Origin of the sequence: Nostoc sp. (genome assembly GCF_036916975.1) — a bacterium.
Classification (GTDB): domain Bacteria; phylum Cyanobacteriota; class Cyanobacteriia; order Cyanobacteriales; family Nostocaceae; genus Nostoc.
In genome coordinates this window covers 1-57,671 of record NZ_JBALFF010000118.1, presented here as the reverse complement: position 1 = coordinate 57,671, position 57,671 = coordinate 1, and the positions used below count along the sequence as shown (strand labels likewise).

Here is a 57,671-nt window from a genome sequence, read left to right as displayed (position 1 = left end):
TACTATTTCAGGATTATTTTGTCCGATCGCTGTTAATGACGTTTTGTGGAGTTCCCCAAATCTTGATTTGTTGATCAAATCCACCACTGGCAAGAATTTTACCATCAGGACTAAAAGCGATCGCACTCACCCAGTCTGTATGTCCACTCAGTGTATTTATTAACTCACCTGTAGTTAAATTCCACAATTTAATCCCATCTCTACCTGCACTAGCAAGGGTTTGTCCATCGGGATTAATGGCGATCGCATTCACCCAGTTATTATGTCCTGTAAGGGTGCGGACTAATTCTCCAGTATTAATATTCCATAGTTTGATTGTGCGATCGCGGCTAGCAGTAGCTAATGTTTGTCCATCTGGTGTAAATATTACACTGCTAACAACATTATCATGAGCGACAAATTGACTAATTAATTTACCAGTAGTCAAATTCCACAGCTTGATTACACCCTTATTGTCACCACTAGCCAAGGTTTGCCCATCAGGACTAAGGGCTAGGGTATAAATCAAATTATCAAAACGTACTAAAGTACCAAGTGGGCGCTGCTGTACCAAATCCCATATCCGAATCCCATCCAAACCTCCACTGATCAGAACTTTACTATCAGGAGACACTACTAAAGATAATACGTTACTGGTATGTCCAACAAAAGAGCGGCTAAATTTAAAATTTTTCAGGTTCCAGAGGTTAATCGTATTATCATCACTACAGCTAGCGAGGGTTTGCCCATCTGGTGAAACCACTAAAGATTCTACGGCTGTTTGGTGTGCTTTGTTAATATCCCCCAACTTTTTGCCATTTGCTGGGTTCCATAGGCGAATTACACCCTCGTTTTCTGCGCCTCCACTCACAAGAACTCTGCTATCTGGACTGAAAGCGAGGGATTTAACGGTTCCGTTATTTCCTCTGAGTGTGTAAAGTAGTTGGGCATTAGCAAAGCTGTTAGTAGTTTGGGAGTTTGGTATTACCTCAATGGCAGCATGAGCTTCATGAATATGAAACCCTTCCCCGATAGTCACTGGAAGGGCAACAGCTGCCATAAATGCCAGGATAATATACCGACGTAGAAAATTACCCCCACCTCTTCCCTCACTACTCACACTTTTTCCTCACTTTTATAGATACGGTTGCTCTAATCAATTTTGCAGAGTTATTAGTTAATAACTCTGCACTTTTTAAAGAGGTGGTTTTTTCTTAGAAACGCTTAACATAGGTAAAGGCGCAGTAGAAGAACGAGAGGGCAAATAATGTTGCACTACAGGTTCCTCTGGTAGAGGACGACGCTGTTGGAAACGCCACAACTTAAAAGCTAGCGCTATCCCTGTTGTTCCCAAACCAAAAGCTAACAACGACCAGCTATCATTCAATCCGCCAATCAGGGCATCTATAGCGCCCATCGTAATCAATACACTGATTAGTGGCTCTTTTCGGTAAGTTGACTTCAAAAAACGAGGTAATACAGCATTCATCACAGCTTGGTTGGTTCCAGTTCACCTTTTGTGTATATTTACCAAGAATACCTCACCCATAATTTGCCTTTCTCATCGAAGGCAGATACTAATTATAATTTTCTTTAGTAGGGGAGGAAATAGACTCATTAATCGCCTTGTATATATTAGGTATATATTAGTAGACTGTGGCGGAACTTTTGCTACCTTTAAGTATGGGATTTTACCCCTTGCCAAGTATTGTTAATTGACATAGTGGCTGGATTTTTGCCCTACTGTACTAGTTGCAAGTCTATAATATTTATATCACTAATAAATAGTTCGATTCCTCTCTTGCTTACATTCTAGGGCAAGAATTTACGAATAAGTCTAATTAAAGTATCTAGAGTGAAGTATTTGGCTATTAATTGTTAAAGTCAAAACCAACTGGTTATTCCAGCTGGTTGAAACTCTTTTAAGTACTAGCTTACAACTTCTACCTTGTGCTTGTTGGTGGCACTACTTCAGACCCAGCCATGATAGCACGCCCTGATTTGTTGTATATTCAATCACCAGCAGTAAACCGAAGCCAATCATTGCCGCTCGACCATTCAAGCGTTCAGCATATTCGTTAAAGCCAAACTTAGGCTCCTCTAGTTTAGGTGTAATTGTTGGTTGTGATTGTGTCATTTTTAAGAAACCTTTTTTCGGCGAACGGGACTTGATTTTAGACTTCGCAGCATCTGACTTTTTACGGTGGAAAAGCTCACTTCTATTCCTCTCTTCCTTTTAGGAGAGAGACTTTGAATTTTCCCCTTCCCCATCGAGAGGGAAGTTAGGGGGTTAGATTTTTCTTGGGCTTTTCCAGATAACGTGAAAAGTTAGGGTAGCTTAAAAGCTGATTGCAGTGCTTGAATGTCAAGATGATTTGATAAATTCAGCAAAAGCTTCCTGTAGGGAGCTATACAATCGCTCTTTTAATAAATTGTTACTATTCTTTATATATTGTATAAATACTGGGGCAATAGTCAAGGATAAGAGTTTGGGGCTACTCAGATTAAATTGAGAAACTTAGGACACAGATTAAATATCTCTAATACAGCTATCTGTAATAGATCAGTAGCAAGCTTGAAATTGGCAGGCTACAGTTAAACAAAAAAATTATCAGAGGCGATATATGGAAATTGGCGTTCCCAAGGAAAATAAAGATCAAGAATTTCGGGTAGGTTTAAGTCCTTCTAGTGTGCGGGTGCTGCGGGAAAATAATCATAGCATCTTTGTCGAGACGCAAGCGGGTAATGGTGCTGGATTTTCAGATGACGACTACAGAAGTGCTGGAGCCGAAATTGTCCCCACATCAGAAACGGCTTGGAATCGGGAATTGGTTGTTAAAGTCAAAGAGCCTCTGACATCTGAGTATAAATTTTTGCAGAAAGGGCAAATATTATTTACTTATTTACATTTAGCAGCCGATCGCAAATTGACAGAAAATTTAATTGATTGTGGCATAACTGCGATCGCCTACGAAACTGTAGAACAACCCGGTGCTAACAGATTACCCTTGCTCACCCCCATGAGCGTGATTGCCGGTCGGCTAGCAGTACAATTTGGGGCGAGATTCCTAGAGCGTCAGCAAGGTGGTAGAGGTGTGCTTTTGGGCGGTGTCCCTGGAGTCCAACCAGGCAAAGTAGTAATTTTAGGTGGCGGCGTTGTCGGCACAGAAGCAGCTAAAATTGCTGTAGGCGTGGGTGCTAGCGTCCAGATTTTAGATGTGAGTGTCGATCGCTTATCTTATTTAGAAACCTTGTTTGGCTCTAGAGTCGAATTGGTTTACAGCAATTCTGCTCATATTGAAGCTGCGGTTAAAGAAGCCGATTTGCTTATCGGTGCAGTTTTAGTGTTAGGACGGAGAGCGCCAATACTAGTATCCCGCGAATTGGTGAAACAAATGCGTCCTGGTTCTGTAATAGTTGATGTAGCCGTTGACCAAGGCGGTTGCATAGAAACCTTACACCCTACATCCCACACAAATCCTGTGTATGTTGAAGAGGGTGTGGTGCATTATGGCGTTCCCAATATGCCAGGAGCAGTACCTTGGACAGCAACTCAAGCACTCAATAATAGTACATTACCTTATGTTGTGCAGTTGGCGAATTTGGGAATTTTGGCACTGGAAGTTAATCCAGCATTAGCTAAGGGTGTAAACGTGCAGAACCATCGCTTAGTACATCCTGCTGTGCAAGAGGTTTTCCCTGATTTGGTAAGTTAAGGTGTGCAAGGTATAGCGATCGCTTATTTTAATAGAGATAGCGATCGTAATTAGACTAATTTCTTTGCCAAATGCGCGGCGGGGTAGGTGTACAAAATGAGAAGCGGCAAAAAAACCTGTAAGCTCCATCTATACAAGAGTTTCAGGGCAATTATCCCTTTAAACCCTCCGCGCACCTTATCAGGACTGCTTTTCAGCGATTTACATCTTGTGCTTTTACGATTCCCTGTGTTATGATTCACTCATTCGCGCAACTGAACCTTGAAAACCAAATACAGCAGTGCTTTCAGACCCCAGCTAATTGCAATTAACTTAAATCCCTATTAGGGATTGAAACCCATATCTATATAGTATATATAATCTTCTCCCCAAATTGCAATTAACTTAAATCCCTATTAGGGATTGAAACTTGATGGTACTCCTATCACTATTGAAAATGTACTAGAATTGCAATTAACTTAAATCCCTATTAGGGATTGAAACCTTGTCAAAATCATCATTACAAGTGTCATATTTGAAATTGCAATTAACTTAAATCCCTATTAGGGATTGAAACCAGAACGCCCCGAAGCATTAGAAAATCTTATGATTAATTGCAATTAACTTAAATCCCTATTAGGGATTGAAACACAGCTGATCGCGTGCTGGGATATTCCAAAGGCGGTAAAAAATTGCAATTAACTTAAATCCCTATTAGGGATTGAAACAGTACATTTCCTGCAATTGGAGCGCTCATAATAAATTGCAATTAACTTAAATCCCTATTAGGGATTGAAACGTCGATCGTACCAACAATACCAGGAGCCTGTGTAAAAAATTGCAATTAACTTAAATCCCTATTAGGGATTGAAACGCCAGGGCTAACTCTACTCGCTGTAGCTCGTGAAAATTGCAATTAACTTAAATCCCTATTAGGGATTGAAACAGAATACAATCCATAAAGCTCAACTTCACCTAAAAATTGCAATTAACTTAAATCCCTATTAGGGATTGAAACTTTAAAAAGTTTGGATTTGGCGATCGTCTTTCGTATTGCAATTAACTTAAATCCCTATTAGGGATTGAAACGTAACCTTCGTAACGCTGTATACCTTCTCGAAGAGAAATACGGAATTGCAATTAACTTAAATCCCTATTAGGGATTGAAACAGGCTTATCCCCATATATAAGCCACTTTGCATCAATTGCAATTAACTTAAATCCCTATTAGGGATTGAAACGAGGCAGCATTAGATACCACGATGTCAAGTGTAGACAATTGCAATTAACTTAAATCCCTATTAGGGATTGAAACAAGAACTATTGATGAACCCTATACGCTAGCTTGCAGAATTGCAATTAACTTAAATCCCTATTAGGGATTGAAACCTAAAGATACTCTTGGATATCCCAAAAAACTGTTAATTGCAATTAACTTAAATCCCTATTAGGGATTGAAACGCACCTTAATGGGTGATTAAATCTGTGTCGCTGCATTGCAATTAACTTAAATCCCTATTAGGGATTGAAACCAATTCAGCCGCCACAGATGTAGGTGGCTCTTTCAAGATTGCAATTAACTTAAATCCCTATTAGGGATTGAAACGTCTCAAGCCGCATGTACTATATGAATAGTACAAAATTTATTGCAATTAACTTAAATCCCTATTAGGGATTGAAACTCGAAAAGGGAAAGCCATCATTGCGATCGCTAACTTTATTTACGTAAAAATAATAATTTTAATTATCATTTATCTATGTCAAAATTGCTCTAATTGACATAATTTTTGTGGTAAAATACATTTTTAAAGCATTACCAAACGACCTTCTGGTTCTTCCTCTAGTTCATAACCATTAGCCAATTTTTCAATAGCTTGGTCAATCATTGCTAAACCTTGATCTACCTTTTCAACTAAACTTAACTGTCCTCGGAGTTCGGCAGCACCAACGAAACCTTTAGCATACCAAGTCATGTGCTTACGGGCTTGACGGACACCGCGATCGCCTTTATATTCCCATAAGGCTTGTAAATGATCTCTTGCACATTCCAAGCGCCCAATCGGGGTTGGTGTCGGTAACATCTCTCCAGTTTTTAGGAAGTGATCAATTTCTCCCACCAAAAACGGATAACCCAAAGTTCCACGGGAACACATCACGCCATCAGCGCCAGTTTGTTCTAAACATTTCACCGCCGCTTCAACAGAAAAAATATCTCCATTCCCAATGACTGGGATAGAAAGCACTTCTTTTACACGAGTAATCCATTCCCAGCGAGCATTGCCATTGTATCCTTGAGCGCGGGTGCGTCCGTGTACTGTAATCATTTTTGCCCCGGCATCTTCCATCCGCTTGGCAAAGTCGAGAATAGTAATTTCGTTGTCATTCCAGCCAATACGGGTTTTTACTGTCACAGGGACATCAACAGCTTTTACCACTTCTCGCACAATTGCTTCTGCTACTTCTGGTTGTCGCAACAACGAAGAACCGCCACCATTTTTAGTAATTTTATTAACGGGACAACCCATATTAATATCAACAGTATCAGCACCTTCGGCAACTGCTTTTATTGCTGCTTCTGCCAAGAAATCTGGACGACAATCAAATAGTTGAACACTAATTGGGCGCTCATTTGGGTCTACCTCCATAATTTTGGGTAACTGCTTGACATAATGTAACCCTGTAGCATTCACCATTTCGGTATACATCATCGAATCTGGCGCATAACGACGCACAAGACGGCGAAACACCATATCTGTCACCCCAGATAGAGGCGACTGGAGAACGCGACTTTTTACCTCAAAGGAGCCAATTTTAAGGGGTTGGGAAAGTCTAGCTTGGAGAATCGGAGAGAGCGAAATCATACAAAAAATAAAAAATTAATAGGAATGGAAAATAACAGAAATATTTAGAGGTATCTGCGATCGCTGCTAATTGTAGGTTAGGAACAAGAATTAAATAACATACAATTTATGTCCCTAGCTTACCTCACCCTCAATCCCTCTCCGATATATTGGAGAGGGTAGCTAGATAATTGATCAAGTTTTGCATTTTATTTAATCCACGTTCCTTACGCATCCTGACTTGGAGGCTGTTTTTGCATTTCTTGCTGAATCTCTTCTAGGCTCAAACCTAGCTCTTTTGCTGTTTCCTCAAAGCTCAACCCCAGTCTCAACAACAAAGGTATCATTCTAAACTTTTCTTCACGCGCTCCTTCTTGCTTACCTTCTTGCTTACCTTCTTGCTTACCTTCTTGCTTGCCTTCTTGATAAACTCGTGTTTGTTTCAAATCACTTAACCCAAACATACCTTCAATCTCCTCTCGACTCATTGCCGGAAACTTGTAAACTAAAATTGTCTCTATTAATTCTAGTAACTGCCGCCGTTGTGGTTCAATGTTGATTTCTTGCTGAGTTCTGTCTATTAACTGCTTAGCAGATGTAATTGCTGTCTGATCTTCATCGACCACTAATTTCATCGTAGCAATTCCAACTGGCAATGATGCAGTTTCACCTAATTCATTAAGATAAATGCGACTGATGCGCTGACTGGTGAAAAATTCACTGTAATTCCTGATATCTGCTACATCTAAACTGCGATTGGGATAGATAACTACTCCTCGCCAAGAATTTTTAGGTTTATTTTGGCGTAAGTATAAATAAATTTCTGAAAATAAGCGAGAATAAATTTCTGTGTCGGTTTGAAACTGGACTTCAACAAAGTAAATCGGATTTTCTTCCCCTTGTGTTGGCAGAAAAACTCCATCTATGCGGAATGCAGTTTGCTTGATTTCAATTGAGGAGAATTTATAAGCCTCTGCCGTTTGAGGTGGATTGCCAATTAATTCAAAAAAAATGCCAGGAAGTTCTTGAAAAAGGCGATAAAAAATGCTGTCAGTTTTCACGCTTGATGTATTGCAGTGATTTAAACCGTTAGATTTTACCGTAAAATAGCGAGTAACAGATTTTGCTTAATTAGACTTAAGAAAATGGAGGGCGATTTCAGTTATATATATGTTATCTCAATTTATAGATAGTTTACTACGCCACTCTTTCAATACAAAACTAGACCACAGTAAAAAACCTATCAGGAACAGTCCCATAACTCCATCCAGCCAAATTAGGCTATGCATTTTCAAAGACATGGGAGCAACCATCGAGAAGAGATAATGGACTGGACTGGAGATACTAGTGATTGAGTATAAAATTAATAAAAAGTACGCCGACCAAAACATGCTTTTGGTGTAAAACCAATATCCCAATAATCCAACTGGAGTCATCACAATCACAGTACTAATTACTCCAACAGAAGTGAACCACGCCGGTCCAGGATATCTACTCAAAAATAATGCATTATCTATGTAGTGTAGCCAAGTAGAAATGAGGTTGAGTGTTATGACAACTAGCAGAATGGTCTGGCGAAACCTAGAAGTATTCATCATGATGTAAATATGCAATTAAAATGCGTAATAGCTTATTAAGCCGACTGCGAGAAACAATCGGCTTAACAAATTGATGATAATTTAGTTGCAATTTAGCCGTGAGTTGCACCTTGAGGAGGACGCGAAACAACTTTTTTGGCTAAACCCAAAGTCTGTAAAACTAGGATGCTCCACCAAGTAACATCAATCTCCCACCAAGAAAACCCAGATTTTGCCATGTGGGGATAAGTATGATGGTTGTTGTGCCATCCTTCTCCATAGGTGACGATGGATACCCACCAAAGATTACGAGCGCCATCATTAGCATCAAAGGTGCGATAACCCCACAGGTGTGATGCTGAGTTCACAAACCAGGTTGAGTGCCAAAGCAAGACACATCTGAGAAATACTCCGTAGAATACGAAAGGCCATCCTCCTAAGGCATATAGCAGCAGCCCGAAGGGTATTTGCAATAGCAAGAAGTAGCGATCTAACCAGCAATAATAGGGTTGTCTTGCTAGATCGGGGGCATATTTTTTATAGGTGTCATAGTCAAAAAATTCTGGGCGCGGGTAGAAAATCCATAATATATGGCTCCACCAAAAGCCTCTTTGGGCAGAGTAGGGGTCTAAATTGATATCTTCTGTGTGGGCGTGATGCTGGCGGTGTCCACCTACCCAAAAAATTGGCCCACCTTGTAAAGCCAAGGCTCCAATCAGGGCGATCGCATACTCTAACCACTTAGGAACTTGGAAACTCCTATGGCTCAGTAGTCGGTGATATCCCAAGCAAATACCAATGCTGCCGAATAACCAGTGCAGAAACACTAACAAACCTAATGCTGACCAGGAGAAAAACCAAGGAGACAGAAGTGCTAAGGCATGAAATGTAGCAAAAAATACTACATTCGTCCAACTGAGTTGAGGTGAGTTGCCTCTCTCAGGGGCGATCGCCCCAAAATTTGCGGTCATAAAAATTCCTGTTGATGGATGATGAAGTAATTTGCCTTTTCTTGGGCATAATCCCATTAGGATTTACCCACCCCGTACACCATTTCGTTACAGTCAGCCACGCGCGGTCTTGGGGGTTTCCCCATTAGCGACTGGCGTTAGCGACAAAGGAGCGTCACCGCTAGGGTAGAGTAAAGCAAGTCTCACTTACATTTGTTATGCTAGCAGAACTCTGATATCCGTGCAAGTGCCACTTGCATTTTTGTATGTCATCTCAACTCATTTCAACTCGTCAACGCCTGATTCAAGCTGCACTTGAGTTGTTTTCTGCTCACGGAGTCAGCGCTACCACAACCCGCCAAATTGCTGAAAAAGCCGAAGTCAACGAAGTGACTCTATTTCGGAATTTTGGCAATAAGCATGGACTGCTTTTGGCTGTGCTGGAAGAGTCGGCAGCTTTTAAGGATTTAGGTGAGTCGCTGGTGCGGCGGGCTACGCCTCCCGGCAATGTCTACCAAGCTCTTAAAGATTATGCAAGTGATAGCTTACATGCATTAGAACGAGTGCCAGAGTTCGTCCGGTCTGTGGTGGGTGAAGCCGACCAATTCCCGGCAGAAAATCGCCGCGCACTAGGCAGGGGAGTAACAGAGGCAAACCGCTATGTAGCGCAGTATTTAGCTACTGTAATCCAGCAAGGCCACTTAAATACCTATTTACCGGCAGAAAAATTAGCCAGTTTGCTGAATGGGATGATCTTGGGATATGCCGTAATTGAGTTCACCAGCGAATTTCACGAACTTTGGGAGGATCGGGATGATTTTCTGGAAAATTTGGTGGAGTTGTTTTTACATGGAGCGATGTCATCTTCAGCAGAATCAGCCATAAACTCTTTACAAAGAGGGTTTATTACCACAGAAGTAGCTGATTTGCCTGCTAGTTTAGTTCACGAAATTCTGCAACAAGCAAGAATTTCGGGAGTACGAGATTATGCCTTGGCTTATGTGTTATTTGGGGCTGGATTATCCGCTACAGAAATAATCAGCTTGGAGCGAGCGCACCAAATCTACGATACTCAAGGACACTTCCTACAAATCACAATTCCCGGATTTGTCCGTCAAGTACCTGTGAATCAGTGGATTCTGGGCAAACGTTACGGTTCTTTCACTAATAATCCTTTAATCAAATGGCTCAAAAGCCGTAAAGATGTTCAAACAGCCATGTTTTTGAATGAAACAGGCACACCCATCTCAGAATCAGAGCTTCAGATACGTTGGCAAATATGGAGTGATGGGCTGTTAACTCCCCAAGGACAAACGCCAGCTATAGCACAAGCACAACAAACTTGGCGTGTAGAAATGTTAATGCGGGGGATCAGCTTGGAAAACCTGATTATTTTAACAGGTTGCGATCGCACCCAATTACAACCATATCTCCGCCGAGCCAAAGAAAAAGCCGCCCTAGAGCAAGCCACCCGTTTGGATCATAAGCCAGGATAGGGAGTGGGGAGATAACGGGAATAACGGGACTTAAACAAAACTGAAGAATAAAAGCTAACCCTCAATCCAACAAATATTGAGATTATGAATCCCTGGTTGTCTCCAGAGTGAGCCAAACCCAACTTACAATATTGGCGATCGCCCGTTCACTATTTCAGCCATTGCGATCATACTAAGTTAAGCTAAAACTAATGTGAAATATAGCACCATGAGGGTTTAATCATGTTAAGTGGCATTAAACAGCAAGTGGTCGTTGGCAAGGATGGCAAAATCGAGATTCAAACGTCTGATTTAGCCGAAGGAACTGTTGTTGAAGTGATTGTTTTGGTTGAACAAGATGTTGTTGAGACAAATGCTAACCAATCTATTCAACAAGATGTGACAGAGTATTTGCTGTCTACTGAAGCCAATCGTTACCACTTGATGACCGCTATTCAAAACATTGAAACAAAGACCAACTTGGTCAGTTTTACGCCTGAGGAATGGAATGAAGAATATAACGATCGCTCTTTAATTCATAAGGTATTGTTCTAGCTGTGTGAGGCGGCGATCGCCCCACTGACGCAAAATTGCCCACTGAAACAGTTCAGTTTTAATTCATACAACTTATAATTTATACCCAGAATCAGCAACACTCCAGCATGATGCAGTTAAACATTAGGGTAAAACAACAGAGGTTTCTTTGCCATTGTTGTTTACACCATTCAAGATTGTAGTTGTACTGCGTTTTAGTCGTGCCATAAAATGCGCTCCTGAAGGAAGTTATAGAGGATTACTAGATGTACTCTAGCCAATGCAACCCTAAACTTCTCTGAGAAATAATTCGGAAAAATTAAAGCAAATTAAGATCCACCTAATTATTTTTAGTGGATTGTACCGAAAGATTTATTAAAATTGTCAAAAAAGTTACATTAAATAAGCAACAGATACCTCCAAGTCATGTAGAGGTACTTTTAAATTGTGTCGGAGTACTTCCAAGTCATGTTGAAGTACTTCTAAGTCATATTGAAGTACTTCTAAGTCATGTTGAAGTACTTTTAAGTCATGTTGAAGTACTTCTAAGTCATGTTGAAGTACTTCTAAGTCATGTTGAAGTACTTCTAAGTCATGTTGGAGTATTATAGATGATGGGTTTCCTTAGCTCAATCCAACTTACGGCAAAGGCGATCGCGCACAAAAGTATTATAAATATAATTCAACTATAGGAGTCCTATTTGATTGCGTGAAAAAACTCAGCTTTACCTTAATCTTCTAGAATCCTTTTTTACTAGACATTGAACGCCTGAGAGGACTGGCACATAAGTCTTGGAATTAACATTCAAATTTCCAGGTGCAAGAGAAAATAGCCATCAGCATCTCAATATCTTAACTCCCTCGCTATTTGAATGATTTGAGGCTCTATTGTATTCCAAGCTAAATTGACTCGGTGCCTCTGAAGTATAAACTGAACTATGCAAAAAATTATACCAATAATTCCCACAATAATTCCGATAGTAGTCCAGATTGGAGAATGTGAATAATCTCCAGATACAACCCTAGCAATTACCGAAATAATCAGTATTACTATAAAGGATATAAGCCACAAAGGTGATAATAATCTAAATACCCCAAGAGATTCAAAAAATGATCTAGGCGTATCCAGCCAGTACCATTTTTCAGCATCATGATTGACAAAAATTAGCCAGTTGCTTTTTTCACTTTCAGTATATCCAAAAATTCCTGACACACGTTGCCCATCTCGAACTCGAATTTTCTCTCTTTTTATAGTCATCTCAGCTTCATCTCCATTGTTTTTTTGAATGGATAGCTCTATAATTGTCTCGATCGTGGAAGTTGTATATTCTCCTCCACTAACATGAGTTTTCGTATACTTCTGAACCCCTATTGCGAGTCCAGAATACACGCCCCAATTAATCGTTTGTTTATTTACAGTGACTGGCTCAAACATCTGCCTTTCCTTAGAAATAACTAAGTACTACATTGAACTCTATATAAAAAATATACCATCGCTATAGAGGCAGGGAGCAGGGGGAGGGAAAATGGAGCCGGAGCCGAGGTAAGGCGAAGGGATGCCCAAATTAATTCAACGGCTCCATAATGGCTCTTAAACCATTGGTATAGAGTGTTTTGAGCATTTTTTTAGCGTTATATTCACTGCTAAATACTCCTGCTTGCATAACTTTTTGACCTTGCCAAACTGTGGGAAACGCACCAGGAGCAAGGAATCGCACTAAATCTTCATCTTTATTAGTTGCTAATGGCACTACTACGCGATAACGGACAGCAAATTGTCTTGCATTATCGCCATCTGGAATACTTGCAGAACTTGTTTGGATGTTGTGAGTATTATTAATAGGGATATTGCGATCTGGAAGTGGTAAAAGTGCCGAAGCTGATGAGGCAGAAGTTTGTTGTATTGGTAACGGCTGCTGTGTTTGATCCGTCATACTTGAGACTTGTGGCTGTGCAACTGAATTGGATGGGTACTCAGGAGCAGTAAACTCAATCGTCTGAGGCTGAATTTGCACATAATTCAATTGTGCTGGGCTAGGAGTTGCAACTCTTGAAGTGTTAGTTGATATTTGTCTAGCCGACAAGCTGCTAGGAGTAGGAAAACTGGCAACTTTAGAGGTGGCTTGCTGTTGGTTGGCTGGCAACAATGGCAGCAATTGACTGTTTAATTGTTTAGGAACAGGCTTATTTGCTGAAATGCTGTTGCTGGTTTGCCTATTAGTACTTTCAGAGATTTCGGGAGCCGAGAAGGTAATTTCCCCGGTTGGTGGTATTTCTGGTAACACATTGTTAGCAACAGGTTGAGAATTTGGACTTGCAAGTGCTGTTGTAGCGTTGATATCTACCTTACCAGTGATGCGATCGCTCACAAGGTTGTTACCATGAGCAGAAATCACCTGTTTAGCAGCGCTGGCGTTAATATCGTAGCGGGCATTATTTTGAAATTGATTACCCCCAGGTTCGGATGCACTACCTAAATCTGGCATTGCTTGAGCGATCGCAACTAAACCATCTTCTTTATTATCTTGAATAATATTATTCCGCAAAATCGGGCGGGCATTTGCTTGCACCACAATTCCCGATCTATTGTGTTGAATTTGATTACCTATGACTACAGGAGCGGCATTTTGGGCAATATTGATGCCAAAACCCGTTTCGTGAAAGACATTTTCTTTCACTTGCGGACTGGAGTTACCAGCAATTGTCATGCCATTGGCTCCATTGCGATCAAAATAATTCTTACTAATGGTAGGTGCAGCATTACCACAGACAGAAATCCCATCTTGAGTACTACCAGTAAATGTATTTTCTGCGATTACCGGATTACTTGATTCAACCCATAAACCGTAACCACGGCGGTTTGGGTTCGTCACCGTCACCCCAGTAAGCAAGGTTTGGTTTGCTCCAACAATTGTGACATTTTGACCGGCAAAGGTCCGACTCAGGTAATCACCACCTCCTTGAATTACAATATCCTTACCTTGATTGCTAGGGTTGCCTTGAATTGAAACACCCGGTTTCAATATTAAGGGAAATTCTTCTCCTGTCTCGGCGCTATAAGTGCCAGTGGAGAGCATAATTATAGTGTTGGCCTTAGCTAATCGTAAAGCTTGGGTAATAGTTTTTACAGGAGCGGATTCGCTGCCATTGCCTGTGTCATCTCCACCATTTGGGTTGACAAACAGCGCCTTGTTAACCTGAGAATTTGTTTTCTCAATCAGACGCGCCGAATTTGGTGTCGATGGCATCTGAGCTATGGCGCTACCCAGGAACGGCATACTTGCCGCTCCCATGCCTACGGTAAAAGATAATACTGAAAAAATAAAAAATAAAAGCCTTGCTGATTTCAGAACCTTCAGCTTTGCAAGCATAACATCTACCCTATGGTACTTAGGAAACACATGATGGTGAATCATATTTAACACAACTCCTTGGAAGTAACCATAAATTCTGATACTCTCTAAGAGTATTATGTCGATAATATTACTCACATATTCAGCGAGTGGCAATTTTTAAGACCAGGTAATAAATGATATTGTGTCTGTTCAGCAATACCTTGTCCTAAAGGACACGCTACGCCAATGCCAAATTACCCTGACTCTAAAATTTGTTGACCATCAGTGAGGCGATATATACTATGAACTTTAATAATTGGCTCAGATGAGATTTTGGGCGAGAAAGCGCTCTATTTCAAAGTTAAAATTTACTTTATAAATGCTCTGTAAATAGTATCCATGCAGTCTTAAATTTAATTTGCCCCGTCAGGGATTTTCTAGTGTATCCGCTCTAGCTAGTTTTTTGTAAGCTTGTCGTTTACCCTAAAATACTTGACTAACCTTAGTGTGAAACTGTAGCCTCAAACTACCCTTATCACTGCCTATAGGAAAATGGGATGATTTGGCGTAACTCTCACTACTAGGTTACTTTCCGTATATTCTGCAAAAATTGAGTAAAAAAAAGCAAATTAATTAACTTATGGTTACTAGGATATATGATAATTCACATTCCGATGAAAGCACTAACGGGGTTGTTGTAATGGTCGAGCCATACAGCCAAAAAGAGCAGATACAACAAGTTGTCTACCGCATTTTAGATGCCAATTTAGATCGCGCTCGTGAGGGCTTGCGAATTATCGAGGAATGGTGTCGGTTTGGGTTGAATAATGCCCAGTTGGCTCTTGAATGCAAGCGCCTGCGACAAGACGTTGCTAAATGGCATACCCCGGAATTGCGGGCGGCGCGAGATACACCAGGCGATCCTGGGACTGAGTTAACCCATCCTCAAGAAGAACAACGAGCTAGTATCAAATCGGTGTTGCAAGCTAATTTTTGCCGGATAGAAGAAGCATTGCGGGTGTTGGAAGAATACGGCAAGCTTTATCACCCAACTATGGCTAAAGCTTGCAAGCAGATGCGCTATCAGGTTTATACCCTAGAAAGTAGTTTAATGGGTCATCAGCGCCATCAATTGTTATGGCGATCGCGTTTGTATCTTGTTACTTCCCCACATGAAACTTTGTTGAACAACGTCGAAGCTGCACTCAAGGGTGGATTAACGCTTTTACAATACCGCGACAAAACTGCCGATGATTCTTTGCGTCTGGAACAAGCCAGAAAACTCCGGCAGTTATGCCATATCTACGGTGCTTTGTTCATTGTTAACGATCGCGTGGATGTAGCTTTAGCTGTCGATGCTGATGGGGTGCATTTGGGACAACAAGATATGCCTATTACTGTTGCTCGGCAATTACTCGGTTCGCAGCGTCTGATAGGTCTTTCTACCACAAATAAAGAAGAAATGCAAGCAGCAATTGCTGAAGGTGTAGATTACATTGGCGTGGGGCCAGTTTATGAAACTCCCACGAAACTAGGTAAGGTTGCAACAGGCTTAGAATATGTCAGCTATGCTGCCAAAAATTGCTCAATTCCCTGGTTTGCCATTGGAGGAATAGATGCCAATAATATCAATGATGTGATCGATGCTGGAGCCGAACGTGTAGCAGTGGTGCGATCGCTCATGCAAGCCGAACAGCCTACTTTAGTAACACAATATTTGCTCTCCCAACTCAATCGCATTAAACCAGAAGTTTAAAAGAGTCATTTGTCATTTGTCCAAAGTAAGTAACCAATACCTAATACCCGATTCCCCACCCCACATATTATGTCTAATGAGATAACGGTTCAGGTAAATGGGGAAACCCATAGCTGTTCGTTTCAAACTTCTTTACCCGATTTGATCCAACAGTTGGGTTTTAACCCCCGCTTAGTGGCTGTAGAGTACAATGGCGAAATTTTACATCGCCAGTTTTGGCCCCAAACAAAAGTGCAACCAGGCGATCGCTTAGAAGTGGTAACTATTGTTGGTGGTGGTTAGTTGATTTAACTCAGCAGTTCAGTTAAGCCTAAAACTATACTTCCGACTTCCGACTTCTTTAATTCATTTTGCAAAACCGCGTTTCATCCCCCTGATTTGTAAAGCGACCGATGAAGAGTTCTACGCTTGGCTAATTCTTTACCTTTGCGGCCAAGCTGCTCACGTAATTGCTGGTCTTTGCACAACCGATTAAAAGCTTGAAATACTTCATAACCAGAATTGGGATTAACCAGTATCCCATTTTCTTCATCCTGAACTGTATCTAGAACACCGCCTAAGCGAGGGGCAATTACAGGCTTACCGAAGTAACTTGCTTCTAAATAAACCATACCAAAACCTTCCATGCTATTAGCTTTATTATCCAATAAAGTCAGCATGGCAAATATATCACAAGCAGCATAATAACCAGCTAATTCTCGCTCAGGCACATATCCGGCAAAGTGGACGCGCTTATCTACCCGCAAACGATGCGCCAAAGATTTCAATTCCGATTCACTTGGCCCTTGACCACAGATTATATAGTGGACATCCACCCCAAAAGTTAACAATAGTGGGATGTTATCAATTACTCGGTCGAAACCTTTATGTTTTACTAGCCTTCCTACCGAGAGAATAACTATTGCTGATTCGGGAATGTTGTAAGCCTGACGCACGCGAACCCGTAAATCATCAAGGCTACTGGGACTCTCTACATTATTACCAAATTTTTCTGGTCTGATGACTGGGTTAATAACGTGGATAGGAGTATCTAGTCGCAAAGCAGTTCTGAGATAGTCTCTTGTATAAGAACTGTTACAAACAATACCTTCGGCTCTATGAAGTGTTAATTTAAATAGCGATCGCAGCACGGGATTGTGTAAAGTACAATAAAGATCGTTACCGTGCAGATAGATAAAAAATCGAATCGGTAAGAAATAACTCAATAGCAACAGCGAAGGGAAATCATAGCCGTGGCCCCACTCTATATAACGGTAGTGATAGCGAAAATAAAGTCTGATTGCTACCACAAATGAGCAGACGATATTCACCCAAGGCTTGAGGATACTTCCCACAAAGCCACTACGCCAGTATCTAGGATAAAACCAGCGATATACGGGAAACTGTTGACCTCGATCAAATACTTTGTCTCCTGAGCAACTAGCCGCCAGCACAATTACTCGTTCTGGATCTTGGAGACAGCGATTATAGATATATTCCCCAATTACAGCTTCTTTCGGCAAGAAAATCCGGGATATGACTAAGATATCTGGGTATGCAGCTTTGTCTTTGATTTCGGCTGTTAGTTGAGAAATATGTTCCATAATAAAGCTGATAACTAAAATCAAATAATTTTGAATTTATTTACAATTAGGATTATTTTCAAAGCCTTAATTCTTATTTTATTTCTTTTAAAACGAATGTGGTAGACCAATTTGCAGCTTACTTTACAAGATTAGCCAGAAAGATTATTTTTTTATTGTGTTGATTTTATCGAACAGAATACATGCGTCAGTCGGCACAATTGAGTTGGGTATTCTGTGCGACTGGCGGATAAAGAATTGGGTTTAAGACCCCCAGAAATCAATCGTTTTGGTAAGCAGGGGGAGCAGGGGGAGCAGGGGGAGCAGGGGGAGAAGAAATCGGATAGTCGTATTGGATACAGGAATTGAGTAATTTAATTTTTGTCAGTCGCTGATAAGTAAGTGGGCGCAAATAATCATCACTGGCTCGTAAGCTAAAAAACATCTAATTTCTATAACCTTTATTAAATATAACTCTTGTGGGGTGGGCAGGAAAGCCCGCCCAGGTTATGCAAGTTTATTTGTGGAACAGCTTAGTTGCGCTGTCTTGCGCTTTAGCGCGACTACGAGCCAAATACAAAGATTTTAGTTTTCGTTATATAGTTTGTTTTATCTTGCCTACCTACTTAGCGCAGCGTCTCGTAGAGAGGAACGAGCGTCTTGATTGCTGACCAAAGCAACGGAAACGTCTTTGGCTTTGCTTCTGAATTGAGAATAGCGGAATTAAAAATTAAAGCATCTGTATAATTCCAAACTGTAGCCTGAAAGTGGTAGTCAAAAACGTAGCAACAATAACCCAATCGCAAACTTCTGTAATTGTGAACATATCTTAAGGTACGGTTCCCCAGCCGAGAAATCCCCCCTGCGATCGCTGCCTAGCCAACAGAAGACGCGGTAAATTGAATATGTAGCCAATACTTGTGTATGCTACGTGAATGCTACAAAGCAAGCTTTTACGGGCTGGCGTTAGCGACAGATTGAGACACTCCTACCAGCATAGGGAGAAATCATAAATAATTCACTTTTCCAAGCGATAGTATTATGGGTAAAAAACTACAACAAGCCATCAAACCACTGTTAAAAAGCTTCTTAGCGCTAGGACTGGTGTTAACTTTGGTTTTTAGCCACGCCGATGGAGCATTAGCGGCCCGTAGTGGTGGGCGAATCGGTGGTGGTTCCTTTAGAGTACCTTCGAGCCGCACCTATACACCGCGCACATACTCACCTACTGGCGGGGGTGGATACTATCCTGGGGGTGGTTTTGGTGGTGGTTTTGGCTTTCCCTTCCTACTTCCTTTGTGGGGTATTGGGGGAGGATTTGGTGGTCTATTTAGTATCTTAATTTTCTTTGCGATCGCTAATTTCATATTGCAAACTTTCCGCCGCGTCTCTGGCGGTGAAACTCAAGAAGCAGATTACAGCAGTAACTCTCCGGTTTCTGTAACTCGTTTGCAAGTAGGTTTGTTAGCTCAAGCCCGGGAATTGCAAAATGAACTCAACCACATCGCTGAAACTGCTGATACTAACACACCAGAAGGGAGAGCAGAAGTTTTACAAGAAGCCAGCCTAGCTTTACTGCGCCATCCCGAATACTTTGTATATGCAGGTGGTGGTACTCAACAAGCCAGTTTAAATTCAGCTGAAAGTCAGTTTAATCGCCTGTCACTGGCAGAACGCAGCAAGTTTAGCGAAGAAACTATTTCTAACGTCAACAACCAGCTAAAAGCAGCCCTTGCCAAAGATGCTTTACCTCCGGGTGGTGAACTCGACAACCCCACCCGCCTATTTACCGAAGGCCCTGGAGAATACATTATCGTCACCTTGCTAGCGGCGACATTAGGTAAGTTTGAAATCCCCACAGCGATTAACAGTGCTGATGATTTGCGTCAAGCTTTGCGCCAAATTGGTAGTATCCCCAGTGAGAAACTTCTGGCAATTGAAGTTCTTTGGACTCCGCAAGCTGAAAATGATACCCTGACATCTGATGATGTACTGGCAAATTATCCTGATTTGAGACTTGTTTAATCTTAGGACTAATCAAGCGACTCTGATATGAGTTACCCTTTGAGAGCATAACTAAAAAACCGTTTGTCAATGACAAGCGGTTTTTTGTATAACTTAGAGATACCGTGGCTTACGCACTGAAAACTGAAACCTAGCTCCCCCCCAAAAAGTAAATAACCCTAAAAGCCTTCTATTTAAGGGTATTGGGGTATCTATTATGGGTAAGTCCTATATATTTGAGAATTTTAGAAAAATTATTCTTAAGTCTTGACTTTGGTAGTATTATCAAAGTGCATTATACGTAAAGCGTTATCTTATGCCTAGTGTTGAAGCCGACGAAAACCGAGAGCATCGCATTAAAACAGAGATCATTGTAGATGCTGAAGATAAAGAAGACCGGGCTATGGGTTGGTACTATTACCTCGAAGAGGCTCTGAATTTTCCCTTTATGGCTAAATGGACTAAGAAGGGACGCAAATCAGGTTCTAGCGAGGAGAAACAAGTGGAAGTGCTGGGAATGGCCCCAGATGATGAGTGCTTAAAAGATATGCTTGTAGAAGTGGCTTACATTAATGGTAAGGATGATGATGTATATTCTGCAAAGTTATCTGAAATAATAGCCATTGATACTGACAGCGAAACTCAAGAAGCGATCGCAGACTGGCTCTATTGGGTTGCTAGAGGATATAAATTTTAAATTCTAGGATAAATAGCGAATGACGCGGCAGGGATTGCCAGCAGCGACAACATTCTCAGGTATATTTTTAACTACTACACTGCCAGCACCAATGGTTGTATTATCACCAATAGTTACACCTGGACAAATAATTGCACTGCCACCAATCCAGACATTGTTACCAATGTTAATTGGGGCAGCTAATTCTCTCCCAGAAAGACGAATTTCTGGCTCTGTTGGGTGATAAGCAGTATAAATTTGCACATAAGGAGCGCACAAGACATTTTCACCAATATGAACTGTATTGCAGTCTAAAATTACACAGCCATAGTTCATATAGAATCTGTCGCCAGCAAAAATATTACTGCCATAATCACAGTGAAAGGGTGGCACAATTGATGTTTTGTCACCGATTTTTCCAAATAATTCTTGCAAAATTTTCTGCCGTTGCTCTTGCTGTTCTTCGCTTGTAGAATTATAACTTCGCAACAGACGACTAGCTCGCTTATTTTCGGCAGCCAATTCTGGATCATCTGCTAGATATAATTCGCCTGCGAGCATTTTCTGTTTTTCGCTTTTTTCCATGACTTATGTAGCTTCTTAGTTGTGTGTGATATACCTTCGTAGCGGCTAGAGTCATTAACTAAATATGGCATAAGTAGCTTTTCCCTGCCTTTTAGCTCGGTACATAGCAATATCAGCATCTCGCAGCAGAGTTGCAGGTTCCTCATAATTAGTAAAATTCCAAGTAATACCAATGCTAGCTGTAGTAGATAATTGATATCCATTCAGGTTAAGTGGCAATCTTAAGGAGTCTTGAATCCGTTTGGCAATATTGGTAGCGTCGGTAATATCTTTAATATCCTCCAAAAGAACTGTAAACTCATCACCACCAAAGCGTGCTACAGTATCGCCACCGCGTAAGCACAACTCTAAACGTCTAGCGATCGCTACTAAAAAATCATCCCCTATTCCATGCCCAAAGCGATCGTTAATCTCCTTGAAGCCATCTAAATCCAAAAATAAAACTGCAAAATAATAATTGTTTCTGCGTTTGCTACGTTCAATTGTTTGTCTAAGCCGATCTAAAAATAAAACCCGATTCGGTAATTCTGTAAGCCCATCATAAAAGGCATTGCGGATCAGTTGCGCCTCTGTCTGCTTGCGTTTGGTGATGTCTTGAAAAACTAAAACTGCGCCAGTAATATTGCCATTTTGATCCCGAATAGGTGCAACATTATCCCCAATCGCTATTTCTTTGCCATCTTTGCTAATCAATGTACAGTTTTCTGGTAAATTGAAAATTTCGCCTGATTCGATTACATATTTAGCTAAATTTTCAATTCTTTCTCCTACATCTTTGTCAACTAAACTAACGACTTCTTCTAAATCTTTCTCCAATGCTTCAGTTTGCTTCCAGCCAGTGATTAGTTCTGCTTTGGGATTCATCATTTGAATAGAACCATTTGCATAAGTCACAATCACTGCACAGCCCATGCTGTTAATAATTGCCGTCAGCCTCTGTTTTTCTTCGTATAATATCTTTTTGCTCTGATGTTTGTACAGAGCCATTTCAATCGTTAAATGTAAATCACTTTCAATAAATGGTTTAACTATGTAACTAAAAGGCTCACTTAGCTGATTATTTGGTAATGTTTTATATTCCGAACAGTTTGTTAAATATACTACAGGGATATTTAACTGATTCTGGATAATATCCGCTACATGTACACCGTCAATTTCCCCAGCTAGGCAGATATCAATTAATACTAAATGTGGATGAGTTTCTGCTACCTTTTTGATTGCCTCTTCACCAGATTTAGTTGTTTCTGAAACTGAATAACCTAATTTTTGTAAACTATTTCTAATATTTGAGGCTAGGATTTTCTCATCCTCAACAACTAGGATTTTGCGGGCGAACATGTTAAAATAACCTGTTTGCTAAGGTTAAGATTTTTTTTATGAGTATAAACTCATGTAAAATTTCATTATTCTATCATAAACAATCTTTAGCTATTCTGTCTTATTGCTTGATATAAATACTGAGTCAGGAGCAAATAACATCATGTTATTAAGCTCCCATAATTTCTGTACTTGTCAAAGCTAATTCTGATTATTTAATGCAGCTAATGTCAATTTAGTAACATCAAACATAATTTTCTATGTAATTACTAGCAATCAATAAGCTATTTTCATAACTTATACCAATTCTGTATTAAGATGCGCTAAACCATATTTAACTACAAGAAAGAAAAACGAACCGCAAAGGACGCAAAGAACACAAAGAAAGAAAGAAAGAAAGAAAGAAAGAAAGAAAGAAAGAAAGAAAGAAAGAAAAAGTTAAAAGGGTTTGGCGCAGCCTCACAAAGAAATGGTATTAGGTAATAATTTTTCTTAATAAAATAATTATTAAGTATAGTATTTATGTAAAAATTAATCAAGAAAAAATTATCAAATAACACTATATTAGTTTTATGTAAGTGAAAATAATATCGTGTGTTATTATTAATTTAATAGTATCGAATTACTAGAATATTACTAAAAAATAATCATTATCTGGAATTAAAAATTTTAAACTATAAATAGCTTAAGTGTTGGCTTATTCACCCGCCTGGAATTAAAGTTCCAGGCTAATAGCTAAAGTCTACTGAAGTAGACTAAAGATTTTTGGGTGTATTTAGTCATGAAGAATAGATATTGAGATTAGAGATTGGACTTACTTTTAGTCAGTTCAATGCTAATTTTGCCACTAAAGTCTGGAATAGGTGCAGCAGGTTTGCTCAGAATGACATGAACTTGTGTTACACGATCGCATTCTTGGAGAATAGAATCTGCGATCGTTGTTACCAATTTCTCCACCAAAGCAAACTTAGACGTTTTGACCAGATGTTGTATCAAGCTAATGACGCTGCGATAATCTAAAGTGTCTTCGATCGCGTCAGTCTTGGCCGCGGTGGAGAGATCCAACCATAACCTCACATCTACCTCAAACCATTGTCCTAACACCTGTTCTTCTGGTAGATACCCAGTGTAGCCATAGCAGCGAATTCCCGTTAAATGAATGCAGTCCATAAATGTTTGAGAGCAAATTGTGCATGTAGAAACTAGAGTAAGTTTGCTTGGATATTTTCCTGACCACAAACTCGCGTGGCGGTGTAGGATTTCATTTTTGGATTTGTCAAATCCCAGATGGATTTTAAATTGACCCCTAGATAAAATCTAAAATTTAATTTATAGCTATGTTTGATTTTAGGAATGTTAATCAAGTTTGGGCTTATATTTTAACAGAGACGCTAAAGCAGTTGGGATTGACTTGTGCTATCATTTGTCCGGGATCGCGCTCTACAGCCTTAGCGATCGCCTTTGCTCAACAAGCACCTGAGATTGAAGCGATTTCCATTCTCGATGAACGTTCCGCCGCCTTTTTTGCCTTGGGACAAGCTAAAGCAACCGGACGACCTGTAGTATTAGTTTGCACCTCTGGTACAGCAGGAGCAAATTTTTATTCAGCAGTAATCGAAGCCTCATATAGTCGCGTCCCACTGTTGCTATTAACCACCGATAGACCCCCAGAATTGCGAGATTGTCACTCTGGTCAAACTGTAGATCAGTTGAGATTATATGGAAACTACCCAAATTGGCAAACAGAGTTAGCCTTACCCTCTGTTGATATGGGAATGTTAGCTTATCTGCGACAAACGGTAATTCATAGCTGGGAAAGATCGCAAACTCCGACAAAAGGGCCAGTACATTTGAATATTCCCTTTCGCGATCCCTTAGCGCCTCTTCCTGATGGAACAGACTTGAGTTATTTGCAATCACAGTTTCACCCAGAAAACTTTTTCGCAGGAATAGCAAACACTACCCCATTCCCTATTCCCCATTCCCAACTCCCCATCCTCCAACAATGGAAAGAATGCGATCGCGGCATTATTATCGCAGGTGTTGCCCAACCGTCGCAACCACAGGAATATTGTAGAGCGATCGCGCACCTTTCCCAAACTCTCAAATGGCCTGTGCTAGCTGAGGGACTCTCCCCAGTCAGAAATTATGCCGAACTCAACCCTTATTTGATTTCCACTTATGACCTGATTTTGCGAAATCAGCAACTAGCAAAGCAGTTAGCGCCCGAAATGGTGATTCAGGTGGGTGAAATGCCTACAAGTAAAGAACTGCGTAGCTGGATAGATGCAACGCAACCGCGACGCTGGATAATTGACAATAGCGACCAAAACCTCGACCCTTTGCACGGGAGAACGACGCATTTACGGATATCTGTAGAAGACATAAAAGTAGAGGAGAGAAATTTATCTGGTTCTTCAGACTATGGAAAGCAATGGTGTGATGCAGAAGAAGCGGTTAGGTTAGTTGTTGACCAGACGATGGGGAAAATAGATGAAGTCATTGAGAGTAAAGCAGCTTGGTTAATTTCTCAGATTTTACCACCAGGAACACCACTGTTTATTGCCAATAGTATGCCTGTGCGGGATGTGGAATATTTCTGGAAACCGAATAATTTAGGAGTGCGATCGTATTTTAACCGGGGTGCAAATGGCATTGATGGCACATTATCCACAGCATTAGGAATGGCACATCGCCAGCAGCAAAGTAGTGTGATGTTAACCGGAGATTTGGCTTTATTGCATGACACGAATGGGTTTTTAATCCGCAATAAGTTTGTCGGACATTTGACGATTGTATTAATCAACAATAATGGTGGTGGAATTTTTGAAATGTTACCCATTGCCAAGTTTGATCCACCATTTGAAGAGTTTTTTGGTACTCCCCAGGATATTGATTTTGCTCAGTTGTGCGCTACTTATAATGTGCAGCATGAATTGATTACTTCTTGGGAGAATTTGCAGCAAAGATTAAACCCACTACCAAATACAGGAATTCGGGTTTTAGAGTTGCGGACAAATCGTAAAAAAGATGCCAAGTGGCGACAGGATAATTTAAGTAAGTTTGCCTTATGAACGTGGATTAAATAACTTGCAATTCTGAGTTTCGTTGGGGTTTAGCAGTGTAGTTCCACTGTGGCAAAAAATCATCAAAGAAAATCTCCATAGTTTCTTTAAAACCCTCAGCAACTTTTTTGCCTGTTTGGTAGGCTTGCTCAATGACATCCAGAGAAGAAAGCAATATTACTTGTAGCTGGAAACAAAGCAGGGATAAGTGAAAAAAGATTTTACAAGCAACTGATTGCAAAAGCAGATGCACGATTTGACTCTCATCTTGATGAACTGAAAGAAATAGGAATTCGTCAAGATAGTGTTTCTAGGCTGGAAAAACGTACTGACCTCCTTCTTTCTACATTGCGTAGTTATGTAAAGGCTATGGGAGGAGAGCTAAAACTTGTAGCAGAATTTCCTGATAGACCTCCTGTGATTATTTCTGCACTACGAGAATTAGATGATCAAGCTTCTGAGATAGAAGTAAAATGAGCGATCGCACTTTTTCTTCCACCGCTTCTGATAGAATTGCGTGTCTGCAAATGCTTGTTGACTTCGAGAAACTTATATTTGTAGCCTAGCCATAATTATTTTACGGAGTGCGTAGGCGTAGCCCACCGCAGGTATCGCTCTTTTTCTGTGCGTCTGTGGGTAAAACTTAACCCTTTACTTCACCTTGTAACCACCCTGACAAATCAGCAACAGTGGAGAAATCAAACATTGCATCACCTAAAGCTTCCAACTGTTCCACCGATAACCCTTGAATCTGGGAAAGAAGCGCATCAGGAATATTACCCACACGCCGATTTAATAGTCGTAAAACGATCGTTCTTTCCCCTTCAACCTTTCCTTCCTCTCGTCCTTCAACCTTTGCTTCCCGAATAGCCCGTGGTTCTTCTAGATTTAATCCCAACATCGCTGCAATCTCCTCTCGACTAAGGTTAGAAAACTTGTAGACAATAATCGTCGTCACTAAATCAATTATCGCTTGCTCTGATTGTTGCTGTGCAAGTTCCAGCAAAAACCGCGCCCCTTCCACTGCTTCAGTTTCAGAAGTAACATTTGTCAGCAACATCAAACCTAACCCCAAAGGCTGTTGTCGCAAATCCCCCAACTCATCCAGATAAACCCGCCTAACTTGACCACTTGAGAGCAAAGTGCGGTGAATTGAAGAAGAAGAAGGTTCCAGACTGCGAGAACCAAAAATTATTACTCCAAACCAGTCATCATAACGAATCGAGTGGCGATAGAGAAACAAAAACAACTCACTAAAGAAGCGGTGATACAGGTCTTCATCTTTCTGAAACTGGACTTCTGCAAAAAAGACGGTTTTGGAAACTAGATTCGCCGGAGGTAAAAATACTCCGTCAATCCGAAACGCCGTTTCTTTGACTTCAACTGATTCAAACTGGTAGTTTTGGGCTTCTGGGGGTGGTTCATCTACTAATTCAAACAGTAAACCGGGGAATTGCTTAAATAATTTGTAGAAGATAGAGTCGCGCCGCATTTTTATTCCTCAACACCCAGACAATTACCAGATTGTAAAGGCTTGAGATACCAATTTTAGCGTCGGCGTAACCCACCCCAGGTATCGCATGTCCCTACGTCCGCGATAAAATTCTCAAACAACAGCGCACTCCATACCAATGCAAATTAACTGGCAAACTGCTAAAACCTACGAAGATATTCTGTATCAAAAAACTGATGGCATTGCAAAAATCACCATCAACCGTCCCCATAAACGCAATGCTTTTCGTCCTGAAACAGTCTTTGAACTGTACGATGCTTTCTCTAATGCTCGTGAAGATACTACTATTGGTGTCGTCCTATTTACTGGCTATGGGCCACACACTGATGGCAAATATGCCTTCTGTTCTGGTGGCGATCAAAGTGTGCGGGGACATGCGGGTTATGTAGACCATACTGGCATCCCCCGCTTGAATGTGCTGGACTTACAACGCCTGATTCGTTCCATGCCGAAAGTTGTGATTGCTTTAGTAGCTGGATATGCGATCGGTGGTGGACATGTCCTACACTTAATTTGCGACCTTACCATCGCTGCCGATAATGCCATTTTCGGACAGACTGGCCCGAAAGTCGGCAGTTTCGACGGTGGTTTTGGAGCCAGCTATCTCGCCCGCGTTGTGGGACAAAAAAAAGCTAGAGAAATTTGGTTTCTCTGTCGCCAATATGATGCACAACAAGCTCTAGAAATGGGCTTAATTAATTGTGTCGTCCCAGTCGAACAACTAGAAGCAGAAGGTATTAAATGGGCGCAAGAGATTTTAGAAAAAAGTCCGATCGCAATTCGGTGTCTCAAAGCCGCCTTCAACGCTGATTGTGACGGACAAGCTGGTTTACAAGAACTTGCTGGTAATGCCACCCTACTCTATTACATGACAGAAGAGGGGTCTGAGGGCAAACAAGCATTTCTGGAAAAGCGGCCACCAGATTTCCGCTCTTTTCCTTGGTTACCTTAAAACTGGCAAAAATCGCACCCCTTATTGATGAGGTGCGATTTTTTGTATATATCAACGTTTAAAGCACTAAAAATCTTAAAAAAAATCTTATCTTAAGCAAAGTACAAAATCAGTTCAGTAATAATGGATGACTAAATAACAACGGATGACTAAATAACAACTGCTTTAGCCTTTAGCTGTTCAGGGATAGAGGCAGCTATTTCCTCTACAGGGGCAACAGCATTGTCTAAATCTGAGGCTAAGGAATGAGTTGATGTTAAAACTGGAGCTGCGTCTGGCAAAATCCAAGCATCTTCCAAGGTTTCCCAAGATGGTGCAAAAGGTGGAAGTGCCAAAGAGCAAGCCTTCCAAGTTGCTTGAACTGGCGCTCCCAATTGCTGACACGTTCCGCCACGGCGACCCTCTGGCTGGTAATAACGGCAATATTTACAGGCAGATGCTAAAAATTTAATGGGTTTCATTTGGATTCATCTTTAGTGCCGTTTCCGGCTGAGTTTCATACTTATATTTTGCTTCTATATATAAATACATATAAAGACAAATAAAAGCCAAAAAGCCATTATTGTCTATAGGTTTCAGCGATCCCAACGAAAAAATAAACTTTATGATATTTTTATATTCTTGTTATATTTTTCAATAAAGCTTAGAGTCATTGCATATATTTTTTGGCTAAAACTTATTAGGGATCAAGACTAAAACTGAAGCTTTTGATTTATCTAACCTTTTAACTTCCTCCTTAAGGATAGTTAAAGGCATATAATTTTAGATAAATAGCCTGTTTTGCATACCACATTAGGCATATTTTAGCCGTAAAATACATTTTTTCTAAAGAATCAAAACTATATTTATGTGAAGTCACTTGAGGAAAAATTCTGCTTAAAGAATAATCGCTAAACTATTTTGCTTTCAATTTAAAACTTTTTAGCAGCACAGACAGAACAGACTTCCCAGCGCTGGAGTTCGCCGGGTGGGGTGGGAGATTGACACTGGGGACAAAGAGGTAAGCCATACGATCGCGATCGCATGATCTTCGTCCAATGCCCAAAAGCAGCATTTACATCTTTAGTGGGTGTAACATCAGGGCGGCTAATCTCATCACCAAGGTAACTGGGATGCTCATGGGGCGAAACCGTTTGTTGCTGTTTTCTCTCCACAGATCGATTTTGCCAGTTAGCAGTAGAGAAGCGAATATCAACCAAAGGCGTTGGCAGGTTTTTATTCAACTTTAAAAGCAGAGACGAGCGACCAAAAGTCAGGTTTTGCGCCCAAGCAGCACTAGAAGTTGCTACTGACAAAACATCACGCTGAATCGACAATGGTCGAGTATGTGCAGCAATCACTGGGCCAACAACTTCTGGCCAAAACTTGAGCAGGCGTTGAAATGGTTGCTCTTGCCATTTAGCCTGCTTTTCTAGAACGCCCAAAATATCATTAATTGATTTCAACGACATCATTCAAAGTGGGGAGTGGGGAGTGGGGAGTGGGGGACATGGGGGAGAAAGAATAACTAATGCCCAATGCCCAATTCCCAATCTATCTATTTAGATAATTTTCGCTACTATTGTCACAAATATATCTAAAGTTAATTCCAACAATCTACGTTTGAGGCACAGAGGCAATGACTCAAAATCCCCTGAATGATTCCGGTACTCAATCGTCTAAAATACCTGGGTTGAAACCAGCACTAGCAGCAGCATTAGCGAGTTTAGAGGTGTCCCTAGAGCAAGAGTTAGCTCGATACCGACGCACGCGAACTGGTTTGGTGGCATCAAAGCAGCCTCGTGTTGGAACTTACATGAGCAGTCAATCTCAGCCGTTAACTGCAATCCCTACAACATTAGGTACAACTCAGTCATCAGTAACGGAAATTAAAACGAACGTACCACCGACATCTTTTGTAGCTGTGAATCATCAGAAAACCCCAGCGCCAGCTACAGCAATTGACGTACCACCGACATCTTTTGTAGCTGTGAATCATCAGAAAACCCCAGCGTCAGCTATGGCAAAAATTGAAGAATTAAATAATCTCAATGTGTCCTCCACCTCAGATTCTGCTAAAATACAAACTCAACTTCCGCCGCCGCCGCCCAACTTTAGTAGCAGCATCGTGCCAGCAATTATTAAAGATACTAAGAGCGAAAACCTTTTGCCGCCAAATGATACCCCTAAGCACCCAGATGACTATTTGGAATCTAGTGAAGCATTGCTGCGAAGTCTGACAGAAGAACAACCAGAAACCAAAAAATCAAACAATTCTAGCGATAGTCTGCTATCACCTTTGGGTATCGGCTCGATGTTGTTGCTATTGGTAGCGAGTCTTACCCTGGGTTATGTAGTCTTCAATCCCAAAAGCTTGCCACAATGGAATTTAGGCAAGTTGTTTAACGGCAACTCGTCTCCTGCACCAGAAAATACTCAGGAAGTCGGAAGTAATGTCCAACCTCAGATCGAGCCACCAAGCACATCTATACCCAAGTATCCTAATCTAGCTGCCCAAGAGTTTCCTGAGGTGAGAGACGCCAATGATGTAGTTGGCTTAAAACCCAAAGTCCAACCAACCCTCGCAGTAGTGCCTAATCCAGTTGTTCCCGACAAAAGAGCAAATCCTCAAGCGGCATTGCCTGACCCCAACACAGCCCTAAAACCGACAAATCCGATCGCTTTAGCACCAGTACCGACAGTACAGCCCTTGCCTCCCCTGAATTTGCCTCCCACTTTAACGCCGAAAACCTCGCCCAAGCCGGATGCAGAAATCAAACCAGCAACAGATGGCTTCTATCATGTAGTAATAGATAATAAAGGCACAGCTTTTGCCTCAGCACGACAAGTAATTCCCGATGCTTATTTATCATCCAACAAAGAATTAGTTTATTTGGGTGCTTTTAAAACTAAAGAGCAAGTACAACAACATCTGAAATTGTTACAGGCAAGGGGAATCAAGGCACGGGTTCAGCAGCGATAAGTTGCAAAAATCTACGATACCATGAGAGAACAGTCTTGAGTTAATGAGTGCTGAGTTAATGAGTGCTGGGTTAATGAGTGATAAGTGATAAGTGCTAAGTGATAGAAACAAAATATTGTTTGTTTACGACCTAACAACAAAAAATATTATACTCAAAACTTTAACTAGGTACTCAGCACTCATTAACTACTTTATGACAAAAAATAATATTATACTTAGGACTTTAACTAGGCACTCAGCACTCCATAACTAATTCATTACTCAGCACTCATTACTGAGTTTCTTGAATGGAGAGCCGACATGGAATTAATCAAGCGTATCCTGCGGGTGATTCGCGCTAATGTCAATAGTTCGATCGGTAGTGCAGAAGATCCAGAAAAGATTCTGGAGCAAACTGTCTTGGAAATGCAGGAAAATCTGGTGCAGTTGCGTACTGGTGTAGCACAAGCGATCGCAACCCAAAAACGCACCGAACGTCAGGCCGCGGCCGCTCAATCTCAAACAGAAGAATGGTATCGTCGCGCCCAATTGGCCCTGCAACAAAGCAGCGAACCTCTAGCACGGGAAGCTTTGACTAAGCGCCAAGCCTATAAAGAAACCGCTACAGCCCTCTTTTCGCAGATAGAGCAGCAAAATGAGATAGTCGCTAGGCTAAAAAACGATATGCGATCGCTAGAGTTAAAAATTTCCGAGGCGAAAACAAAAAAAGATATGTATATTGCTCGCGCCCGTTCTGCCGAAGCCTCTTATCGCCTCCAGGAAATGCTCGGTGGAGTTTCTGCCACCAGCAGTCTGAGTGCTTTTGAGCGCATGGAAGAAAAAGTTTCGCAGATAGAAGCAAAATCAGAAGCAATAGCTCAACTCAGTAGCGACGACTTGGAAACACAATTTACTTCCTTGGAATCTACTAATAATGTAGATGCCGAATTGGCAGCGATGAAGGTGCAGGTTTTAAACGGGGCAGAAAACACACAGCACAACAATCTCCTCACCCAGGAGAGCCAGAAAACGCAGCCTCCCCAACAGCAACCCAAAACTCAGGATTGAAGTTCTGCTAATTATCCCACTTTGGAGATATCTTAAAAATTAAGAGTTGTTAGAAGATACTGGTTCAAACCGGAAAGATTACATTGAAATAGGTAGCTATTAAAAAATAAAAAAGCTAACTGTTCAACAAAAAGCGTAAACCAAACAAGGAAAAACAAAGTTATGGGATTATTCGATCGCATTAAGCGAGTAGTTAGTTCTAACCTCAACGACCTGGTTAACAAAGCCGAAGACCCGGAAAAAATGTTAGAACAAGCCATCCTGGAAATGCAGGAAGACTTGGTGCAGCTGCGTCAGGGAGTAGCCCAGGCGATCGCCTCCCAAAAACGCAGTGAAAAACAGTATAATGATGCCCAAAATGAAATCAATAAGTGGCAACGCAATGCCCAACTGGCGCTGCAAAAAGGTGATGAAAACTTAGCACGACAAGCTCTAGAGCGCAAAAAAACTTATACTGACACCAGCGCCGCCCTCAAATCTAGTTTGGACACCCAAAGCACTCAAGTTGAAACCCTCAAGCGCAACTTAATCCAGCTGGAAAGCAAGATTTCTGAAGCTAAAACCAAGAAAGAAATGCTCAAAGCTAGAATCACCACTGCCAAAGCCCAAGAGCAACTGCAAGGGATGGTGCGTGGGATGAATACCAGCAGTGCAATGTCTGCCTTCGAGCGGATGGAAGAAAAGGTCTTGATGCAAGAATCCCGCGCCCAGGCAGCAGGAGAGTTGGCAGGTGCCGATTTAGAAAGCCAATTTGCCCAATTGGAAGGTAGTAGCGATGTTGATGATGAATTGGCAGCTTTAAAAGCGCAAATGTTACCACCCGCTACTCCAGTCACTCAAGCGCAACTGCCACCGCAACAAGAAACCACTGCCCCTAATCCTAAATCTAATGAAGTGGTTGATGCCGAGTTGGATTCTCTCCGCAAGCAATTGGATCAATTGTAAAATTGGTAGAAAACTTATTTGAGCTAGTCCCACACCTGTTGGCTGTGGGATTTTATATCACTAGTCAATAGTTAACAGTCAAAAAAAGTATGAATTATTGACTATTAACTATTGACTACTTTGGGATAAAGTATTGTGTGTGCCAACTTTGATCGCCACCTGATGGAGACTGCAATGAGTAAGGCTGTAATCACCATAACTGATGCTGAGTTTGAAACAGAAGTGTTAAAAGCTGAACAGCCTGTATTAGTTTACTTTTGGGCTTCCTGGTGTGGGCCTTGTCAACTGATGTCGCCCGCGATTAACTCTGCTGCTAGCGAATATAGCGATCGCCTCAAAGTCGTTAAAATGGAAATTGACCCCAACCCACTGACTGTTAAGCAGTATCAAGTGGAAGGTGTACCCGCCCTTAGACTATTTCTTGGGCAAGAAGTTTTAATATCGACCGAGGGAGTCATCGGCAAAGATAAATTACTCGAACTCTTAGATACGCACTTAAATAGTAATTAGTCATTAGTCATTGGTCATTGGTCATTGGTCATTGGTCACTTGTACTGACTTGTACTGAGCGCAGCCGAAGTAGCATTGCCGTTGGCGCAGCCTAAGAAGAGAAGTATTGGTCATTGGACAAATGACAAATGACAAATGACAAATGACAAATGACAAATGACTAACATGCAATTTGCAAAGCGTTTACAACCCCTGCAATCTAATGTATTTGCTGATATGGACAGAGCTAAGGCGATCGCTTTGGCAGCTGGGCGAGAGGTAATTGATTTGTCGTTGGGGTCTTCTGATTTACCAGCCGAGGCACATGTCATCGAGGCGATCGCTCAGTCTCTTGGCGATCGCAGTACCCACGGGTATCTGTTGTTTAACGGAACTCTTGGGTTTCGTGAAGCCGCAGCCAACTGGTACGAACAAAAATTTGGTCTTAAAATCGATCCCCAAACTGAGGTACTACCTCTAATTGGTTCTCAAGAAGGCACAGCCCATTTACCCCTAGCAATACTCAATCCCGGAGATTTCGCCTTATTGCTCGATCCAGGTTATCCCTCCCATGCGGGGGGAGTCTACCTAGCCAGTGGTCAAATCTACCCGATGCCACTACGAGCAGAAAACGATTTTTTACCAGTGTTTGCTGAGATTCCTACCCCAGTCTTGGCTCAGTCGCGGATGATGGTATTAAGTTATCCTCACAATCCCACTGCTGCGATCGCTCCAATATCATTCTTCCAAGAAGCTGTCGCCTTCTGTCAGCAACACAATCTCGTGCTAGTTCACGATTTCCCCTACGTAGATTTAGTATTTGCCGACAGTGGGGACTGGGAATTAGGAAATAGAAAAAATCTTTCCCAATCCCCAATCCCTAATACCCGATCCCTAGCCCCTTCAATTCTGCAAGCCGATCCAAACAAAAGCGTCTCGATTGAATTTTTCACCCTTTCCAAGTCCTACAATATGGGCGGCTTCCGCATTGGCTATGCCATCGGTAATGCCCAGTTAATTAACGCCTTACGCCAGGTAAAAGCCGCAGTTGATTTTAATCAGTATCGGGGGATTTTGAATGGTGCGATCGCTGCCCTAACTGGCCCTCAAGCTGGGGTAAAATCTGCTGTCGCTACCTTCTTGCAGCGCCGTGATGCTTTCATCACTGCTTTACACCGCATTGGCTGGAATGTTCCTACTCCCCAAGCCACAATGTACATCTGGGCAAAATTACCCTCACATTGGAGTCAAAACTCCATCGAATTTTGTACCGAACTAGTCAAACAAACTGGTGTAGCAGCTTCCCCAGGTGCTGGCTTTGGTAAATCAGGGGAAGGATATGTCCGCTTTGCTTTGGTGCATGAGCCACTTTTGTTAGAAACTGCTGTAGAAAGAATTGCCCAGTTCCTTCATTGAATTTATTCTCAAGCTAAACGCTAAGGATTTTTGGCGGCAAAGTTTACGAATAGAACACGCGGTAGGGACGCACATTTTTGTGTCCCTACTAATTACCGTATTGTACTGAACTTAAAACCCTTAATAAGTAACTATTTTAACTAATAAATATAATTATAAGCAGTGATTAAACGTACAAAAATGTAAGAATATTTTTCATCTTTTCATTGATAATCAGCAGGAACTTTACCCAATCAAGTCTCTCCGTTTCTTAAACTGGGTTTGTGCAATGAAATACCAAGTATGGCTAATAATCCAGCTTGCGTTTTTAAGCAGCCGTATTGCCAAAAAGCCTCTAGTCAAAACAGCCCAAGCCTAAAAACGGCAGTAGTTTAAAACTTAACTTCCAAACTGATTGGACTTGAAAAAATGAAAATGACTTTTCAGAAACTTTTGATTGGTGCCTCAGTGGTTATTGGTATGAGCGCTCTTGCCACTGCCCCAGCCCACGCTACATCCTTTAATTTCAATAATACTGGATAAATTAACACTTATACTGGTGGCTCAAATGGTACTTTCATTAGAGGGAATGCACAAAGTGGTACTGACGCTGCCATCAAAGCTTTGACTGATAATGACTAGTATACAGGCGAGTGAAATTGCCAAAGTAACTGTCGGTAGTGGTAGCGATGTCCAAACTTACTTTGCTTATAGTTTTGATGCAATGGACACGGGTATTACAGCTTCCGATGATAAGGAATCTTACTCTGGCAAATATACTTGGTCACAAAAGCTGTCTACAGCAGTCCCGGAACCATCAGTAATACTTGGCCTATTGGGTGTTGCTGGTGTATTTGCTACCCAACGCAAATTTAAAAAAATATCTATTTAAGATTGGGGGTTCAAAACTACAAATAAGTAAGGGAGCTATTAGCTCCCTTTTTTGATGAATAATTTTTTCAAACTATAAAATAGACCTCTTGCAAAAGTCCCTAATACCTCACCCCCAACCTCTCCCGATGTTTTGGAGAGGGGAGTAAGGGGTGAAGTTGGCGGGGGGGATGGGGTTCTTAATTTTTGATTTATGCAAGAGGTCTAATGATTTAGTCTTCTAGGTTATACTGTTTCTAAAAATATTTGCAAAAAATGAATGGGTTATAGTAATAATAGTTGGCTTTTACTTAATATAATCAGATAATAGGTAGCAATGACAGCACAATTATTCAATATAGATCAGCCATTGCGGTCACACCAAGCTAGACGAATTTTGCTAGTTGAAGACCATTATCTCAATAGGTTATTACTGAGTGACTATCTAATTTACTCTGGGTACGATGTCGAAAGCTTATCAGAAGGCTCTACTTTTTTTTCGACTATAGAGAAATTTCAGCCAGATTTAATGTTATTAGACTTGAAATTGCCCGATATTGACGGTTATTCGCTGTTAAAACAAGTCCAGGAAAAACCTGATTTGTCAAAAATACCGATCATTGTGGTTTCAGCTTATGCTTTTAAAGCCGATCAAGAACTAGCTCTGAGTTTGGGCGCACGCCGCTATTTTGTTAAACCTATAAAACTCAAGGAGCTTATACTTACAATTGAAGAAGAGTTGACTTGCTGCCACAAATAAACTTTTGTATTGGGTGTTCCTTTATTCAGCTTTTTGGTCTGCAATGAACTCTTCAACTCGCTCACTAATATGTTGCACAGAACTGCCAATTTTTAAAATTTGATGTTGTACTTGCGCTAACAACAAAGCTGCTGTTTGCAGATCATTGAGGGTTTCAGTCATAGCTTCGCGGTATTGGGCTTCAAACTCTTGCAGATTCATAGTTTAACTCTTGCCTGAAATTATTGTAATCGCTATATTCCTAATGATATTCGGAAATTTAACTTGCTAAATCCGTTAAATCGCTTAATATTATCAGTTCAAATAAAACACAAAAATATTGCTTCAGAAGAAATTTTGTCTAAGATTTATATAACCAATACTCAAAAATTTAATTAGCTTTAATAATAAAAATATAAACTTACCTAGATAAAAAAACAATTTTTATAAAAATGAATTTTGGAATAATAAATAATTGTTGATTTGAAAGTGCTAATTATAGATTGAAAAAGCCAAGTTTTTATTCTGACTTGGGCAAGGACTTTAGTCATAAAAGAAGGACTGAAATCCTTACTACGAACTGGATTACAATAATTTTATATTAAAAAACACATAGTTTGAATTATTCACACGGACTTACTTAGTGTTGTCTACCTGCTATATAAAACCTAGACAAAGCTAGACATTACTTTTTACTTCAACGGGAGCATGGGAGCGGTTATCCCTCAGTAAACTTTCAAGATTTAGCCAACCTTGATAAATTAATAGCTGCATTTAGATCCCGATCAAGTATGTGTTTACAATTACCACAACTATAAATTCTTTCTTTTAGTGGCATATCCTGGATGTGTCCACAATTAGAACAAGTTTTACTTGATGGATAAAAACGATCAGCTACAATGATTTCTGATCCAAACTTCTTAGCCTTATAGTTTAGTTGTCTTCTAAACTCACTAAATCCACAATCTGAGATTACTTGAGATAACTTATGGTTTTTAACCATATTACTTACAGCTAAGTCTTCAATAACTACTTTAGCGTGGTTTTTGCAAAGATAAGTGGTTATTTTATGAAGAGTGTCAATCCTTTGAGCCGCTACTCTAGCATGATGCTTTGCTAGTTTTAATTTGCACTTGTATTTGTTATTTGAACCGTTAACTTTTCTGGAGAATTGTCTAGATAATCTTCTTAGTTTCTCTAGGTTAGTTTTATAGTGTTTAGGATTAGGAAAAACTGTACCAGTTGATAGGGTAGCAAGTTCTTTAACTCCTAAATCAACTCCTACAACTTCGTGAGTTTTAGCAGTTGGAACGCGATCTTGCTCATAAGCAAAAGCTATAAACCAACTGTTAGCTGTTCTAGAGATAGTGATTGATTTACAAGTCGTATGAGGTAGACCTTCGTAAGTTTTAACCCAGCCTATAGTAGGTAATTTTATTGTTTTACCACCAACAGGCATAGGTTTTCCACTAGCATCAATGGTAAAGCTATCATGTTTACCTTTCTTTTTGAAATTAGGGTATTTACCCAGACCTTTAAAGAATCTAGAGAAAGCATCTCCTAAGTTATCAAAAGCATATTGAGTTATTTTTTGACAAATACCTTTTTCTTTAATCCACTCAAACTCAGGTTTAACGTGATTATTAAAGAACTTTTTTATCAGATATTTATCAGGCTTTAATTCATCGTTGTAAAGATTATTCCAAGTAGCTAAACCCCAGTTATAAGTAAACCTCGCTATCCCTGCGTGTTTACTCATTATTATTTGTTGATTTTTACTTAGTTTTAACTTTGTTTTGATGGATAGAAGCAAGTGGTTCGACCTCAACACTGGATTTCTTTCTTGACTAAAAGCCTAGTACCGCAGGGCAAAAGTCACGTATTTTAATTTTAGATATCTCCAAAAATTAATTATGCGTTACCTGAAACCCTTGTCTTGACGTTACATTGCAACGTCAAGACATTCATTTTCACTCCTATGTCTTTTAATTTTGGGCTTTCTGGCTGTAATGAAATGGTAGAGCTACTTTATATTTACTTGATAATTACTTTGCTAAATCGGCACGAAAAAATAATTTTTCTTAAAATAGAGAAAGATTAGCTAATTTTGGTTGTGACAATATCTACTCAAATATTACCACTGGTTAAAGAGCCAGAACGACTGGAAAATCGTCTCGCCGAAATTCCACCGGAACCGGGGGTTTATTTCATGCGGGACAGTAGCGATCGCATTATATATATAGGTAAATCACGTAAGTTGCGATCGCGTGTCCGTTCCTATTTCCGGGATGGCTACAACAAGAGTGAACGCATCGCCACGATGGTGAAGTTGGTAACAGAAATTGAATTCATCGTCACTGATACTGAAGCCGAAGCGTTAGCACTAGAAGCGAATTTGATCAAGCAGCACCAGCCATACTTTAACGTGCTGCTTAAAGATGATAAAAAATATCCCTATCTCTGCATCACTTGGTCAGAAGATTATCCGCGAATTTTTATTACCCGTAAACGCCAATTCGGCAAAGAAAAGGATAAATTTTACGGGCCTTATACTGATGCTGGTCTTTTACGAGAAATTGTCCGCCTGTGTAAGCGGATATTCCCCCAGCGACAACGGCCTCAACCACTTTTTAAAGACCGTCCTTGCTTAAATTATGATTTAGGGCGGTGTCCGGGTGTGTGTCAACAGATGATTTCACCAGAAGAATATCGCAAAATTGTGCAAAAAATAGCGATGGTCTTTCAGGGGCGAACTCAGGAATTGATTGATATTTTGACTCAACAGATGAACGCAGCAGCTGAAAACTTGAATTTTGAGTCAGCAGCGCGGATTCGTGACCAAATTTCTGGGTTAAAGTCGCTGACAGCCAATCAAAAAGTTTCCTTACCAGATGATACAGTTTCGCGGGATGCAATCGCACTGGCAGCTAACGAAGAATACGCTTGTATTCAACTATTTCAGATTCGCGCCGGACAATTGGTAGGACGTTTAGCCTTTGTGGCGGATGCTCATGCAGAACCGGGAGCTATTTTACAACGAGCTTTAGAGGAACATTATCAAACTGCTGACTCAGTAGAAATACCTTTAGAAATTTTGGTACAGCATAATTTACCAGATGGGGACATATTGGCGGATGTCTTAACTCAACGCAAAGGGAAAAAAGTCACAATCTTGACTCCTTTACGGCAAACTAAGGCAGAATTAATTGAGATGGTAGAGCGAAATGCCCAGTATGAATTGCAAAGAATGCAAAAATTAGGCGATCGCAACGACCAAGCAATGCAAGATTTAGCAGCCATTCTCGATTTACCAGATGTACCCCACCGCATCGAAGGTTATGACATTTCCCATATTCAAGGATCAAATGCAGTAGCTTCGCAAGTGGTGTTTATCGACGGTTTACCCGCCAAACAGCATTATCGCCATTACAAAATTAAAAATCCCACGGTGACGGCGGGACATTCAGATGATTTTGCTAGTCTTGCTGAAGTTATTGGGCGACGGTTCCGTAAGTATGGTGACGATCCACAGTTAGCACGTTTGGGTAATCCAGATTGGCCTGATTTAATCATGATCGATGGTGGTAAAGGTCAATTATCATCAGTTGTCGCCGTTTTGCAAGAGATGAATTTATTAGAAGACTTGCGAGTTGTGAGTCTGGCGAAGCAGCGAGAAGAGATTTTTTTACCGGGAGAATCTAAACCCTTAACAACTGATTCAGAACAATCAGGCGTGCAGTTGTTGCGGCGGTTGCGGGATGAAGCGCATCGGTTTGCAGTGACTTTTCATCGTCAGCAACGTAGTGATAAATTGAAGCGATCGCGTTTAGATGAAATTCCTGGTTTAGGACATCATCGACAAAAGCAGCTACTAGGGCATTTTCGCTCAGTTGATTATATTCGGCAAGCTGCACCCACACAACTTGCTGAGGTTCCAGGAATCGGCCCGCGTTTGGCTCAAGAAATTTACGATTATTTTCATCCTTCTTGATATCGCTGAAAAGCATCTGACATAAGTAGTTGAAATTTTCAAAGAGTGGAGTTTTAATTCCAAGGCAGCAGTATTACTCGGCATCTATGCTGTAGTATCGATTCTCAAAGGTTATCGAATTCTTTTGTGCTTCCTTAAAAAGCCAAAACATCAGGTAGATGCCAAAATATTGCTGTTTTTCTGTTTCGTTATAACTCACAAATTTTTCCGCCTGTTGATATCGCTCTAAGGCTTGCCGAAAGTTCTTTTTTGTAACTTTCTCTCCTAATGCTTGAGATAGCAATTGCCATAAAGTAGACCCTACATCTTTCTTTATATAATCTAGGCAGTAGCCGCGATCGTTGGCAAACTGTTCGTATGTCTGATTTTCAAAAGATGCTTTTAATAAATCACTTTGTAAATCAGTCAAGTGTCTGCCAGATGATTTTGATACCACTTTATCCGCAATAGTTAATAACTCTTGGATGTTCATAGGTGAAACTAATCTGATGAATTTTATCTAGATGCTTAATTAGCGTAAATTAAAGGGTTTAACACCCTTTCAGAGCCACTGCATTGCGGGGGTTCTCACGGCAGTTTCTTCTCCTGTCGGAGACGCTGTGCGAACAAGTCGGGCATTGCCCCTTGTAACAAGTGGCGTGAAAGGCTGCGACAAGGCACACGGTAATTTTGAATTATTAACAGTTCATATAGCAATCTGATTTGATTTATCAACTTCCTTGTGAAGACAGAGAACACAAGAGAAGAGAGGTAGAGGTGTAGGCAATACGATTCGGATAAGGTTTTTTGATGACACGCCCTAGATCGCAAAGACGCGATAAATCGCCGTCTTTACAATAATCAGTCCTTTGTAGAGACGGCGATAAATCGTGTCTCTTGCTTTAACCGAACCGTATTGGAGGTATAGGACGTTTTTTCCAAAGCTAAATAGGAGTGATCTAAAATTGATGAACTGGAGATGATTTGAAATATTCTTTATCTAAGTATTTGTAATAATACAAGGTATGAACTAATTTATGATGAAGTTTATTTGAGCTTTACAAAAATAGCTTCTATTGGTTAAATCTTAAAAATTTTATTTAAGCTTCATTTTATCTTTAAAGTTTTATTATCATTGATTTGAAATGTTTACTTATTTTCTTCTTATTTCGAGCTAATTGTCTTTTTCGTTTATAAATTTTAATCTTTGCTAATTTTGCATTTAAACCCACAAAACCCCCCTCGCGTTTTTTTGAGAAACTTGAGAATATTGATTTGTGATGAATAACGAACAGCAAAAGTTCAAAAACATCAACAGTTTAAAGAGGAAATCAAGTGGCGGGATACTACTTTTTTTAACGAGGTAAAGCACCGAATTTGTAAACCAAGTAGACCAGCGGATAAATTTGTCGTTGGGATAAGGCAGGAAGCAAGAGATAGGAGGTAGGAAGTAAGAAGAAAGACAATTTTTATTTAATTTATCTTTCTTAGTTTGGTTTGATTTTGCCAAGTTACTTAATCCATGACTCTTAACACCCTTCCTTTGCAATATCTAAAAAACTTCAAATGTTTAAAAAAGCTCTACGACTATTTACTAACCATTCCTTATTTTGTCTACTGGGAGTAGTTAGTATAAATCTCGAAGCCCAAGCACAATCTGTCACTAACTCTGTTAATTCTCAATCTCAGCCTAATCAACAGCAGACTCTTGATAATCAACAACGAAACTCTGCTGCAATTAATCAAACAGGAGTTTACAACCTTGGTGAATCCGCTACTTATAAAATTCAAGGAGTAGCTGGAATAAATGTTGTGTGTCCGCGCCCATCTTTAATATTAGGGACTGCTTTGAGCTCCTATGACGGGATTAGTTTTTCTAATAACGCCTCTTATGCTATGAATGCTGCTATAGTTTTCCCTTTGGGTGGAAGTCTAGAGAGTACTTGCAAGCAAATGGCTGAAACTATTTCTCGTAAGACTCAATATGATGTAGAGATTATCAATGCTCGGGCCTGTGCTGAATTAATCAGCGCTGGTATCCAACTAAGCCCCGACAGCTTTCCTACTATTTCTGCTGTCTGTAAAGGGGTCGCTATAAACAGAACTAATACAAAAGAACCTAACAAACTTCCGAGGTTCCAGTCTCAAGAATTACCTAAAAATGAGACTGAAAAAGACAACTAATTCACAACGAGGATAAACTCATGAAAAAAGTTCTTGCTTTGGCTTTTCTTGCTAGCTTCTTAGCTACTCCTGCTTTTGCTGGTGAAACATTTGTGCGTAACGAAAATTCATGGAGTGATAGCGTAACAAACACCGATTTAAAACTTGATTCTAAGACTTATTCTGACCGGAACGAAAAATACAGTTCTTGGGCTGATAAGGTTTACATTGATGGTAGTATTGATGCCACCAAAGGATATGATGGTGCTTCAACAATTTCCTATAATGAGTTTACCGTTCATACAGCAGGTGCTGATCTGTATGGTAAATATAGTGAAACTAATTCGACTACCGTTGGTGGTACTATTAAGACTAAAACTAACGCATATACTGATGCTCACGAAACCACCGCAGGTATTCGTTAGTTCTTAATAGTGCTTGATGTATTTAGAAAAGATTCTAGGGTGGTTAATCCACCCTGGAAATTCTTTTAGTTCCTTTGCCGAGATTAGTTTCTCTGATAATGGCAACTAATTTATAATCAGGACAAAGTAATGAAGCAAGTTCTCGGTTTAGCTATTCTTGCTACTTTGTTTACTAGCCCTGCTTTAGCAGGTGAGACTTTTGTTTTGAACCAGTGGACAATTAAGGGGGGTAGAACACAGACTAATTTCAACATCGATACTGTAACCAATTCAAATCGCACTGAAGATTACAGTTCTTCATCTGACAAGATTTATATTGATGGTACGGTTGAAACCGAATATAACAATGGTAAAGTCGGAGAATATTTTAAAGATTTTACTGTTTATAATGCTGGTTCTAAACTAAATGGTAGTTTTCACGAAAAGATGACAACTAGAGTATGGGGTACGATCAATACTATTACGAATTCATACACCAGCACCCACGAAAGTAGTGCAGGGATTCGTTAATTATTACCCGAATTGATATTATTGGAGAAAATTGTAGGGTGGTTATTCCACTCTTTTTTTATGAAATATTTAATCTTGTTAGCTGTTGCTTTATTGGCATGGATTGCATTTATCTATTCTCATAGAGTTTTTTATATCAATCAAATGCCTCCCTTTTTTATGAACTCTATGTTGAAAGTGTTTAATCAAAATACTAATGAAAATATACCGATTAAACAGATAAATTTGTCATCTGAAATCAGGGAAAATTTATATAACTCTATATCTACAGGCATGTCTTATGATGAAGTTCGTTCTATTCTAGGCTGGGATGGTATCTTGATTTATGAAAATAATATCGATTCTGCTGATGGACAAATCCATGAAAAGATTTATCAGTGGAATAATCAAGATGTTTATTTGACTGATTACGAATCTCAAAGAGAAGATATCGATCTATACTGGAGTGTCACACTTAGATTTCAAAACGATATCCTGCTCAATAAAGCATCCTTTAACCTACAACCTTAGAGGAGCGATCGCTAATCCCAACTGTATAAACATTTAGCGATCGCTAATTCATAATACTCAGTAACGGTTCACCATTAACCCGCTCCTAAAAATATTCTTGCATCAAAACCCAATCGCCTATTTTATCCCTAGTAATCCTGGAAGAACCTCTTCCCCAACTCTTGTAGGGTTGGGGAAGAGGTTTTGATTACTAAGCAACCGATGGCGCAGAAATCACACGCCACGAGAATGCAAGCGAAAAAAGCCGTTGCTTTAGAAGTTCACTAGTTTTAATCAAATTAGCTCACTACAATTTAATCTCATAAATCTTACCAGCAAATATTAACTAAATCTTAAGAGAAATATTTTGTGACTAAATATACAGTATTTTTTGTGATTTAATTTTTCAATACAAGAACGGCTTTTTTCTATTTGTCTAAAATGACTAGGAATAAGTTTATCTCAAGGCATTCGCCATAGGGATCAGTAAATCTCTAAGCAGTATTTAATTAAGAAACAATTTATGTATCTAAAGTAGGAGGGTAAGATAACCTAAATTTTAGGATAATATACAAAGATATCGTAAATATTTCAAATCTGAAATTCTGTTTAAAATAATCCGTCAATATTAAGACAGTTTGTTAAATCGGGTCAAATCAAAATTTTTGCTAGTTTCACTGGCAGTTTTATCAAATAAAAAATAGTTACAACCAGGGGTTTTAAAATGCAGACAGTACAAAAAATTTACTGCCCAAATTGCGGCTGCCAAGCAGAACGCTATTACATTTCTGATAGTCAATTAACTCGAACACAATGCGCTAGTTGTGATTATTTGATGATTACTTGCACTCGCACGGGCAAAGTGATTGAGGCTTACGCCCCAGGTATTTATGCACAGCGCTAGTAATTAAAAATTAAAAATTAGAGAAAGTTTTCTCTAATTTCTAATAATAAAGTTACTTGTCAACAATTTTGAGGATTTCACAGTTTGTTCTTTTGTTGTCGGAGTTGTTGCTGTCGGATCTGTTCTTGTAATCTCAATTGTTGATCTTGTCTAATTTGTTGATCTTGTCTGAATTGTTGCTGTTGTATTCTTAGTTGTTGCTGTCGTGTAAAATCTTGCTGTTGTTGTGTAAATTGTTGCTGTTGTAGTCTCAGTTGTTGCTGGCGGAGCAGTTCTTGCTGTTGTTGTGTAAATTGTTGCTGTTGTAGTCTCAGTTGTTGTTGTAGCTGTGGTTGCTGAAACTGTTGCCGAAGCAATGTTTCCTTAAATTGCTCTTGTGTTTGCTGAGTTTGCTCCTCTTGTTGTTGTCTGATTCTTTCTTGAAAAGACTCAGGTTGCTGAGGATTTATCTGAATTATTTGTGCAGAGGCAGGAGAATTAATCGATAAAGCTTTTGCAAGCACAATCAATAGTAGCCATGCTTTAACTATTAATAAGCGATTCAACATACAGTTATTTCCTCAATTATTATAGGTTGGGTTGAGCGATCGCTAAACCCAAAAAAGGACTGAAGTCTTTACTACAAACTCGATTACAATAAATTTACACTACTTAATATAGTTTGATTTCTTCCCACAGACTTACTTAAAATTGACTACAAGAGGTTTAATTCTTACTTGCTCTGAGTTGTCCACAAGCAGCATCAGCTTCTAAACCACGGGAATAACGCACACTAACAGCAGTATTTTGTTGCTTAAGGACGTTGACAAATGCTTGAATGCGATCACGGTTGGGGCGTTTGTAGTCTACTTCTTGGATGGGATTATAAGGAATCAAATTTACATGACTTTGAAATCCTCGCAGACACTTTGATAGTTCCAATGCATGTTCTGGTAAATCGTTAACACCAGCGAGGAGAACATATTCAAAAGTAACGCGGCGTCCAGTAATTTCTACATATTCTCGACATTCAGCCAGCAAATCTTCTAGAGGATAGGCGCGGGCGCTGGGGATGAGTTTTTCGCGCAGTGCTTGGTTGGGCGCGTGGAGACTAACAGCGAGAGTGATTTGCAAATTGTTTTGGGCGAACTGACGAATGCGATCGCGAATCCCAACTGTAGAAACTGTAAGCGATCGCTGCCCAATACCGACATCTTGATTCAGGGATTTCAACGCCGCTAAGACATTCTCAGTATTCAACAACGGTTCACCCAATCCCATAAACACCACATTGCTAACCCGTTGCTGAAAATCTTCTTGCACAGTTAACACCTGATCGACAATTTCATGCCGTGCTAGGTTGCGCTTGAATCCTCCTTTACCAGTAGCGCAGAAATCACACGCCATTGGGCAACCCACCTGAGTAGAAACGCAAACTGTCAAACGGGATTTTGGGCCATCTCCGGCTTCTGCAAAGGTGGGAATGCCAACAGTTTCAATAATTTGATCGTCTGCTAATCGTAAAAGATATTTAACTGTGCCATCGGGAGCCACAGAGCGGTAGTGTAAAGTTGAGCGCCCAATGGGGATTTCTGCTACTTCTTTACGCCATTGTTTAGAGAAGACAGAAATATCAGCTAGCGATCGCACTCCCTTATCATAGATCCATTCATGCAGCTGCTTTCCTCTGTAAGCAGGTTGTCCCTGTTGCTGCACCCAAGTGCTTAACTCTGCAACAGAAGCGCCGAGAAGGGGGGGAATTAATTCTGATTTTACTGGGTTGTGTAACTCAAGAGATACAAGAGGCGTAGCAGACATAAAAAATCAAGAGTTGATGTAGGATCTCTATCCTACACCTGCCAGATTAACTTAGTCTTGACCAAAGAAGACGGGAAATTACCCAAAGGTTGTGCCGTTCCAGCCCCACATTGCACCCGTCGATCGCATCGCAGCCAATAAAACACGAAACTCAAACCGAAGCAAATAGAACGCGGAATTATCCAACCAACGCGATCGACGAACCAAACAGAACACTCAGCGCACCCTCGCTAGAGTCAGTCTAACTATTAATTAGACTGACTCTTTCTCTGTAAATTCCCAAGAAATCTGTCGATCTAATGCCTCGAATCGGTATATTAGGCTGCATAGGGTCGGCATAACGTCCTAAATGAGGGCATCAGATCGACTCTTTCTAGACTGTTGACCCTGTATCACAGCGTACACCTGATCTAAGCCCCAGCGATACGCGTTTCTACGTCTAAGGATATAAGTTTGTTTAATTTTGAGATATTAATGAGATATTAAATTTAAAAACTAATTCAGATAGAAACTTATGACAACCCAGCAAGAGCTTCAATCTCTTTTTAATAAATTAGATCGCGATCAAGACGGCAAAGTCTCCATTAATGATCTTTTTTTAAGTCCTGGCTTAAGTGCAATCATCTCATCAGAAACAAATACCAGTAGTCCCCAGGAGTTACTAGTACAGTATGATTCAGACAAAGACGGTAGTATTACCTTTGAAGAGTTAAAGGAAGCAGTTGAGAAAGCAAATAATTTAAACTAGCAGTCAAAAAACCCAATCCCCAATACCCAATACCCAATCATCACCCCTTCAGGATGACCTTGGAGGTGAAGGGCATTGTAGGGGATTGTGGAGTGTGTAGGAAGTGCAATCGCCCCCTTGCCCAATGCCCAATGCCCTAGCATTTAGTGATGAGACGAGCGAAATAGATGAGTATGTTCGGGATGATATAAACGCGATCGCCCTTTATTTGCCGAGAGCGCTGGACTGATTATATAAAGTGTAGTGCGAATTAGTTTTTCTTTATGAGTGCAGTCTGCCATTTGATTCAGGGGGACAACCTTGATTTTTTCATCGGGCCATCCGATGCGAAAGCAAATTGCAATGGGGGTTTCGGCTGGGTAATGTTCGAGTAGTTTAGCTTGGGCATTTTCGACGTGACGCGCACTTAGATATAAACAAAGGCTAGCCTGATGTGCCGCCAGAGAGGCTAATTCTTCAGTAGCGGGGACTTCTGTACGTCCACTAATCCGGGTCAAAATGATGGTTTGGACTAAACCAGGGACAGTCAACTCTACTTTGAGTTTGGCAGCTGCGGCTTGAAAGGCGCTGATACCTGGGATGACTTCAAAAGGAATATTTGCCTCAGCGAGGAGGTGCATTTGCTCGTGAATGGCGCTGTAGAGACTAGGATCGCCAGAATGGAGACGGACTAGAGATTTGTGTTGCGATCGCACCCGATCGATCATAATCGGCAAAATCTCTTCTAAAGTCTGATTCGCAGTTCTAATTATCTCCGCATCTTTTCGGCAAAGTTCTAAAATCTGTTCGGGTATTAAAGAATCAGCAAATAAAATCACATCAGCAACAGCCAGTAGTTTCTGCGCCTTCACCGTCAATAAATCAGGATCTCCAGGGCCTGCTCCCACAATATACACAGATGGTTCTATGGCATATAGTGTTTTTTCATAACTCAGATTTTCACTTTTAGCAGAACACACAGCAATCCCTCAAAAAACTTTTTTGATATTTTCTCAGTATCTTTCCGGATTCACTCTCTTTCCCCAGTAGACAGTAATGGTAGATGCACCCTGGTTAAGCCCTAGAGAATACTCTGGGGCATTTTTTATTTTTTCGACATTGAGAATTAGGCATTAGTCATTCTTCTCCCTCATCCCCCTCATCCCCTCATCTCCCCATCTCCCTTAGGAGTAGCAACTACATCGGGTAAAGGGCGTTTGAGTAAGTAAAGCCAAGCTAATCCAAGTAATCCAAATAAAATTCCTAGACTACTGACTACTTGTGCCATTTTTAACGAACCAAGCATCAAGCTATCAGTGCGAAAACCTTCAATCCACAAGCGTCCTAAGCTGTAGGCTGGCCAGTAAACTAGAAACAGCGTGCCTACCTTCAAACGTGGTTTACCAGATAAAGACCGGAAAAACAAAGTTATTAGTAGCGCAAACACCCCTAAATCCCACAGAGATTCATAGAGGAAGGTGGGATGGAAGTAATCGAAGCTAGCATACTCTAGAGGACGATGATCTGTTGGAATATACAGCTTCCAGGGTAAATTTGTCGGATCGCCAAAAGCTTCAGAATTAAAGAAATTGCCCCAACGTCCGATCGCTTGCCCTAAAATCAGCGAAGGCGCTACTAAATCTGCCAGTTGCCAAAAAGAAACCTGCTTGATTTTGGCAAAGATTAACGCAGCCAAAACGCCACCCAGAATTGCTCCATGAATCGCAATACCTCCTTCCCAGATAGCAAAGATTTTTTCTGGAGTTGGGGCATATTTTGACCACTCAAAAAAAACGTAATATAGCCGTGCGCCAGGAATCGCCCCAATCAACAACCAAAAGAATAAATCGCCTAACAACTCAGGATTAACATTACGGCGCTTTGCCAATTCCTGGGAAAGGATAACGCCAATTAATACTGCTGTGGCAATCAATAAGCCATACCAACGGATACTGAGTGGCCCTAATTTCACCAGAATCGGTCCTGGAGAAGTAAATTGAAACGCCAAGGGCAAGGTGGAAAAATCCAGTGCCATGAAAAATTACCTAGAATAGTTCGTTAACTACCCGCGCACTTTGCTAAGTACGGAGTTTTTTTAGTATCGAATGCTGAGAATGTACTTAAATCCTTCACAATCTCGTGGGGACACAAATAGAAATCTAGCATTCATATTTAGGAGTTTATAGCGGTTTTGTTCAACCTCACCCCCAACCCCTCTCCGATGCTTTGGAGAGGGGAGCGTAAGTTTAATCAAATGCGGGGTGAGGTTGCGGCTATATTGCACCGCTATAATTCCTAACGCCTAGTTGAGCATAACTTGTACCAGCAAAACAATTGACTAAAGCATCCTTACTCAGAGCGCAAGATGGTAAATTTGAGTAAGTTACACAAAAGAGTTTCAATATAATCACCTAAACAACTTTGATATATCTAAAATTGTGATTGCTATTTATCCTGGTAGCTTCGACCCCATCACCTTGGGACACCTTGACCTCATCGGGCGCGGTAGTCGGCTGTTTGAGCGGGTAATTGTCGCTGTACTGCGGAACCCTAATAAAATGCCACTTTTTAGTGTGGAGCAACGGCTAAATCAGATCAGTCTTTCTACACAACATCTACCTAATATAGAAGTAGACAGCTTTGATGGTCTTACCGTCAACTATGCTCAAATGCGACAAGCACAAGTTTTGATCCGGGGTTTACGGGCTGTGTCAGATTTTGAAGTGGAACTACAAATGGCTCACACCAATAAAACTCTTTCTACCCAAATAGAAACAGTTTTTCTCGCAACCTCAAATGAGTATAGTTTTTTAAGTAGTAGTGTGGTAAAAGAGATTGCAAGGTTTGGTGGCTCTATCGATCATCTCGTTCCCCCACACATTGCCCTAGATATATACCAATGCTACAATCAGAACTCTCCAATGTTGAACCCAATCTCAACGGAAGCAATCCCCCCCCTCAAGAGCATCTCGGTGGAGAGGGAAGCATAGATATTCAGGAGGAACTCAACCGCCTAGAGGAAATGGTTCTCTCTAGTCTCAGGATTCCGGTGATAGGACGCACTCTCATAGATGAAGAAAAGCTGCTAGATCAGCTTGATTACGTCCGGCTGGCTCTACCATCGCTTTTTCAAGAAGCAGCAGCTATCCTCAACCAAAAGGACGAAATTCTGCTGGAAGCGGAAGAGTATGGACAGAAGGTTGTTGAGGCCGCGCAAGCAAAAAGAGCGCAAATTTTAGCTGAAAGCGATATTATTCAACAAGCAGAACAAGAAGCTGAACAACTGCGGCGACAAGTGCAACAAGAGTGTGAAGCAATAATGCAAGAAACTCTCGCCGAAATTGAGCGTAAACGGTATGCTTGTCAGCAAGAGTTAGAGCAAATGAGACAAACTGCGATCGCTCAGGCTCAAGATATTGAAGATGGTGCTGATGCTTATGCTGATGGCATCCTGGAAAATATTGAGCAGGATCTCAAGCAGATGTTGCGAATTATCACCAACGGACGACAACAATTGCAAATTGATAACCTCACCCAGCGCAATTCACCTCCAGGTAAGAAAAAATAGAGGTTCTAACCAGAGATGAGAAAAAATTATCGGTTGGGTTTTGCTATTGCTTAACCCAACAATTTTTATGAAAGAAGAATTTTTGGGAAGCTACCTGGTAATAAGTAAGTGGGCGCAAATAATCATCACTGGCTCGTAGTTGCACTTTAGCGCTAAAGCGCAACTACGAGCTAAATACAGAGATTTTACTTTTCGTTACATAGTTTGGTTTTATCTTGCCTACCTACTTATATTTAAAATTTTGGCTTGTAATTAATGCAGTTTACAGAGATAGATAATTTTAGCTTAAACGAATCCTTCACTGCGATCGCGTTTGGTTAATTCGCTTTTGCAATTCGGCTTCAATTTCTTCATCTGTGCTGCAAAAGACTTTTGGACGTTGCTCTAATCTATCCATGAGAATGTGGAAGGCTTCTACATCTTTGGGATGGTAGCGAACCCAGTCCCGCAACTCTTCATCAGTCATCGCTTGGTAGTTAGAATTTGTCATGGAAACGTTACCTCACCGTTAGGGTAGATTTCTATTTGTATTGTGTCTCCAACTAGCATGTATATGCGCTTTGTCCTTTCGTCTAGGCGCACTACGTTTATCGATTGAAGGAGATTGCTTGCTCTTACTGACATCCGGTAATACGCTCCCAACTGCTCTGATGTCGGTTCCAATTCCACCTCCTTATTTAATTTTCAAGGTTCCGTTGGCTAGCTTTTGATTTACTATCAGCAGATGATTACAAAGTATATGTAAAATCTTCCACCAGCATACCGGGAACTAAACTACCTCCAAGTTGGCGACTTTCATAAGTTCCTACTTCGGGGATGAATTCTTGAAAATTAGTCAAATCTACTAAGTTTTCTCCCCAAAAGCGATAAAGACTTTCATCAAAACGTAAGTTTTCAATGGGGGCGATAATTTCTCCCTTTTCTACCCAAAAACAAGCATAACGAGTCATACCTGTGATTCTACCAGTTTGGCGATCGCTCCAATTCAAGTAATGCAAATTAGATACATATAATCCGGTATCTAAACTCGGAAGAATCTGCTCAAATTCTAAATTTCCAGTAGTCACTTCTGGCGCACGTAAAGTCTCTGAACCATTAGCACCGTTGGCAATTTTTTGATATTCCTTAGCAGTCCGAGAATTCACCAAACTATTTATCAAATGTCCTTTTTCTATTACAGGTAACTCCGGTGCTGCTATTTCTCCTAATTCATTAAATCGCGGTACTAATCCTCTCTGAAAGTTTTCTTTCAAACTAAATATTGGAGAAAGTTGTTTTTCTTGACGCGATAAAGCAGCTAAAGCACTGTTTCCTTGTTGGATATCAGCTTCGCTGACTGCTCCCCAAGAAAGCATTACTAATAAATCTGCAACAGCAGCAGGTGCAAAATAAGTTTTGTATTGTCCCCGTGGCAATTCTTTAGTTGGGCGAGAAAGGAGTTCTAGTTGCTTTTTGGCTTCGCTAATTTTGGCTATATATACAGATATATCCCAATTACTCCCAGCAAATGTACCCTTAACTGCTTGTCCAGAGGTGGAAAATAGAGAATAATCTAATGTAAAAGAATCAGTAGCAAACCAGTGTTTTTGACCGTTGGAATCACCATAAGCTTTAATTACTATTCCTCCAGCATATATACCAGTAAAATCTAATTCAGCAACTAGTTCTAGCACAGTTGGGACTACTGCTTCCGCCGCCAATAAATTTCCAGAATGTATTTCCCGACTGGTATTATTTCCTGATGGTAAAACTAGATAAGGATCGATGGGTAATAGAATCAGTTCGTCACGTAGTTCCTGCAAAGCAGTATATGCTAACTGCCAATCTACATCCCAATTTCCAGTAAAGGGGAACTGCCGAACACTGCTGCATTCATTTGCCATCAAAGTCAGTTCGATCCAACCATCAGCAACACAACCAGTTTGTCGCACTTTCGCGTGATTGAAACGAGTAAATTGACTTCTTTCACAGCTGAGTTTCACAGCAAATTGTTCAATTTCGGCTTTTTTAATCAGTAGAGTTTCAATCAGTTGATTAAAGCTGACTTCTAACGCAGATAATTCCTCAATTTTCATAGATATTAATATTAATAAGGAATAAGGAGGGGGAGAAAGTTAGGAGTTAGGAGTTAGGAGTTAGGAGTTGGGAGTTGGGAGGTAGGAGGTAGGAGGTAGGAGTTAGGAGTTAGGAGTTAGGAGTTAGGAGTTAGGAGTTAGGAGTTGGGAGTTGGGAGGTAGGAGTTAGGAGTTGAAGATTTTTTTAAGAAACTTCGGCGCTTTTTTGTCGCCGGCTACAAAAAAAGCATGGATGTATGTGGAGAGCAGGGTCTGTTTTACAAAGTTGCTCCTCTTGGGTTCCACACCAAGACGCACTGTAGCGCTAAATCCCTGTTACAAAACTGTACTTCAGACGAACAACTTCTTTAACTCCTAACTCATAACTTTCAACTCCTAACTTTTTTCACGTTCCTCCACCAAAAACTTCAACATTAGCAAATACACAAACAGGTGAACCATGTCCTACCCAAATAGCCTGATTTGGTTCTCCTTTACCACAATAAGGAGTACCATACATTTGCCAGTTTGTGGCATCTCCTACTTGGATTAAGCTGTGCCAAAACTCTGGTGTTGTGGCGCGATAGTTGGGATTGCGGAGGGTTTTGGTGAGTTTACCGTTTTCAATTAATTTAGCGTACTCGCAACCAAATTGGAATTTGTAGCGGCGATCGTCAATAGACCAAGATCGGTTAGATTCCATGTAAACGCCGTGTTCTATGCCGCTAATAATTTCTTCAAAGCTAGCGTTTAGAGGCTCTAAATTTAAGTTTCCCATGCGATCGATCGCAGGTCGATTCCATGAGGAAGCACGCGCACAAGCAACTCCTGCTACACCTGCTCTGGCTTGACTCTCTAGACTGCCTAAACCCCGTTGCAGTACTCCTTCTTTAACCAAATATTCCTTTGTTGCTACAGCACCGGTATCATCAAAGCCATAGCTAGAAAATTCGCCAGGTACGGTGGGATCAAAGGTAATGTTCATCAGTGGCGAACCATATACTAGGTTGCCAAAATCACTTTTATTAACGAAGCTGCCCCCAGCATAGTTACGCTCATCTCCCAAAATTCGGTCAATTTCTAGGGGATGCCCGACACTTTCATGGATTTGCAGCATCATTTGGTCTGGGGCTAAAACTAAATTGGTACGAGTGGTTGGGCATTCATCTGCTGTCAATAGTTCTACTGCTTGTTCGCCAATTTGCCGCACCCGATGCCATAAGTTTTCTTGTTTTAAAAGTTCTAGTCCGCCTTGGTAATAGTTTGCGTGAGAACCATTGTTACTACGCTGCTGTACAATCACACCATCTTGGGCGGTGGCTCCATAATGAGTGCCTATAGATAGAGTTTTTTGATAGACTTCTGAACCGTTGCTGCTAATAAACCAAGACTCCCTCTCAATGGTGCTAACACTGGCTATGGTTTGCACTATCTTGTCGTCAACTTTCAGGGTTTGGCAAATCCGAACCAGTAAATCGTTGATTTCTCCCGGACTCAAAGCATCCAATGGCTCAAGATATGGAGATTTATATTCACCAACGACTTTAGGGCGCTCACTTTCACGAAAGGGATGTATCCACCATTCACTGGCTGCTAGTGCCTGTTTATAGGCTGTTTCGGCAGCAGTTTGTAAGGAAGACAGTTCTAGAGAGTTAGTTGCTGCATAACCCAGACAGCCATTTACCAAAACTTCTAGCATCGCTCCTACAGTGAAGGATTTGCCATTTACTTGGGGTAAGCCGTCACGGACTAAACGCGTTGTAGAAGTCTCCTTTACGGCTCTAATACCAATCCAATCAGCAGGAATATCGAAACTAGCGATCGCTTTTTTTAGAGTAATCCACATAATTTTGGGCATTGGGCATTGGGCATTGGGCGTTGGGCATTGGGCGTTGGGCGTTGGGCATTGGGCATTGAATATTAATTATTCTTTCTCCCTCATCCCTCTCATCTCCCCTCTAATTCCGATGCCAGCGTGTACCATCACGGCTATCAATTAGCGTAATACCTTCTGCTTGAAGTTCGTCACGAATGCGATCGCTTTCGGCAAAATTCTTGCCAATACGTGCTTCTTGCCTTTGCTGAATTTTCGCTTCAATTTCTGCATCGCTTAAACCATTACTCTTGTCAGGTTCGGCTTCTATCTCAGCTTCTAAACCTAAAACTCCAGCTAATGTGACAAGAGTTTGCCATTGACGCTTTAACTCATCAGGGGAAGTTTCAGTTTTCCCTTCATGCACAATAATATTTCCTTCACGGCGCAGTTCTTTAGCTAATTCAAACAGCACTGTTAACCCACCAGGAAAATTAAAGTCGTTATTTAAAACTTCTTGGAAGCGTTCAATGTCTGAATTTTGGATTTTAGGTCGCACCTTTGGTGCGCTTTCAGCGCAACTTGGATTTTCGATTGGGGAATTTTCCCCCTGTAGTTCCCATCCCAGTTTTTTACCGTATTGGTAGCCGAAGAGTAAACCTTCTCTAATTGTGTGCCAACCGTTGGTTGCTGCGGCGATCGCTTCGTCGGTAAAATCTATGGGTGTACGATATTGAGCGGTCAGTACGAACAACCGTACCGCCATCGGGTCAACTCCTCGATCCAGTAATTCTCGAATAGTGGTAAAATTGCCCAAAGATTTGGACATTTTTTCACCATCTACCTTCACCATGCCGTTATGCAGCCAGTAAAGCGCTAGGGGTTTTCCTGTGACAGCTTCAGATTGGGCAATTTCGTTTTCGTGGTGGGGAAAAATTAAGTCGGCACCACCAGCATGAATATCGATGGTATCACCCAGGCGATCGCGCACCATTGCCGAGCATTCTATATGCCACCCCGGACGACCTGCGCCCCAAGGTGATTCCCAAGCTGGCTCTCCTGGTTTTGCTGCCTTCCATAAAGCAAAATCAAAGGGATCTTTCTTTTTGTGATATTCTGGATCATCTACGTTGACGCGCTCGCTTTTCCCGGCTTGCATATCTTCTAATTTGCGTCCCGAAAGCTTGCCATATTCAGCAAACTGTCGGACTGCATAATACACATCGCCGTCAGCAGGGTAAGCAAAACCTTTATTTTCCAACTCATGAATTAAGCGTTGAATGCCATTCATCGTATGAGTAGCACGGGGATATTCATCAGCCTCCTTGATTCCTAGCCGCGCCATATCCTCAAAATATGCTTTGATAAAGCGATCGGCTACAGCTTCCATTGATGAATGTTCAACACAGGCTCGATTCAGAATTTTGTCATCAATATCGGTAAAATTTTGGATATATCGCACTTCATAGCCGATAAACTGGAGGTATCGGCGCACTACGTCCCAAACGATGCAAGCTCTCGCATGACCCAAATGGCAGTAGTCGTACACCGTCACGCCGCAGTAATACATCTTAACCTTGCCTGCAACGAGAGTTTCAAACGGTTCTTGACGACGGGTGAGGGTGTTGTAAAGGGTTAGGGTCATAACAGAGTAATGCTGAAATAAGAAGATACGTAATAATAGGGTAAAGCAGCTGGGATGACAGTCCAGCATCCCTATGCTAGTGTTTTCTGGACTATCTGCGCTACATTACTATTTTTTGACTATTAGATAACAGCGCTATGCAATCAGCAGTTACACCCGAATCTTCCGCAATGGATACGCCCAAACAAGGAATGCCAGTAACAATTATTACGGGTTTCCTTGGCAGTGGCAAGACGACTTTACTCAATCATATCCTGAACAATCAACAGGGTTTGAAAACCGCCGTTCTCGTGAATGAATTTGGCGAAATTGGCATCGACAACGAGCTAATTGTTTCCACTGGTGAGAACATGGTGGAGCTAAATAATGGTTGTATATGCTGCACTATTAATAATGATTTAGTAGATGCAGTTTACAAAGTTTTAGAACGCCAAGAAAATCTAGATTATCTAGTAGTAGAAACAACTGGATTAGCAGATCCGCTACCAGTAGCTCTAACATTTTTAGGCACAGAATTGCGAGATTTAACTCGCTTAGATTCGATTATTACCGTGGTAGACGCGGCAAATTACAGCCTAGATTTGTTTAACTCTCAAGCGGCATACAGCCAGATTGCTTATGGTGATGTAATTGTACTCAACAAGACTGATTTGGTTGATGAAGCTACATTGAATGAGTTAGAAACAAAAATTAACGAAGTTAAAGAAGGAGCAAGAATTCTCCGCACCACGCGATCGCAAGTGCCACTCCCGTTAATTCTCAGTGTTGGTCTGTTTGAGTCTGATAAATATTTTGACACAGTGGTGGATGAACACGACCATCACGATCATGAACATCACGATCATCATGATGATCACGAGCATTCAACATGCGGTCACGATCATCACGACCATGACCACGATCACCACGATCACCATCATTCTGACCATTTAGAAAATGATGGTTTTACTTCTATCTCTTTCCAAAGTGATAAGCCTTTTTCTATTAGGAAGTTTCAGTATTTCTTAGATAATCAGCTACCCTCAAATATCTTCCGAGCGAAGGGGATTATGTGGTTTGATGAAAGTCCGAAGCGTCATATTTTCCACCTTTGCGGTAAACGCTTTACTTTGGATGATGATGAATGGAAAGGTCAACTGAAAAACCAAATCGTGCTAATTGGTCAAAATTTGGATCGTGAGGCTTTAATTAGTCAACTTGAAAAGTGCATTTGTCTACCTTCAAGCTCTCGCGGTAAAGGGTTTGGGAAATAAAAGTTAGGAGTTAGGAGTTAGGAGTTAGGAGTTAGGAGTTAGGAGTTAGGAGTTAGGAGTTAGGAGTTAGGAGTTAGGAGTTAGGAGTTAG

Annotated in this window: 54 protein-coding genes, 1 pseudogene and 1 CRISPR repeat array; of the genes and pseudogenes, 27 read left to right on the top strand and 28 right to left on the bottom strand. The window is 40.8% G+C overall.

Annotated elements, in window-relative coordinates; genetic code table 11:
• Positions 1-13: 13 nt before the first annotated feature.
• The 3 genes from V7K73_RS27285 to V7K73_RS27275 all read right to left on the bottom strand — a co-directional run bounded on the left by V7K73_RS27285 (position 14) and on the right by V7K73_RS27275 (position 2,116).
• Positions 14-1,039 (bottom strand): WD40 repeat domain-containing protein, encoded by a 1,026-nt coding sequence (locus V7K73_RS27285; RefSeq protein WP_334884832.1) that lies wholly within the window; start codon positions 1,037-1,039, stop codon positions 14-16.
• A 135-nt stretch (positions 1,040-1,174) separates the two neighbouring features.
• The gene (locus V7K73_RS27280; RefSeq protein ID WP_334884830.1) at positions 1,175-1,468 is read right to left on the bottom strand and encodes a hypothetical protein; all 294 of its coding nucleotides are present in this window, start codon (positions 1,466-1,468) and stop codon (positions 1,175-1,177) included.
• Between the two features lie 477 nt (positions 1,469-1,945).
• A complete protein-coding gene (locus V7K73_RS27275; protein ID WP_334884828.1) occupies positions 1,946-2,116 on the bottom strand; it encodes a hypothetical protein in 171 nt (56 codons plus the stop codon).
• A 487-nt stretch (positions 2,117-2,603) separates the two neighbouring features.
• On the opposite strand from V7K73_RS27275, the gene ald reads away from it, so the two are divergent.
• The gene (ald, locus tag V7K73_RS27270; protein WP_334884826.1) at positions 2,604-3,695 is read left to right on the top strand and encodes an alanine dehydrogenase; all 1,092 of its coding nucleotides are present in this window, start codon (positions 2,604-2,606) and stop codon (positions 3,693-3,695) included.
• A gap of 299 nt (positions 3,696-3,994) precedes the next feature.
• Positions 3,995-5,356: a CRISPR direct-repeat array (repeat unit 38 nt; unit sequence AATTGCAATTAACTTAAATCCCTATTAGGGATTGAAAC).
• 123 nt (positions 5,357-5,479) lie between these two features.
• Here ald and dusB read toward each other — a convergent pair.
• The 3 genes from dusB to V7K73_RS27255 form a co-directional block, all read right to left on the bottom strand.
• Positions 5,480-6,535, bottom strand: a complete 1,056-nt coding sequence (gene dusB / locus V7K73_RS27265; protein ID WP_334884824.1) for a tRNA dihydrouridine synthase DusB — start codon at positions 6,533-6,535, stop codon at positions 5,480-5,482.
• Between the two features lie 206 nt (positions 6,536-6,741).
• On the bottom strand, positions 6,742-7,575 hold the full coding sequence (locus V7K73_RS27260; RefSeq protein ID WP_334884822.1) for an Rpn family recombination-promoting nuclease/putative transposase: 834 nt from the start codon (positions 7,573-7,575) through the stop codon (positions 6,742-6,744).
• Positions 7,576-8,204: 629 nt separating this feature from the next.
• On the bottom strand, positions 8,205-9,062 hold the full coding sequence (locus V7K73_RS27255; RefSeq protein WP_334884820.1) for an acyl-CoA desaturase: 858 nt from the start codon (positions 9,060-9,062) through the stop codon (positions 8,205-8,207).
• Positions 9,063-9,307: 245 nt separating this feature from the next.
• Here V7K73_RS27255 and V7K73_RS27250 point away from each other — a divergent pair, with 245 nt between their 5' ends.
• Both V7K73_RS27250 and V7K73_RS27245 read left to right on the top strand, forming a co-directional pair.
• Positions 9,308-10,537, top strand: a complete 1,230-nt coding sequence (locus V7K73_RS27250) for a TetR family transcriptional regulator (RefSeq protein ID WP_334884819.1) — start codon at positions 9,308-9,310, stop codon at positions 10,535-10,537.
• 222 nt (positions 10,538-10,759) lie between these two features.
• Positions 10,760-11,071 (top strand): hypothetical protein, encoded by a 312-nt coding sequence (locus V7K73_RS27245; protein WP_334884817.1) that lies wholly within the window; start codon positions 10,760-10,762, stop codon positions 11,069-11,071.
• 823 nt (positions 11,072-11,894) lie between these two features.
• Here the strand turns inward: V7K73_RS27245 and V7K73_RS27240 are convergent.
• Both V7K73_RS27240 and V7K73_RS27235 read right to left on the bottom strand, forming a co-directional pair.
• Positions 11,895-12,485 (bottom strand): hypothetical protein, encoded by a 591-nt coding sequence (locus tag V7K73_RS27240; RefSeq protein ID WP_334884816.1) that lies wholly within the window; start codon positions 12,483-12,485, stop codon positions 11,895-11,897.
• A gap of 130 nt (positions 12,486-12,615) precedes the next feature.
• Positions 12,616-14,421, bottom strand: a complete 1,806-nt coding sequence (locus tag V7K73_RS27235) for a DUF1565 domain-containing protein (protein WP_334884814.1) — start codon at positions 14,419-14,421, stop codon at positions 12,616-12,618.
• 604 nt (positions 14,422-15,025) lie between these two features.
• On the opposite strand from V7K73_RS27235, the gene V7K73_RS27230 reads away from it, so the two are divergent.
• Together V7K73_RS27230 and thiS are read left to right on the top strand one after the other, a co-directional pair.
• Positions 15,026-16,141: a thiamine phosphate synthase gene (locus tag V7K73_RS27230; RefSeq protein ID WP_334884812.1), complete on the top strand. Its 1,116-nt coding sequence runs from the start codon at positions 15,026-15,028 to the stop codon at positions 16,139-16,141.
• A gap of 69 nt (positions 16,142-16,210) precedes the next feature.
• On the top strand, positions 16,211-16,423 hold the full coding sequence (thiS, locus tag V7K73_RS27225) for a sulfur carrier protein ThiS (RefSeq protein ID WP_334874164.1): 213 nt from the start codon (positions 16,211-16,213) through the stop codon (positions 16,421-16,423).
• An 83-nt stretch (positions 16,424-16,506) separates the two neighbouring features.
• Here the strand turns inward: thiS and V7K73_RS27220 are convergent, their stop codons facing one another.
• Positions 16,507-17,724, bottom strand: coding sequence for a glycosyltransferase family 4 protein (locus tag V7K73_RS27220; protein ID WP_334884810.1), 1,218 nt, complete (start codon positions 17,722-17,724; stop codon positions 16,507-16,509).
• Positions 17,725-18,744: 1,020 nt separating this feature from the next.
• Here V7K73_RS27220 and V7K73_RS27215 point away from each other — a divergent pair.
• Entirely contained in the window at positions 18,745-19,728 is a 984-nt protein-coding gene (locus V7K73_RS27215; protein ID WP_334884808.1) for a DUF1517 domain-containing protein, read from the top strand.
• A 295-nt stretch (positions 19,729-20,023) separates the two neighbouring features.
• The gene (locus tag V7K73_RS27210; protein ID WP_334884806.1) at positions 20,024-20,404 is read left to right on the top strand and encodes a calcium-binding protein; all 381 of its coding nucleotides are present in this window, start codon (positions 20,024-20,026) and stop codon (positions 20,402-20,404) included.
• Between the two features lie 3 nt (positions 20,405-20,407).
• Here the strand turns inward: V7K73_RS27210 and V7K73_RS27205 are convergent, their stop codons facing one another.
• The 3 genes from V7K73_RS27205 to folB form a co-directional block, all read right to left on the bottom strand.
• Positions 20,408-20,968 (bottom strand): sugar O-acetyltransferase, encoded by a 561-nt coding sequence (locus V7K73_RS27205; RefSeq protein ID WP_334884803.1) that lies wholly within the window; start codon positions 20,966-20,968, stop codon positions 20,408-20,410.
• 54 nt (positions 20,969-21,022) lie between these two features.
• Positions 21,023-22,306 (bottom strand): GGDEF domain-containing response regulator, encoded by a 1,284-nt coding sequence (locus V7K73_RS27200; RefSeq protein WP_334884800.1) that lies wholly within the window; start codon positions 22,304-22,306, stop codon positions 21,023-21,025.
• Positions 22,307-23,086: 780 nt separating this feature from the next.
• The gene (gene folB, locus V7K73_RS27195) at positions 23,087-23,455 is read right to left on the bottom strand and encodes a dihydroneopterin aldolase (protein WP_334884799.1); all 369 of its coding nucleotides are present in this window, start codon (positions 23,453-23,455) and stop codon (positions 23,087-23,089) included.
• Positions 23,456-23,622: 167 nt separating this feature from the next.
• Here folB and menD point away from each other — a divergent pair, with 167 nt between their 5' ends.
• A complete protein-coding gene (gene menD, locus V7K73_RS27190; protein ID WP_334884798.1) occupies positions 23,623-25,359 on the top strand; it encodes a 2-succinyl-5-enolpyruvyl-6-hydroxy-3-cyclohexene-1-carboxylic-acid synthase in 1,737 nt (578 codons plus the stop codon).
• A gap of 150 nt (positions 25,360-25,509) precedes the next feature.
• Positions 25,510-25,635, top strand: a pseudogene (locus V7K73_RS27185) (type II toxin-antitoxin system RelE/ParE family toxin); the annotation flags it as partial.
• A 358-nt stretch (positions 25,636-25,993) separates the two neighbouring features.
• Here the strand turns inward: V7K73_RS27185 and V7K73_RS27180 are convergent.
• A complete protein-coding gene (locus tag V7K73_RS27180) occupies positions 25,994-26,842 on the bottom strand; it encodes an Rpn family recombination-promoting nuclease/putative transposase (RefSeq protein ID WP_334884796.1) in 849 nt (282 codons plus the stop codon).
• Between the two features lie 139 nt (positions 26,843-26,981).
• Between V7K73_RS27180 and menB the strand changes: the two genes are divergently transcribed.
• On the top strand, positions 26,982-27,815 hold the full coding sequence (gene menB / locus V7K73_RS27175; RefSeq protein ID WP_334884794.1) for a 1,4-dihydroxy-2-naphthoyl-CoA synthase: 834 nt from the start codon (positions 26,982-26,984) through the stop codon (positions 27,813-27,815).
• Between the two features lie 149 nt (positions 27,816-27,964).
• Here the strand turns inward: menB and V7K73_RS27170 are convergent, their stop codons facing one another.
• A complete protein-coding gene (locus tag V7K73_RS27170; protein ID WP_334884792.1) occupies positions 27,965-28,276 on the bottom strand; it encodes a hypothetical protein in 312 nt (103 codons plus the stop codon).
• Between the two features lie 450 nt (positions 28,277-28,726).
• Entirely contained in the window at positions 28,727-29,266 is a 540-nt protein-coding gene (locus V7K73_RS27165; protein ID WP_334884886.1) for a DUF721 domain-containing protein, read from the bottom strand.
• A gap of 167 nt (positions 29,267-29,433) precedes the next feature.
• Here V7K73_RS27165 and V7K73_RS27160 point away from each other — a divergent pair, with 167 nt between their 5' ends.
• The 7 genes from V7K73_RS27160 to V7K73_RS27130 all read left to right on the top strand — a co-directional run bounded on the left by V7K73_RS27160 (position 29,434) and on the right by V7K73_RS27130 (position 36,283).
• On the top strand, positions 29,434-30,777 hold the full coding sequence (locus V7K73_RS27160) for a hypothetical protein (protein ID WP_334884790.1): 1,344 nt from the start codon (positions 29,434-29,436) through the stop codon (positions 30,775-30,777).
• A gap of 300 nt (positions 30,778-31,077) precedes the next feature.
• Entirely contained in the window at positions 31,078-31,824 is a 747-nt protein-coding gene (locus tag V7K73_RS27155) for a PspA/IM30 family protein (protein ID WP_334884788.1), read from the top strand.
• A gap of 162 nt (positions 31,825-31,986) precedes the next feature.
• Positions 31,987-32,769, top strand: coding sequence for a PspA/IM30 family protein (locus V7K73_RS27150; protein WP_334884786.1), 783 nt, complete (start codon positions 31,987-31,989; stop codon positions 32,767-32,769).
• Positions 32,770-32,943: 174 nt separating this feature from the next.
• Positions 32,944-33,279 carry a thioredoxin family protein gene (locus tag V7K73_RS27145; protein WP_334884884.1) on the top strand — a complete coding sequence of 112 codons (336 nt, stop codon included), beginning with the start codon at positions 32,944-32,946 and terminating at the stop codon, positions 33,277-33,279.
• 156 nt (positions 33,280-33,435) lie between these two features.
• A complete protein-coding gene (locus V7K73_RS27140) occupies positions 33,436-34,674 on the top strand; it encodes an LL-diaminopimelate aminotransferase (RefSeq protein WP_334884784.1) in 1,239 nt (412 codons plus the stop codon).
• Between the two features lie 613 nt (positions 34,675-35,287).
• A complete protein-coding gene (locus tag V7K73_RS27135; RefSeq protein WP_334884782.1) occupies positions 35,288-35,545 on the top strand; it encodes an NF038130 family PEP-CTERM protein in 258 nt (85 codons plus the stop codon).
• A gap of 315 nt (positions 35,546-35,860) precedes the next feature.
• Positions 35,861-36,283 carry a response regulator gene (locus V7K73_RS27130; protein ID WP_334884781.1) on the top strand — a complete coding sequence of 141 codons (423 nt, stop codon included), beginning with the start codon at positions 35,861-35,863 and terminating at the stop codon, positions 36,281-36,283.
• A 21-nt stretch (positions 36,284-36,304) separates the two neighbouring features.
• Here V7K73_RS27130 and V7K73_RS27125 read toward each other — a convergent pair whose 3' ends face one another.
• The gene (locus V7K73_RS27125; RefSeq protein ID WP_334884779.1) at positions 36,305-36,484 is read right to left on the bottom strand and encodes a hypothetical protein; all 180 of its coding nucleotides are present in this window, start codon (positions 36,482-36,484) and stop codon (positions 36,305-36,307) included.
• Between the two features lie 514 nt (positions 36,485-36,998).
• Positions 36,999-38,093: an RNA-guided endonuclease InsQ/TnpB family protein gene (locus tag V7K73_RS27120; RefSeq protein WP_334884777.1), complete on the bottom strand. Its 1,095-nt coding sequence runs from the start codon at positions 38,091-38,093 to the stop codon at positions 36,999-37,001.
• Between the two features lie 282 nt (positions 38,094-38,375).
• Between V7K73_RS27120 and uvrC the strand changes: the two genes are divergently transcribed.
• Complete coding sequence (gene uvrC, locus V7K73_RS27115) at positions 38,376-40,253, top strand: excinuclease ABC subunit UvrC (RefSeq protein ID WP_334884775.1); 1,878 nt, start codon at positions 38,376-38,378, stop codon at positions 40,251-40,253.
• A gap of 73 nt (positions 40,254-40,326) precedes the next feature.
• Here the strand turns inward: uvrC and V7K73_RS27110 are convergent, their stop codons facing one another.
• On the bottom strand, positions 40,327-40,725 hold the full coding sequence (locus V7K73_RS27110; protein WP_334884773.1) for a hypothetical protein: 399 nt from the start codon (positions 40,723-40,725) through the stop codon (positions 40,327-40,329).
• Between the two features lie 1,073 nt (positions 40,726-41,798).
• Here V7K73_RS27110 and V7K73_RS27105 point away from each other — a divergent pair.
• The 5 genes from V7K73_RS27105 (at position 41,799) to V7K73_RS27085 (ending at position 44,723) form a co-directional block, all read left to right on the top strand.
• The gene (locus tag V7K73_RS27105; RefSeq protein WP_334884771.1) at positions 41,799-42,416 is read left to right on the top strand and encodes a hypothetical protein; all 618 of its coding nucleotides are present in this window, start codon (positions 41,799-41,801) and stop codon (positions 42,414-42,416) included.
• Positions 42,417-42,436: 20 nt separating this feature from the next.
• Complete coding sequence (locus tag V7K73_RS27100; RefSeq protein WP_334884769.1) at positions 42,437-42,820, top strand: hypothetical protein; 384 nt, start codon at positions 42,437-42,439, stop codon at positions 42,818-42,820.
• A gap of 129 nt (positions 42,821-42,949) precedes the next feature.
• Positions 42,950-43,330: a hypothetical protein gene (locus tag V7K73_RS27095; protein WP_334884767.1), complete on the top strand. Its 381-nt coding sequence runs from the start codon at positions 42,950-42,952 to the stop codon at positions 43,328-43,330.
• Positions 43,331-43,390: 60 nt separating this feature from the next.
• Complete coding sequence (locus V7K73_RS27090; protein ID WP_334884765.1) at positions 43,391-43,840, top strand: hypothetical protein; 450 nt, start codon at positions 43,391-43,393, stop codon at positions 43,838-43,840.
• Between the two features lie 703 nt (positions 43,841-44,543).
• A complete protein-coding gene (locus tag V7K73_RS27085; RefSeq protein WP_334884764.1) occupies positions 44,544-44,723 on the top strand; it encodes a replication restart DNA helicase PriA in 180 nt (59 codons plus the stop codon).
• 77 nt (positions 44,724-44,800) lie between these two features.
• Here the strand turns inward: V7K73_RS27085 and V7K73_RS27080 are convergent, their stop codons facing one another.
• The 3 genes from V7K73_RS27080 to V7K73_RS27070 form a co-directional block, all read right to left on the bottom strand.
• Entirely contained in the window at positions 44,801-45,271 is a 471-nt protein-coding gene (locus V7K73_RS27080) for a hypothetical protein (protein WP_334884762.1), read from the bottom strand.
• A 157-nt stretch (positions 45,272-45,428) separates the two neighbouring features.
• On the bottom strand, positions 45,429-46,520 hold the full coding sequence (rlmN, locus tag V7K73_RS27075) for a 23S rRNA (adenine(2503)-C(2))-methyltransferase RlmN (protein WP_334884761.1): 1,092 nt from the start codon (positions 46,518-46,520) through the stop codon (positions 45,429-45,431).
• A gap of 78 nt (positions 46,521-46,598) precedes the next feature.
• Positions 46,599-46,727: a hypothetical protein gene (locus tag V7K73_RS27070; protein WP_334884759.1), complete on the bottom strand. Its 129-nt coding sequence runs from the start codon at positions 46,725-46,727 to the stop codon at positions 46,599-46,601.
• 307 nt (positions 46,728-47,034) lie between these two features.
• Between V7K73_RS27070 and V7K73_RS27065 the strand changes: the two genes are divergently transcribed.
• Complete coding sequence (locus tag V7K73_RS27065) at positions 47,035-47,268, top strand: EF-hand domain-containing protein (RefSeq protein ID WP_334884757.1); 234 nt, start codon at positions 47,035-47,037, stop codon at positions 47,266-47,268.
• A 143-nt stretch (positions 47,269-47,411) separates the two neighbouring features.
• Here V7K73_RS27065 and cobM read toward each other — a convergent pair whose 3' ends face one another.
• Entirely contained in the window at positions 47,412-48,227 is an 816-nt protein-coding gene (gene cobM, locus V7K73_RS27060; RefSeq protein WP_334884755.1) for a precorrin-4 C(11)-methyltransferase, read from the bottom strand.
• A 179-nt stretch (positions 48,228-48,406) separates the two neighbouring features.
• Positions 48,407-49,282: a prolipoprotein diacylglyceryl transferase gene (gene lgt, locus V7K73_RS27055; protein ID WP_334884753.1), complete on the bottom strand. Its 876-nt coding sequence runs from the start codon at positions 49,280-49,282 to the stop codon at positions 48,407-48,409.
• 403 nt (positions 49,283-49,685) lie between these two features.
• On the opposite strand from lgt, the gene coaD reads away from it, so the two are divergent.
• Together coaD and V7K73_RS27045 are read left to right on the top strand one after the other, a co-directional pair.
• Positions 49,686-50,237 (top strand): pantetheine-phosphate adenylyltransferase, encoded by a 552-nt coding sequence (gene coaD / locus V7K73_RS27050; protein ID WP_334884751.1) that lies wholly within the window; start codon positions 49,686-49,688, stop codon positions 50,235-50,237.
• Positions 50,147-50,815, top strand: coding sequence for a DivIVA domain-containing protein (locus V7K73_RS27045; protein ID WP_334884749.1), 669 nt, complete (start codon positions 50,147-50,149; stop codon positions 50,813-50,815). The genes coaD and V7K73_RS27045 overlap by 91 nt, the downstream gene beginning before the upstream one ends.
• Positions 50,816-51,113: 298 nt before the next feature.
• Here the strand turns inward: V7K73_RS27045 and V7K73_RS27040 are convergent, their stop codons facing one another.
• The 5 genes from V7K73_RS27040 to cysS all read right to left on the bottom strand — a co-directional run bounded on the left by V7K73_RS27040 (position 51,114) and on the right by cysS (position 56,327).
• Entirely contained in the window at positions 51,114-51,305 is a 192-nt protein-coding gene (locus V7K73_RS27040) for a DUF6887 family protein (protein ID WP_334884747.1), read from the bottom strand.
• A complete protein-coding gene (locus tag V7K73_RS29955) occupies positions 51,302-51,484 on the bottom strand; it encodes a DUF6888 family protein (protein WP_442936793.1) in 183 nt (60 codons plus the stop codon). Before V7K73_RS29955 ends, V7K73_RS27040 begins: the two co-directional genes overlap by 4 nt.
• Positions 51,485-51,543: 59 nt before the next feature.
• Entirely contained in the window at positions 51,544-52,890 is a 1,347-nt protein-coding gene (locus V7K73_RS27035; protein ID WP_334884745.1) for a TldD/PmbA family protein, read from the bottom strand.
• 385 nt (positions 52,891-53,275) lie between these two features.
• Positions 53,276-54,715: a TldD/PmbA family protein gene (locus V7K73_RS27030; protein WP_334884882.1), complete on the bottom strand. Its 1,440-nt coding sequence runs from the start codon at positions 54,713-54,715 to the stop codon at positions 53,276-53,278.
• A gap of 112 nt (positions 54,716-54,827) precedes the next feature.
• Positions 54,828-56,327 carry a cysteine--tRNA ligase gene (cysS, locus tag V7K73_RS27025; RefSeq protein ID WP_334884744.1) on the bottom strand — a complete coding sequence of 500 codons (1,500 nt, stop codon included), beginning with the start codon at positions 56,325-56,327 and terminating at the stop codon, positions 54,828-54,830.
• Positions 56,328-56,464: 137 nt separating this feature from the next.
• On the opposite strand from cysS, the gene V7K73_RS27020 reads away from it, so the two are divergent.
• On the top strand, positions 56,465-57,580 hold the full coding sequence (locus tag V7K73_RS27020; protein ID WP_334884742.1) for a CobW family GTP-binding protein: 1,116 nt from the start codon (positions 56,465-56,467) through the stop codon (positions 57,578-57,580).
• The last annotated feature ends 91 nt before the right edge of the window (positions 57,581-57,671 follow it).

Bases quoted from the DNA above. Each gene is read 5' to 3' on its own strand.
- V7K73_RS27285 (WP_334884832.1), bottom strand. From the start codon at position 1,039: ATGGCAGCTGTTGCCCTTCCAGTGACTATCGGGGAAGGGTTTCATATT.
- V7K73_RS27280 (WP_334884830.1), bottom strand. From the start codon at position 1,468: ATGAATGCTGTATTACCTCGTTTTTTGAAGTCAACTTACCGAAAAGAG.
- V7K73_RS27275 (WP_334884828.1), bottom strand. From the start codon at position 2,116: ATGACACAATCACAACCAACAATTACACCTAAACTAGAGGAGCCTAAG.
- ald (WP_334884826.1), top strand. From the start codon at position 2,604: ATGGAAATTGGCGTTCCCAAGGAAAATAAAGATCAAGAATTTCGGGTA.
- dusB (WP_334884824.1), bottom strand. From the start codon at position 6,535: ATGATTTCGCTCTCTCCGATTCTCCAAGCTAGACTTTCCCAACCCCTT.
- V7K73_RS27255 (WP_334884820.1), bottom strand. From the start codon at position 9,062: ATGACCGCAAATTTTGGGGCGATCGCCCCTGAGAGAGGCAACTCACCT.
- V7K73_RS27250 (WP_334884819.1), top strand. From the start codon at position 9,308: ATGTCATCTCAACTCATTTCAACTCGTCAACGCCTGATTCAAGCTGCA.
- V7K73_RS27245 (WP_334884817.1), top strand. From the start codon at position 10,760: ATGTTAAGTGGCATTAAACAGCAAGTGGTCGTTGGCAAGGATGGCAAA.
- V7K73_RS27240 (WP_334884816.1), bottom strand. From the start codon at position 12,485: ATGTTTGAGCCAGTCACTGTAAATAAACAAACGATTAATTGGGGCGTG.
- V7K73_RS27235 (WP_334884814.1), bottom strand. From the start codon at position 14,421: ATGCTTGCAAAGCTGAAGGTTCTGAAATCAGCAAGGCTTTTATTTTTT.
- V7K73_RS27230 (WP_334884812.1), top strand. From the start codon at position 15,026: ATGGTTACTAGGATATATGATAATTCACATTCCGATGAAAGCACTAAC.
- thiS (WP_334874164.1), top strand. From the start codon at position 16,211: ATGTCTAATGAGATAACGGTTCAGGTAAATGGGGAAACCCATAGCTGT.
- V7K73_RS27220 (WP_334884810.1), bottom strand. From the start codon at position 17,724: ATGGAACATATTTCTCAACTAACAGCCGAAATCAAAGACAAAGCTGCA.
- V7K73_RS27215 (WP_334884808.1), top strand. From the start codon at position 18,745: ATGGGTAAAAAACTACAACAAGCCATCAAACCACTGTTAAAAAGCTTC.
- V7K73_RS27210 (WP_334884806.1), top strand. From the start codon at position 20,024: ATGCCTAGTGTTGAAGCCGACGAAAACCGAGAGCATCGCATTAAAACA.
- V7K73_RS27205 (WP_334884803.1), bottom strand. From the start codon at position 20,968: ATGGAAAAAAGCGAAAAACAGAAAATGCTCGCAGGCGAATTATATCTA.
- V7K73_RS27200 (WP_334884800.1), bottom strand. From the start codon at position 22,306: ATGTTCGCCCGCAAAATCCTAGTTGTTGAGGATGAGAAAATCCTAGCC.
- folB (WP_334884799.1), bottom strand. From the start codon at position 23,455: ATGGACTGCATTCATTTAACGGGAATTCGCTGCTATGGCTACACTGGG.
- menD (WP_334884798.1), top strand. From the start codon at position 23,623: ATGTTTGATTTTAGGAATGTTAATCAAGTTTGGGCTTATATTTTAACA.
- V7K73_RS27180 (WP_334884796.1), bottom strand. From the start codon at position 26,842: ATGCGGCGCGACTCTATCTTCTACAAATTATTTAAGCAATTCCCCGGT.
- menB (WP_334884794.1), top strand. From the start codon at position 26,982: ATGCAAATTAACTGGCAAACTGCTAAAACCTACGAAGATATTCTGTAT.
- V7K73_RS27170 (WP_334884792.1), bottom strand. From the start codon at position 28,276: ATGAAACCCATTAAATTTTTAGCATCTGCCTGTAAATATTGCCGTTAT.
- V7K73_RS27165 (WP_334884886.1), bottom strand. From the start codon at position 29,266: ATGTCGTTGAAATCAATTAATGATATTTTGGGCGTTCTAGAAAAGCAG.
- V7K73_RS27160 (WP_334884790.1), top strand. From the start codon at position 29,434: ATGACTCAAAATCCCCTGAATGATTCCGGTACTCAATCGTCTAAAATA.
- V7K73_RS27155 (WP_334884788.1), top strand. From the start codon at position 31,078: ATGGAATTAATCAAGCGTATCCTGCGGGTGATTCGCGCTAATGTCAAT.
- V7K73_RS27150 (WP_334884786.1), top strand. From the start codon at position 31,987: ATGGGATTATTCGATCGCATTAAGCGAGTAGTTAGTTCTAACCTCAAC.
- V7K73_RS27145 (WP_334884884.1), top strand. From the start codon at position 32,944: ATGAGTAAGGCTGTAATCACCATAACTGATGCTGAGTTTGAAACAGAA.
- V7K73_RS27140 (WP_334884784.1), top strand. From the start codon at position 33,436: ATGACTAACATGCAATTTGCAAAGCGTTTACAACCCCTGCAATCTAAT.
- V7K73_RS27135 (WP_334884782.1), top strand. From the start codon at position 35,288: ATGACTAGTATACAGGCGAGTGAAATTGCCAAAGTAACTGTCGGTAGT.
- V7K73_RS27130 (WP_334884781.1), top strand. From the start codon at position 35,861: ATGACAGCACAATTATTCAATATAGATCAGCCATTGCGGTCACACCAA.
- V7K73_RS27125 (WP_334884779.1), bottom strand. From the start codon at position 36,484: ATGAATCTGCAAGAGTTTGAAGCCCAATACCGCGAAGCTATGACTGAA.
- V7K73_RS27110 (WP_334884773.1), bottom strand. From the start codon at position 40,725: ATGAACATCCAAGAGTTATTAACTATTGCGGATAAAGTGGTATCAAAA.
- V7K73_RS27105 (WP_334884771.1), top strand. From the start codon at position 41,799: ATGTTTAAAAAAGCTCTACGACTATTTACTAACCATTCCTTATTTTGT.
- V7K73_RS27100 (WP_334884769.1), top strand. From the start codon at position 42,437: ATGAAAAAAGTTCTTGCTTTGGCTTTTCTTGCTAGCTTCTTAGCTACT.
- V7K73_RS27095 (WP_334884767.1), top strand. From the start codon at position 42,950: ATGAAGCAAGTTCTCGGTTTAGCTATTCTTGCTACTTTGTTTACTAGC.
- V7K73_RS27090 (WP_334884765.1), top strand. From the start codon at position 43,391: ATGAAATATTTAATCTTGTTAGCTGTTGCTTTATTGGCATGGATTGCA.
- V7K73_RS27085 (WP_334884764.1), top strand. From the start codon at position 44,544: ATGCAGACAGTACAAAAAATTTACTGCCCAAATTGCGGCTGCCAAGCA.
- V7K73_RS27080 (WP_334884762.1), bottom strand. From the start codon at position 45,271: ATGTTGAATCGCTTATTAATAGTTAAAGCATGGCTACTATTGATTGTG.
- rlmN (WP_334884761.1), bottom strand. From the start codon at position 46,520: ATGTCTGCTACGCCTCTTGTATCTCTTGAGTTACACAACCCAGTAAAA.
- V7K73_RS27065 (WP_334884757.1), top strand. From the start codon at position 47,035: ATGACAACCCAGCAAGAGCTTCAATCTCTTTTTAATAAATTAGATCGC.
- lgt (WP_334884753.1), bottom strand. From the start codon at position 49,282: ATGGCACTGGATTTTTCCACCTTGCCCTTGGCGTTTCAATTTACTTCT.
- V7K73_RS27045 (WP_334884749.1), top strand. From the start codon at position 50,147: ATGCTACAATCAGAACTCTCCAATGTTGAACCCAATCTCAACGGAAGC.
- V7K73_RS27040 (WP_334884747.1), bottom strand. From the start codon at position 51,305: ATGACAAATTCTAACTACCAAGCGATGACTGATGAAGAGTTGCGGGAC.
- V7K73_RS27035 (WP_334884745.1), bottom strand. From the start codon at position 52,890: ATGAAAATTGAGGAATTATCTGCGTTAGAAGTCAGCTTTAATCAACTG.
- V7K73_RS27030 (WP_334884882.1), bottom strand. From the start codon at position 54,715: ATGTGGATTACTCTAAAAAAAGCGATCGCTAGTTTCGATATTCCTGCT.
- cysS (WP_334884744.1), bottom strand. From the start codon at position 56,327: ATGACCCTAACCCTTTACAACACCCTCACCCGTCGTCAAGAACCGTTT.
- V7K73_RS27020 (WP_334884742.1), top strand. From the start codon at position 56,465: ATGCAATCAGCAGTTACACCCGAATCTTCCGCAATGGATACGCCCAAA.